The organism is Kitasatospora sp. NPDC048239, from assembly GCF_043202015.1.
Taxonomy (GTDB): Bacteria; Actinomycetota; Actinomycetes; order Streptomycetales; family Streptomycetaceae; genus Kitasatospora.
This window is the reverse complement of the sequence record NZ_JBICZP010000002.1, coordinates 91,155-147,856: the sequence shown is the minus strand read 5'-3', so window position 1 is coordinate 147,856 and position 56,702 is coordinate 91,155. Positions and strand designations below refer to the sequence as shown.

Annotated in this window: 47 protein-coding genes, 2 tRNA genes and 1 pseudogene; 14 read left to right on the top strand and 36 right to left on the bottom strand. The window is 73.4% G+C overall.

Annotation, left to right across the window (positions count from 1 at the left end; translation table 11 throughout):
- Positions 1–17 precede the first annotated feature (17 nt).
- Positions 18–515, top strand: coding sequence for a MarR family winged helix-turn-helix transcriptional regulator (locus ACGFZP_RS04685; RefSeq protein WP_392928568.1), 498 nt, complete (start codon positions 18–20; stop codon positions 513–515).
- 25 nt (positions 516–540) lie between these two features.
- Here the strand turns inward: ACGFZP_RS04685 and ACGFZP_RS04680 are convergent, their stop codons facing one another.
- The 4 genes from ACGFZP_RS04680 to ACGFZP_RS04665 form a co-directional block, all read right to left on the bottom strand.
- Positions 541–2,094: a polysaccharide biosynthesis protein gene (locus tag ACGFZP_RS04680; protein ID WP_392928566.1), complete on the bottom strand. Its 1,554-nt coding sequence runs from the start codon at positions 2,092–2,094 to the stop codon at positions 541–543.
- Positions 2,095–2,154: 60 nt separating this feature from the next.
- Positions 2,155–3,066: a LuxR C-terminal-related transcriptional regulator gene (locus ACGFZP_RS04675; RefSeq protein ID WP_392928564.1), complete on the bottom strand. Its 912-nt coding sequence runs from the start codon at positions 3,064–3,066 to the stop codon at positions 2,155–2,157.
- Between the two features lie 186 nt (positions 3,067–3,252).
- Positions 3,253–4,773, bottom strand: coding sequence for a DHA2 family efflux MFS transporter permease subunit (locus tag ACGFZP_RS04670; protein WP_392928562.1), 1,521 nt, complete (start codon positions 4,771–4,773; stop codon positions 3,253–3,255).
- Positions 4,774–4,800: 27 nt separating this feature from the next.
- Positions 4,801–5,382, bottom strand: coding sequence for an NADPH-dependent FMN reductase (locus ACGFZP_RS04665; protein ID WP_392928560.1), 582 nt, complete (start codon positions 5,380–5,382; stop codon positions 4,801–4,803).
- A 118-nt stretch (positions 5,383–5,500) separates the two neighbouring features.
- On the opposite strand from ACGFZP_RS04665, the gene ACGFZP_RS04660 reads away from it, so the two are divergent.
- Positions 5,501–6,163, top strand: coding sequence for a TetR/AcrR family transcriptional regulator (locus ACGFZP_RS04660; protein ID WP_392928558.1), 663 nt, complete (start codon positions 5,501–5,503; stop codon positions 6,161–6,163).
- Positions 6,164–6,238: 75 nt separating this feature from the next.
- On the opposite strand, the gene galE is transcribed toward ACGFZP_RS04660, so the two are convergent.
- The 4 genes from galE to ACGFZP_RS04640 all read right to left on the bottom strand — a co-directional run bounded on the left by galE (position 6,239) and on the right by ACGFZP_RS04640 (position 8,833).
- Positions 6,239–7,198, bottom strand: coding sequence for a UDP-glucose 4-epimerase GalE (gene galE / locus ACGFZP_RS04655; protein ID WP_392928556.1), 960 nt, complete (start codon positions 7,196–7,198; stop codon positions 6,239–6,241).
- A 235-nt stretch (positions 7,199–7,433) separates the two neighbouring features.
- Positions 7,434–8,102: a LuxR C-terminal-related transcriptional regulator gene (locus ACGFZP_RS04650; RefSeq protein ID WP_392928555.1), complete on the bottom strand. Its 669-nt coding sequence runs from the start codon at positions 8,100–8,102 to the stop codon at positions 7,434–7,436.
- Between the two features lie 169 nt (positions 8,103–8,271).
- Positions 8,272–8,344: transfer RNA gene (locus tag ACGFZP_RS04645), tRNA-Thr, on the bottom strand.
- Positions 8,345–8,422: 78 nt separating this feature from the next.
- Positions 8,423–8,833 (bottom strand): winged helix-turn-helix transcriptional regulator, encoded by a 411-nt coding sequence (locus ACGFZP_RS04640; protein ID WP_392928553.1) that lies wholly within the window; start codon positions 8,831–8,833, stop codon positions 8,423–8,425.
- A gap of 166 nt (positions 8,834–8,999) precedes the next feature.
- Between ACGFZP_RS04640 and ACGFZP_RS04635 the strand changes: the two genes are divergently transcribed.
- Positions 9,000–9,596, top strand: a complete 597-nt coding sequence (locus ACGFZP_RS04635; RefSeq protein WP_392928551.1) for a flavodoxin family protein — start codon at positions 9,000–9,002, stop codon at positions 9,594–9,596.
- An 18-nt stretch (positions 9,597–9,614) separates the two neighbouring features.
- Here the strand turns inward: ACGFZP_RS04635 and ACGFZP_RS04630 are convergent, their stop codons facing one another.
- The 5 genes from ACGFZP_RS04630 to ACGFZP_RS04610 form a co-directional block, all read right to left on the bottom strand.
- A complete protein-coding gene (locus ACGFZP_RS04630; RefSeq protein ID WP_392928549.1) occupies positions 9,615–10,955 on the bottom strand; it encodes an MFS transporter in 1,341 nt (446 codons plus the stop codon).
- 106 nt (positions 10,956–11,061) lie between these two features.
- Entirely contained in the window at positions 11,062–12,480 is a 1,419-nt protein-coding gene (mycP, locus tag ACGFZP_RS04625; protein WP_392928547.1) for a type VII secretion-associated serine protease mycosin, read from the bottom strand.
- A 143-nt stretch (positions 12,481–12,623) separates the two neighbouring features.
- Positions 12,624–13,997 carry a type VII secretion-associated serine protease mycosin gene (gene mycP, locus ACGFZP_RS04620; protein WP_392928545.1) on the bottom strand — a complete coding sequence of 458 codons (1,374 nt, stop codon included), beginning with the start codon at positions 13,995–13,997 and terminating at the stop codon, positions 12,624–12,626.
- A gap of 200 nt (positions 13,998–14,197) precedes the next feature.
- Positions 14,198–15,838, bottom strand: a complete 1,641-nt coding sequence (locus ACGFZP_RS04615; RefSeq protein ID WP_392928543.1) for a WXG100 family type VII secretion target — start codon at positions 15,836–15,838, stop codon at positions 14,198–14,200.
- Between the two features lie 43 nt (positions 15,839–15,881).
- Positions 15,882–16,433, bottom strand: coding sequence for a hypothetical protein (locus ACGFZP_RS04610; RefSeq protein WP_392928542.1), 552 nt, complete (start codon positions 16,431–16,433; stop codon positions 15,882–15,884).
- 421 nt (positions 16,434–16,854) lie between these two features.
- Between ACGFZP_RS04610 and ACGFZP_RS04605 the strand changes: the two genes are divergently transcribed.
- The gene (locus tag ACGFZP_RS04605; protein WP_392928539.1) at positions 16,855–18,771 is read left to right on the top strand and encodes an FUSC family protein; all 1,917 of its coding nucleotides are present in this window, start codon (positions 16,855–16,857) and stop codon (positions 18,769–18,771) included.
- Between the two features lie 58 nt (positions 18,772–18,829).
- On the opposite strand, the gene ACGFZP_RS04600 is transcribed toward ACGFZP_RS04605, so the two are convergent.
- The 7 genes from ACGFZP_RS04600 to rsmI all read right to left on the bottom strand — a co-directional run bounded on the left by ACGFZP_RS04600 (position 18,830) and on the right by rsmI (position 27,008).
- The gene (locus ACGFZP_RS04600) at positions 18,830–20,632 is read right to left on the bottom strand and encodes an ABC-F family ATP-binding cassette domain-containing protein (protein WP_392928537.1); all 1,803 of its coding nucleotides are present in this window, start codon (positions 20,630–20,632) and stop codon (positions 18,830–18,832) included.
- Between the two features lie 183 nt (positions 20,633–20,815).
- Positions 20,816–21,763 carry a 4-(cytidine 5'-diphospho)-2-C-methyl-D-erythritol kinase gene (locus ACGFZP_RS04595; RefSeq protein WP_392928536.1) on the bottom strand — a complete coding sequence of 316 codons (948 nt, stop codon included), beginning with the start codon at positions 21,761–21,763 and terminating at the stop codon, positions 20,816–20,818.
- Complete coding sequence (gene rsmA / locus ACGFZP_RS04590) at positions 21,760–22,641, bottom strand: 16S rRNA (adenine(1518)-N(6)/adenine(1519)-N(6))-dimethyltransferase RsmA (protein ID WP_392928533.1); 882 nt, start codon at positions 22,639–22,641, stop codon at positions 21,760–21,762. Before rsmA ends, ACGFZP_RS04595 begins: the two co-directional genes overlap by 4 nt.
- A 152-nt stretch (positions 22,642–22,793) precedes the next feature.
- On the bottom strand, positions 22,794–23,672 hold the full coding sequence (locus ACGFZP_RS04585) for a TatD family hydrolase (protein WP_392928530.1): 879 nt from the start codon (positions 23,670–23,672) through the stop codon (positions 22,794–22,796).
- A complete protein-coding gene (metG, locus tag ACGFZP_RS04580; RefSeq protein ID WP_392928528.1) occupies positions 23,672–25,291 on the bottom strand; it encodes a methionine--tRNA ligase in 1,620 nt (539 codons plus the stop codon). Before metG ends, ACGFZP_RS04585 begins: the two co-directional genes overlap by 1 nt.
- 126 nt (positions 25,292–25,417) lie before the next feature.
- On the bottom strand, positions 25,418–25,843 hold the full coding sequence (locus ACGFZP_RS04575) for a hypothetical protein (RefSeq protein WP_392928525.1): 426 nt from the start codon (positions 25,841–25,843) through the stop codon (positions 25,418–25,420).
- Positions 25,844–26,120: 277 nt separating this feature from the next.
- On the bottom strand, positions 26,121–27,008 hold the full coding sequence (gene rsmI / locus ACGFZP_RS04570; protein ID WP_392928523.1) for a 16S rRNA (cytidine(1402)-2'-O)-methyltransferase: 888 nt from the start codon (positions 27,006–27,008) through the stop codon (positions 26,121–26,123).
- Positions 27,009–27,114: 106 nt separating this feature from the next.
- Here rsmI and ACGFZP_RS04565 point away from each other — a divergent pair, with 106 nt between their 5' ends.
- Both ACGFZP_RS04565 and ACGFZP_RS04560 read left to right on the top strand, forming a co-directional pair.
- Positions 27,115–28,941 (top strand): phospholipid carrier-dependent glycosyltransferase, encoded by a 1,827-nt coding sequence (locus ACGFZP_RS04565; protein ID WP_392928522.1) that lies wholly within the window; start codon positions 27,115–27,117, stop codon positions 28,939–28,941.
- A 162-nt stretch (positions 28,942–29,103) separates the two neighbouring features.
- A complete protein-coding gene (locus ACGFZP_RS04560) occupies positions 29,104–30,870 on the top strand; it encodes a penicillin-binding transpeptidase domain-containing protein (protein ID WP_392928520.1) in 1,767 nt (588 codons plus the stop codon).
- A 33-nt stretch (positions 30,871–30,903) separates the two neighbouring features.
- Here ACGFZP_RS04560 and ACGFZP_RS04555 read toward each other — a convergent pair whose 3' ends face one another.
- The 6 genes and pseudogenes from ACGFZP_RS04555 to ACGFZP_RS04530 all read right to left on the bottom strand — a co-directional run.
- Entirely contained in the window at positions 30,904–32,319 is a 1,416-nt protein-coding gene (locus ACGFZP_RS04555) for a glycosyltransferase 87 family protein (protein WP_392928518.1), read from the bottom strand.
- A gap of 124 nt (positions 32,320–32,443) precedes the next feature.
- Complete coding sequence (locus ACGFZP_RS04550) at positions 32,444–33,931, bottom strand: amino acid permease (RefSeq protein WP_392928516.1); 1,488 nt, start codon at positions 33,929–33,931, stop codon at positions 32,444–32,446.
- Positions 33,932–34,178: 247 nt separating this feature from the next.
- Entirely contained in the window at positions 34,179–35,639 is a 1,461-nt protein-coding gene (locus ACGFZP_RS04545; RefSeq protein WP_392929642.1) for a penicillin-binding transpeptidase domain-containing protein, read from the bottom strand.
- 62 nt (positions 35,640–35,701) lie between these two features.
- Positions 35,702–37,036: an FtsW/RodA/SpoVE family cell cycle protein gene (locus ACGFZP_RS04540; protein ID WP_392928514.1), complete on the bottom strand. Its 1,335-nt coding sequence runs from the start codon at positions 37,034–37,036 to the stop codon at positions 35,702–35,704.
- A gap of 130 nt (positions 37,037–37,166) precedes the next feature.
- A complete protein-coding gene (locus ACGFZP_RS04535) occupies positions 37,167–37,679 on the bottom strand; it encodes a DUF1269 domain-containing protein (protein ID WP_392928512.1) in 513 nt (170 codons plus the stop codon).
- Between the two features lie 252 nt (positions 37,680–37,931).
- Positions 37,932–38,093: pseudogene (locus tag ACGFZP_RS04530) on the bottom strand (ATP-binding cassette domain-containing protein); the annotation flags it as partial.
- 272 nt (positions 38,094–38,365) lie between these two features.
- Here ACGFZP_RS04530 and ACGFZP_RS04525 point away from each other — a divergent pair.
- From ACGFZP_RS04525 to ACGFZP_RS04515, 3 genes are all read left to right on the top strand, one after another.
- On the top strand, positions 38,366–39,682 hold the full coding sequence (locus ACGFZP_RS04525) for a VWA domain-containing protein (RefSeq protein WP_392928510.1): 1,317 nt from the start codon (positions 38,366–38,368) through the stop codon (positions 39,680–39,682).
- 11 nt (positions 39,683–39,693) lie between these two features.
- Positions 39,694–40,578, top strand: coding sequence for a peptidase (locus ACGFZP_RS04520; RefSeq protein ID WP_392928508.1), 885 nt, complete (start codon positions 39,694–39,696; stop codon positions 40,576–40,578).
- Positions 40,579–40,689: 111 nt separating this feature from the next.
- Positions 40,690–41,124, top strand: coding sequence for a universal stress protein (locus ACGFZP_RS04515; protein WP_392928507.1), 435 nt, complete (start codon positions 40,690–40,692; stop codon positions 41,122–41,124).
- An 89-nt stretch (positions 41,125–41,213) separates the two neighbouring features.
- Here ACGFZP_RS04515 and ACGFZP_RS04510 read toward each other — a convergent pair.
- The 8 genes from ACGFZP_RS04510 to ACGFZP_RS04475 form a co-directional block, all read right to left on the bottom strand.
- Positions 41,214–41,287, bottom strand: a tRNA-Ala gene (locus ACGFZP_RS04510).
- A 72-nt stretch (positions 41,288–41,359) separates the two neighbouring features.
- The gene (gene glpR / locus ACGFZP_RS04505) at positions 41,360–42,445 is read right to left on the bottom strand and encodes a gephyrin-like molybdotransferase receptor GlpR (protein ID WP_392928505.1); all 1,086 of its coding nucleotides are present in this window, start codon (positions 42,443–42,445) and stop codon (positions 41,360–41,362) included.
- Positions 42,446–42,595: 150 nt separating this feature from the next.
- A complete protein-coding gene (locus tag ACGFZP_RS04500; protein WP_392929640.1) occupies positions 42,596–43,222 on the bottom strand; it encodes a GNAT family N-acetyltransferase in 627 nt (208 codons plus the stop codon).
- The gene (locus tag ACGFZP_RS04495) at positions 43,219–43,725 is read right to left on the bottom strand and encodes a molybdenum cofactor biosynthesis protein B (RefSeq protein WP_392929637.1); all 507 of its coding nucleotides are present in this window, start codon (positions 43,723–43,725) and stop codon (positions 43,219–43,221) included. Before ACGFZP_RS04495 ends, ACGFZP_RS04500 begins: the two co-directional genes overlap by 4 nt.
- Positions 43,726–43,736: 11 nt before the next feature.
- Positions 43,737–44,177, bottom strand: coding sequence for a cyclic pyranopterin monophosphate synthase MoaC (gene moaC, locus ACGFZP_RS04490; protein WP_392929635.1), 441 nt, complete (start codon positions 44,175–44,177; stop codon positions 43,737–43,739).
- Between the two features lie 171 nt (positions 44,178–44,348).
- Positions 44,349–45,695, bottom strand: a complete 1,347-nt coding sequence (gene glp / locus ACGFZP_RS04485) for a gephyrin-like molybdotransferase Glp (protein WP_392928503.1) — start codon at positions 45,693–45,695, stop codon at positions 44,349–44,351.
- Between the two features lie 26 nt (positions 45,696–45,721).
- Positions 45,722–46,642: a UTP--glucose-1-phosphate uridylyltransferase GalU gene (galU, locus tag ACGFZP_RS04480; RefSeq protein ID WP_387942016.1), complete on the bottom strand. Its 921-nt coding sequence runs from the start codon at positions 46,640–46,642 to the stop codon at positions 45,722–45,724.
- Positions 46,643–46,654: 12 nt separating this feature from the next.
- On the bottom strand, positions 46,655–47,563 hold the full coding sequence (locus ACGFZP_RS04475; RefSeq protein WP_392928500.1) for a GGDEF domain-containing protein: 909 nt from the start codon (positions 47,561–47,563) through the stop codon (positions 46,655–46,657).
- Between the two features lie 61 nt (positions 47,564–47,624).
- On the opposite strand from ACGFZP_RS04475, the gene ACGFZP_RS04470 reads away from it, so the two are divergent.
- Positions 47,625–48,200 (top strand): 5-formyltetrahydrofolate cyclo-ligase, encoded by a 576-nt coding sequence (locus ACGFZP_RS04470; protein ID WP_392928498.1) that lies wholly within the window; start codon positions 47,625–47,627, stop codon positions 48,198–48,200.
- A 76-nt stretch (positions 48,201–48,276) separates the two neighbouring features.
- Here ACGFZP_RS04470 and ACGFZP_RS04465 read toward each other — a convergent pair whose 3' ends face one another.
- Positions 48,277–50,994, bottom strand: coding sequence for a penicillin acylase family protein (locus ACGFZP_RS04465; RefSeq protein ID WP_392928496.1), 2,718 nt, complete (start codon positions 50,992–50,994; stop codon positions 48,277–48,279).
- 340 nt (positions 50,995–51,334) lie between these two features.
- Between ACGFZP_RS04465 and ACGFZP_RS04460 the strand changes: the two genes are divergently transcribed.
- The 4 genes from ACGFZP_RS04460 (at position 51,335) to mscL (ending at position 56,131) form a co-directional block, all read left to right on the top strand.
- Positions 51,335–52,819: a potassium/proton antiporter gene (locus tag ACGFZP_RS04460; RefSeq protein ID WP_392928494.1), complete on the top strand. Its 1,485-nt coding sequence runs from the start codon at positions 51,335–51,337 to the stop codon at positions 52,817–52,819.
- A gap of 447 nt (positions 52,820–53,266) precedes the next feature.
- Entirely contained in the window at positions 53,267–54,607 is a 1,341-nt protein-coding gene (locus ACGFZP_RS04455; RefSeq protein WP_392929633.1) for an MFS transporter, read from the top strand.
- 181 nt (positions 54,608–54,788) lie between these two features.
- The gene (locus ACGFZP_RS04450) at positions 54,789–55,106 is read left to right on the top strand and encodes an FmdB family zinc ribbon protein (protein WP_392928492.1); all 318 of its coding nucleotides are present in this window, start codon (positions 54,789–54,791) and stop codon (positions 55,104–55,106) included.
- Positions 55,107–55,711: 605 nt separating this feature from the next.
- The gene (gene mscL, locus ACGFZP_RS04445; RefSeq protein ID WP_392928491.1) at positions 55,712–56,131 is read left to right on the top strand and encodes a large conductance mechanosensitive channel protein MscL; all 420 of its coding nucleotides are present in this window, start codon (positions 55,712–55,714) and stop codon (positions 56,129–56,131) included.
- A 91-nt stretch (positions 56,132–56,222) separates the two neighbouring features.
- Here mscL and ACGFZP_RS04440 read toward each other — a convergent pair whose 3' ends face one another.
- Positions 56,223–56,495: a hypothetical protein gene (locus ACGFZP_RS04440; RefSeq protein ID WP_392928489.1), complete on the bottom strand. Its 273-nt coding sequence runs from the start codon at positions 56,493–56,495 to the stop codon at positions 56,223–56,225.
- Positions 56,496–56,702 lie beyond the last annotated feature (207 nt).

Genomic DNA, 56,702 nt, shown 5'->3' with positions numbered 1-56,702 from the left:
CCGATACACTGATCGTCATGGAGGACGAGGTCGACCGCCTGGTCGCAGCATGGCGCCGAGAGCGCCCCGACCTCGACGTGGAACCACTTGAGGTGCTCAGCCGGGTCAGCCGGCTCGCCCGGCACCTTGACCGCGCCCGTCGGACGGCCTTCGCCGAGCACGGCCTGGAGCCCTGGGAGTTCGACGTGCTGACCGCGCTGCGGCGGGCCGGCTCCCCGTACCAGCTCTCCCCCGGACAGCTGCTGACCCAGACCCTGGTGACCTCCGGCACGATGACCAACCGGATCGACCGGCTCACCGGCAAGGGCCTGGTCAAGCGCCTGCCCGACCCGGACGACCGGCGCGGCGTGCTGGTCCGGCTCACCGACGACGGGCGCGACCGCGCCGACCAGGCGCTCGCCGGGCTGCTCGCGCACGAGCGCGAGCTGCTCGCCCAGCTCACCTCCGGCCAGCAGGGCGAGCTCGCCGGGCTGCTGCGCCAGCTCGTCGCCCCCTTCGACAACATCCCCGGCTAGGGCTTCCGCCCGGGCCCACCGGCCGTCAGAACCCGTCCGGGTAGGGCGCGCTGAGCGCCGGCACCGGCTCCGGGGCCGGCTGCGCGGTGCGGTAGCCGGGCAGCAGTTCGGCCAGTCGGCGGCGCACCTCCTCGTCGCTGTTGCCCTCCGCCGCCTCGTACAGGCCGGTCAGCCCGCCCGCCAGGTCCTCCGGTCCGGACGAGTGCTCGGCCACCGTGGCATAGATCCGGGCGTGGGCGGTGGGCAGCCGCTCCTCGCCCTCCGAGAACAGCGCCTCGTTCAGCTTCTCCCCCGTCCGCAGGCCGGTGTAGCGGATCTCCACCTCGTCCCGGCCCAGCTGGACCTGCTCGGCGAAGTTGTGCACCAGGTCGACGATCCGCACCGGCTCGCCCATGTCGAGGACGAACACCTCACCGCCGTGCGCCATCCGGCCGGACTCCAGCACCAGGCCGACGGCCTCCTCGATGGTCATGAAGAACCGCGTCACGTCCGGGTGGGTGATCGTCACCGGTCCGCCGCTGCGCAGCTGCTCGGCCAGCACCGACAGCAGCGATCCGCGCGAGCCCAGCACGTTGCCGAAGCGGACCGCCGAGAACACCCCGGTGCCGAGGTTGCGCGCGTCCCTGGCGTTGGCCTGCACGATCAGCTCGGCCAGCCGCTTGCTGGCACCGAGCACCGAGGTCGGGTCGGCCGCCTTGTCGGTGGAGATCAGCACGAACCGCTCGACGCCGGTGGCGAGCGCCGCCTCCACCAGGTGGTCGGTGCCCAGCACGTTGGACTTCACCGCCTCGCTGGGGTGGCGCTCCAGCAGCGGCAGGTGCTTGTGGGCGGCGGCGTGGAAGACCACCTCGGGCTTGAGGTCGCGGAAGATCTGCTGGATCCGCGGCCGGTCCCGGATGTCCGCGATCACCAGCGACTCGTCGGTGAGCAGCGCCTCGCCCCAGATCTCCAGCTGCAGGCGGTGCAGGTTCGACTCGTCGTGGTCCAGCATGTAGAGCGCGCTGGGGTTGAACGCGTTGACCTGGCGGCAGAGTTCGCTGCCGATCGAGCCGCCGGCCCCGGTCACCAGCACCCGCCGGCCCTCGATCACGTCCCGGACGTCGGCGGAGACCACGTGCACCTCGTGCCGGCCGATCAGCCGGTTGACGTCCAGGCTGCGCATGTCCGAGCCGACCACCTCGCGGCGCAGCGCGGCCAGGAAGGACGGCAGGTAGCGCACGGCGGCGCCGGCCGCGGCGGCGGCGGTGGCCAGCGCCCGGACCCGCTGCGGGGCGAGGCCGGGGATGGCGAGCGCGACCACCTGGACGCGGTGCCGGACGGCGATCGCGGTGAGCTCGGCGAGGGTGCCGAGGACGGGCACGGACTCCACCGACCGTCCGGACTTGGCCGGGTCGTCGTCGAGCAGCCCGATCGGCCGGAGCCCGAACTCGGGTGCCCGGTCGAGGTCGCGGACGAGCGCCGTGCCGGCCGCTCCGGCGCCCACGACGAGGGTCCGCAGACCCTCCGGCTGGGCGCTGCGGCCCGCTCCCGGGGTGTTCTGGGCGTCGTGCGGGCGTGCGGAAGTACTGTGCGGCGACATCTGTCCTCCGGATTTCCCTGACCTGACGGACCTGACGGGGTCGGTGCGGTGTTACCCGGGTCAGCCGGCGCCGGGAGCTGTGGTGGTGGCGACGGACGGCGGGGCTGTGGGCGCGGCCGGTTCGGACGGGCTGACGCCCGCCCGGCGCGCGACCGCGACGGCGGCCAGGGTGGAGTGCACCCCGAGCTTGCCGAGGACGTTCTGCATGTGGGTCCGCACGGTGTGCGGGGAGAGGTAGAGCCGTTCGGCGACGGCCTGCCGGCCGAGGCCGGCGACCATACAGCGCAGGATCTGCTTCTCCCGCGGGGTGAGGGTGTCGACGAGGCGTTCGCTCTCGGTGCGGTCCCGCCGGGCGGTGGTCAGCTCGCGGATGACACCGGTGAGCAGCGCCGGCGGCAGATGCGTCTCGTCGCGCAGCACCCCGCGGACCACGGCCAGCAGGCGGGCCAGCGAACTCTCCTTGGCGACCCAGCCGGTGGCGCCGGCGTGCAGGGCGCGGGCGGCGCGGTGCGGGTCGTCGGCGGCGGCCAGGACGATCGCGCGCACCGCCGGGTGGTTGCGGCGGACCCGGGCGAGCAGGGTGATGCCGTCGGGTGCCGGTGCGGTGCGGTACGCCTCCGCGGGCGGCCCGGCGGGGTGACCGACGGGCGGCAGCGGGATGGCGGGAGGGCGGCGGGGTGCGGGCACCGGGGGCGGCAGGCGCCGCCGGGCCGCGTCGGGCAGGCCCTCGCCGGGGCGGACGGGCCGGCGCGGGATGGTGGGGACGGCCTCGGCACCGGCGCCGAGGTCCGCGTCGATCAGCACCACGTCGAAGGAGCGGCCCTCGACCGCGGCCCGCTCCAGGGCTCGCTCGGCGGCGGCCGCGCTGCCGGCTGCGCCGACCTCCACGTCGGGCTCGGCGGCGAGCGCCGCGGCCAGGGCCTCGGCGAAGATCCGGTGATCGTCGACCACAAGGACGCGGATCCGCCCCATCGTCACTTCCCCCCTGCTCGGACCGTCCGGCGCCCGGGGCGACGGGCCGGGCCCAGTGCCACGTCCTGGGCACTTCCGCTCCGCCCGCCCACCTGGTCCCGGTAGGGCCAAGGTGCCGGCCCCCACCAGTACCGAATTCAGCGTACGGGGTGGGGGACGGCTCGGTGGGGGTTTGGTGAAGTTTCGTCAGGAGGTGCGTACTTGGCGTGACTTGGGGTCGTCCTGGACCGGCTTGCGGCGGGGCATCAGCAGGGCGGGCAGCAGGGCGAGGGCGAGCAGCGACACGGCCCATCCGTAGGTGTCCCGGAAGGCCTCCGCAAGGCCGGGGGCGAGCACGGCCCGGGCCGGAGCGGTCAGGGTCTGCAGTACGGCGAGGCCGCCGTCGCCCGTCCCCGGCAGCCGGTCGGCCATCGCCCCGGTGAGCAGCACGGACATCAGCGCGGTGCCGACCGAGCCGGATACCTGCTGGACGATGGTGAGCAGGGTGGTGGCGGCTGGGACCTCGGCGGGCGCGACACTGCGGGTGACCGCGGCCATCGCGGGCATCAGCGTCATGCCGATGCCCGCGCCCATCACCACGAGGGCGGCGATCAGGTGCCGGAACGGGGTGTCGGCGGCCACCTGGAGGGCGAAGGCGGCGAAGCCGGTGGCGGCCGTGGCGGCGCCGGCCAGCACGATCCGCCCGGGGGCGAAGCGGTCGGTCAGCCGCCCGGCGATCTGCATGCTGATGCCGGTGGCCAGGGCCTGCGGGATGCCGAGCAGTCCGGCCGCGGTGGCGCTCTCGCCGCGCACCAGCTGGTAGTAGAGCGGGAGCAGCAGCATCGAGCCGAAGTAGCCGCAGCCGACCAGGGCGATGGTGGCGGCCGGAGCGGCGAAGGAGCGCCGGCGCAGCAGCCTCAGGTCGAGCAGCGGCTCGCGGGCGGTCAACGCCCGCACGACGAACCCGGCGACCAGGGCCGCGCCGCCCAGGGCGGGCAGCAGGGTGCCCGGGCCGCCCGGGTTCCCGCGTTCGGCGCCCAGGCCGTAGATCAGCGCGGCCAGGCCGGGCGAGAGCATCAGCAGCCCGGGCAGGTCCAGTCGGCGCCCGCCCTGTCCGCCGCCGCGGGGCAGCAGCCGGGCGGCCAGGATCAGCGCCAGCGCGCCGAGCGGCAGGTTGACCAGGAAGACCCAGCGCCAGGAGGCGTGGTCGACCAGCCAGCCGCCGAGCACCGGCCCGGCGAGCGGGCCGATCAGGACGGGGATGCCGAGCACGCTCATGGTGCGCCCGGTGCGGGCCGGGTCGGAGGCCCGGACCAGGACGGTCATCCCGACCGGCATCACCATGCCGCCGCCGAGGCCCTGCAGGACGCGGAAGGCGATCAGGGAGGGGGCGTCCCAGGCGAGTCCGGCCAGTGTGGAGCCGAGCACGAACAGCACGAGGGCTGTCAGGTAGAGGCGCCGGGTGCCGAAGCGTCCGATCGCCCAGGCGGTGACCGGCGTGACGGTGGCGAGCGCCAGGGTGTAGCCGGTGGTGATCCACTGGATGGTGGCGAGCGGGGCGTCGAAGCTCTCGGCGAGGTGGTTGAGGGCGACGTTGACGATGGTGGTGTCGAGGACGGTCAGCAGCGAGCCGAGGACCACGACCGCGGCGATCGCCGCGGTGCGCGGGCCGGCCGCGGCGGCGGTAGCGGTGGACCGCGCGGGTGCGGCGGCGGTGACGGTGCTCATCTCCGGTCCCCCCTCTCGTGGCGCGGTTCAGACGCCGTACGGGCGGGCGGTACGGGCGTCGTGCAGCGCGCGGGCCCACCAGGTGAGCTGGTCGAGCATGCCCTTGGCGGCGCCGTTCGGGACGGTCGGGTCGACCGGCTCGCCGTCGTCGCCGAAGACCGCCCAGGCGCCGTGGAAGCTGACGGTGTCCCGGACGGTGACGGCGTGCAGCTCGGCGAAGACCAGCCGCAGCTGCTCGACCGCGCGCAGCCCGCCGCCGAGGCCGCCGTAGGAGACGAAGCCGACCGGCTTGGCCTGCCACTCGGCGTGGTGCCAGTCGATGGCGTTCTTCAGGGCGGCGGGGAAGCTGTGGTTGTACTCGGGCGTGATCACCACGAAGGCGTCGGCGGCGGCCAGCCGCAGGGAGAGCGCGGCGAGCAGCTCGGCCTGCTCGGCGGTGGGCGTGTCGCCCAGGTTCGGCAGCGGGTGGTCGGCCAGGTCGACGACGTCCAGGTCGAGGTCGTCCCGGCCCTTGGCGGTGCGCAGGAACCAGTCGGCGACGGTGGGCGCGAAGCGGCCCTGACGGTTGCTGCCGACGATGACGGCGACGCGGTACGTGGTCTCGGACATGGCGGTCTCCCTGCTCTGCGGTGCGGAGGGCGCCGCCCGATCGGACGGCATGTCAGGTAAAGTACAACGTGTATGGCAACAAGTACAACGGTGACTGCAAGTTTTTGGAGGAGCTTCGATGACCAGCCAGAACGAGACGCCCGACAAGCCCCGCCGCGGGCTGGCCGAGAAGCGTCAGGCCATCGTCCGGGCCGCCCGCACCGTCTTCGGCCGGGACGGCTACACCCGCGCCAGCATCGACGCCATCGCCGCGGAGGCCGAGGTCTCCACCCGCACCATCTACAACCACTTCGCCGGCAAGGAGCTGCTCTTCCAGAGCGTCGTCCAGGACAGCGCCGGGCAGGTCAGGGACGCCCAACTGGACGTCATCGAGCGACGGCTGGCCAAGGTCACCGACCTGGAGGCGGACCTCGTCGCGTTCGCCCTGGCCTGGGTGGCCGCACTGTGGGAGTTCGGCGACCACTTCGCCCTGGTCCGCCAGATCAACGCCGAGGCGGGCCATCTGCCGAAGCCGCTGCTGGACGCCTGGCAGGAGAGCGGGCCGCGCCGGGCCATGGCCGAACTCTCGCAGCGGTTCGGCGAGTTGGCCGACCAGGGGCTGCTGGAGGCGCCCGATCCGGCGCGCGCGGCCCAGCACTTCGTGCTGCTCACCGGCACCGAGGTCACCCAGCGCTCGTACTGGGGCGTGTACCCGCTCACGGCCGGGCAGACGGAGGAGATCGTCCGCAGCGGCGTGCAGGTGTTCCTGCGCGCCTACGCCGCGCCGCGGTCGGGGGTCTGACGACGGCCCCGGCGTCGCCCGCAAACGCCGAGGCGCCGCCCCCGGGATCGGGGGCGGCGCCTCGACGGACGGTGGCTAGCGGTTCTTCTCCAGGGTGAAGTTCCAGGCGTCGGCGACGATCTCGTCCAGGTTCGGGCGGCGCGGGGTCCAGCCGAGCGCCTGGTGGGCGCGCGCGGCCGAGGCCACCAGCACGGCGGGGTCGCCGGCCCGGCGGCCCGAGGTCACCACCGGGATCTCCCGGCCGGTGACCCGCTTGACCGACTCGATCACCTGGCGGACCGAGAAGCCGCTGCCGTTGCCCAGGTTGCAGATCAGGTGCTCACCGGGCTTGGCCGCGTCCAGCGCCAGCAGGTGCGCCTCGGCGAGGTCCGCGACGTGGATGTAGTCGCGGATGCAGGTGCCGTCCTCGGTCGGGTAGTCGTCGCCGTACACCGCGATGTGCTCGCGCTGCCCGAGCGCGGCCTGGAAGACCAGCGGGATCAGGTGCGACTCGGGGTCGTGCCGCTCGCCGTACGCGCCGTACGCACCGGCCACGTTGAAGTAGCGCAGCGAGACGGCGGCCAGGCCGTGGGCGACGGCCTCGCTGGTGATCAGGTGGTCGACGGCCAGCTTGGTGGCGCCGTAGGTGCTGGTCGGCGAGGTGCGGGCGGTCTCGGCGATCGGGACCTCCTCGGGCTCGCCGTACACGGCGGCGGTGGAGGAGAACACCAGCTTGCGCACGCCGGCCTTGCGCATCGCGGCGACCAGCTCCAGCGAGCCGGCCACGTTGTTGCGCCAGTACTTCTCCGGGTCCGCGACCGACTCGCCGACCTGGGAGGAGGCGGCGAAGTGCAGCACGCCGTCGAAGGAGCCGTCCAGCACGTCGGCGGCGTCCTGGATCCGACCGCGCACGAACTCGGCGCCGGCCGGCACACCCTCCCGGAACCCGGTGGAGAGGTCGTCCAGGACGGTCACCTGGTGTCCCGCCTCCAGCAGGTGGGCGGCGACGACACTTCCGACATAGCCGGCGCCACCCGTGACCAGGTACTTACTCATGATGAGACCTCCAGCGGGCGATGGTCCGCGGCGTCGGCGGGCCATCGGTGACGTACGTACGACGGGCCCATTCTCCCTGGCCGCGGGGGTGCTCCGGACCATCGGAACGCCCCGCCGCCCGGCAGCGGCCGCCGGCGCCCGGACGGCCCGTCGGCCGGGTTCACCCGGCCGGTACGCCGACGCCGCCGCCCGCCCGATCACCGCCCCCGGTCCCACCGCCGCCCTGCCGCTCGCGTCAGTCGCGCACCATGCGCTCCAGCAGTCCGGTCCGGGCCGCCACGGCCGCCGCCTCCAGCCGGGTGCGCGCGCCGAGCTTCATCAGCACCCGCTGGACGTGGGTCCTGGCCGTGCTCGCGGCGATCCGCATCCCGGCCGCGATCGCCGCGGTGTCCTCGCCGTCCGTGATCCGCGCCAGCACCTGGACCTCACGGCGGGTCAGCAGCCGCAGCAGCCGGACGGCTTCGTCGTCCGGCTCGGCCGCCGGTCTCAGCAGCTGGTCGAAGGCCCCCCGCAGGACGTCCACCGCGACCGCCGCCTCACCCGCCCGAGCCCGTGTGATGGCCCGTTCGACCACCTCGATCCGCTCGTCGCTGGGCACGTAGCCGGCCGCCCCCGCCGCGAACGCCGCCGCCACGCCCCGCAGTTCGCCGACCGGTCCGAGCACGATGACGGCCACCTCGGGCCGCTCCCGGCGGATCCGCCGCAGCCCGTCGAAGGCCCCCGGCTCGGCCGGAGCGGCCACCCCGAGCAGGCACACCTCGGGCCGCCGCCCGGCCACCAGGTCGGCGGCCGCACCCCCTGGCGACCCCACCGCGAGCACCCGGTGGCCGCGCAGCTGGAGCGCGGTGGCCAGCGCCTCGGCCAGCAACCGGTGGTCGTCGACCACCACGAGTCGAACACCCATGACGCCTCCAGGTCGGGGTCCGGCCCGCGCCCGTCCCCGGTGGGGCGGGCGGCCGATGACGCACCATCACAGCGCATTCCGTACCCGACCCGCTAGGCCGCCTCACACCCGGAGGGCGGGCGGGAACACGAAAAGGACCCTCGCCGTTGGGCGAGGGTCCTTCACTTTGAGCCCCCATGCGGAATCGAACCGCAGACCTTCTCCTTACCATGGAGACGCTCTACCGACTGAGCTATAGGGGCGAACCGGTCGAACAAGGAAGACATTACACGGCTCGCGGCCCGAAAGGGAAATCGGCCTCCGGAGCCTCCGCCGCCTGGTCAGCCCTCGGCGTGGGCACGGTCGAACTCCTCGCGCGCGGCCAGCATCCGCTCGGCGTGGAGCTCGGTCCAGCGACCCACCGGCGCCACCAGTGCGGCCAGCTCGAGGCCGAGCGGCAGCAGGTCGTAGACCACGCGCGGCGGCGTCTCGGGGTGCACGGTGCGCCGCACCAGACCGTTGCGCTCCAGCGCGCGCAGCGACTGGGTGAGCATCTTGCGACTGACTCCGTTGACCGCGCGCTGGAGCTCCGAGAAGCGCTGCTGCCCGAACTCGCCGAGGCTCATCAGGATCAGCAGCGACCACTTGTCCGCCAGCTCCGCGAACACCGCCCGGCTCGGACAGAGCTGCGCGAAGACATCGAGTCCCTGGTCCTGCCCGGGGTCGGCCGGGCACCGCTCGTGCGTCGTCATGTACTCCAGGGTAGCCCCGAGTCTCCAAGCCACCCTTGGTAACCATTAGAAACCTGGTCTATATTAGAGACCGAGTCCGGCGGAGGCGGTGCACCGCGCCTCCTCCAGTTCTCGGCCCGTCCGCCCTGCCGTCCCCGCCATGCCACCGTTCAGGAGTGCCCCAGACATGACCGCCACCCGCCCGACCGTCGCCATCGCCTACCACTCCGGCTACGGCCACACCGCCGTGATCGCCGAGGCCGTCGCCCGCGGCGCCGCCGAGGCCGGCGCCGAGGTCCTGTCGATCGCCGTCGACTCCATCACCGACGAGCAGTGGGCGCAGCTGGACGCCGCCGACGCGATCGTCTTCGGCTCCCCCACCTACATGGGCACCGCCTCCGGCGCGTTCCACGCCTTCGCCGAGGCCAGCAGCAAGCGCTGGTTCGGCGACGCCTGGCTGGACAAGGTCGCCGCCGGCTTCACCAACTCCGCCTCCAAGAGCGGCGACAAGGCCGGCACCCTGGGCTTCTTCCAGACCCTCGCCGCCCAGCACGGCATGAACTGGGTCAACCTGGGCCTCAAGCCGGGCTGGAACTCCTCGACCGGCTCCGAGAACGACCTCAACCGCCTCGGCTTCTTCGCCGGCGCCGCGGCCTCCACCCCGGCCGACGGTGGCGCCGACACCGTCCACAAGGCCGACATCGCGACCGCCGAGCACCTCGGCGGCCGGGTCACCCGGCACACCGCCACCCTGCTGGCGGGCCGCGCCGCCGTCGCGGTCTGACCTCCGCACCACCACGCGCTACGCCGCCGGGTCCGCCTCCAGTACGGGCGCCCGGCGGCGTCCGCCGTCCTGCAGCGGCACCGTGAGGTCCGCGCCGCGGGTCTCCGGCAGCAGCCGCAGACAGAGCAGCGCGACCGCCCCCAGCGCCGCCAGGTACCAGCCCACCGGCTCGGCCGTCCCGTACGCCCCGGTCAGCCTGGTCGCGATCAGCGGCGTGGTCGCACCGCCCACCACCCCGCCGAGGTTGTACGTCAGCGCGGCCCCCGTGTACCGCACCCGGGTCGGGAAAAGCTCCGGCAGATACGCCGCCAGCGGCCCCAGTAGACCGCCCAGCACCACCATCGCCCCCGCCAGCGCCAGGAACATCAGCGGTCGGCGCACCGTCTCCAGCAGCGGGAACAGCACCAGGGACCAGAGCATCGCCAGACCGGTCGCCAGCTGCAGCATCCGCCGGCGCCCCCACCGGTCACTGCGGCGGGCGCTCACCCAGACCGTCGCGCCCTTCCCCACCGCGCCCACCAGCAGCATCGACAGGACCAGCGTGCTCGGCACCCCCAGCCCGGTCGTCGCGTACGCCAGCGCGTAGGTGGTGGTCAGGTAGAACAGCGCGTACCCGACGGTGATCGCACCGCATCCGAGCAGCACCGTCCGCCAGTGCCCGCGCAGCACCTCCGCCACCGGCGGCCGCTCCCGCCGCTCCCCCGCCCGGAACAGCGGCGTCTCGGTGATCCGCAGCCGGACGAACAGGCCCACCGCCACCAGCGCCAGCGAGGCCAGGAACGGCACCCGCCAGCCCCAGGTGTCGAACGCCCGCTGGTCCAGCGCCAGTTGCAGGACCAGGAACACCCCGTTGGCGAGTACGAACCCGCTGGTCGGCCCGAGCTGCAGAAACGCCCCGTACCGCCCGCGCCGCCCGGCCGGCGCGTTCTCCGCGATGAGCAGCGCCGCCCCGCCCCACTCCCCGCCCAACCCGACGCCCTGGCACACCCGCAGCAGCACCAGCGCCACCGGCGACCACCACCCCCAGGCCTCGTACCCCGGCAGCACCCCCACCGCGGCCGTCGACAACCCCATCAGCAGCAGCGACACCACCAGCGTCACCTTGCGACCCAGCCGGTCCCCGAAGTGGCCGAACACCACCGCCCCCAGCGGCCGCGCCAGAAACGCCACCGCGTACACCGAGAACGCCGCCAACAGCGCTCCCACCGTGCCCAGTTCGGGAAAGAACACCTTGCCGAAGACCAGCGCGGCCGCCGTCCCGTAGATGAAGAAGTCGTAGAACTCGATCGCCGTGCCGATCAGCGCGGCCGCCGCCGCTCGGTGCAACTGCGGCGCCTGCCGGGCTTCCTGCGTATCCATACCGCCACAGTGCCGACCCGGCCACCCGCCGCACAGCGCCCACCCGAGTGACACGGTCGCACTCCCGGGGCGCGCGCCCCGCACCAACGCGCCCGGCTCTTCCCTGCTACCTCGCGTACGGGTTGTCGCTCGGCGGAACCCCCGGCCCAGACTGCTGCGGCGCCTGCCCGGGCACGTTCGGATACCCCGACGGAGCCGGCGGCACCACACCCGCAGGCTCCCCGACCGGCACCTCCCGCGAAGCGGCCCGTCGCCGCAGAACGAAGAACACCACACCCGCCACCAGCACCAACCCGACCACCACCGCGGCCACCATCGGCACCAGACTCCCGGAGTCCGACCCCTCGTCGGCCCTCGGCTGCGCAACCGGCGACCCGACCGGCACGCCACCCTCCGACGGCACCGGAGACGCAGAAACGGACGGGGCCGAGGTGGGCGCCGCACTCGACGGCTTCGGCGGCGACGCCGAGGGCGCGGGCGTCGCCACGACCGGCTCCGGAATCGGGCTCACATCCGCAGGCCCCGGGTCACCGGGCTCCGTCACCGCCACCCGGGGCCGGACGATGCCGTACCCGACGACGTCATTGCGGTTGGAGCCGTCCGTCGGCTTGCCGGCCGTGTTGACGAGGACGCGCGTGATCTGGTTCGCCGTCCAACCGGGGTGCACCGACCACACCAGCGCCGCCGAGGCGGAGACGAGTGCGGTGGCATCGGACGTTCCGTGCCCCTTGCAGTAACCCGACGCCGCAGTACAGGCGTTGTAGATCTCGATGCCCGGCGCGACCAGGTCGACCTGCGGACCCTGCTCCGACTCCGCGGTCACCGTTCCGTCGCGACCGACCGCACCCACGCCGACGACACCGGGGAGTGCCGCCGGGTACTGCAGCGGATTGCCCGACTGGGCCGCGTTCCCGACGCCCGCCACGACCAGAGCACCCTTGGAGGTCGCGTGCGCCACTGCGGCCTTGAGGGCGGTGACGTCATCGGCCGACACCCGCGCCGCCGAGGTCGCCTGCGAGATGCTGATCACCTTCGCGCCCTGGTCGGCCGCGTAGACGATGCCCTGGTCGATCTGGTTGAGGAACTCCGACGAGCTCACGCCCACCGCGTTGTCATTGTTCTTGATCTTGATCGGCAGGACCTTGGCCCCCGGGGCGAGACCGTGGGCGCCGCTGCCGTTCATGCCCTTTCCGGACCCCGCGACGAGCGCCGCCATCTCCGTGCCATGGCTCTCCGTGAAGGCCCCTACGCCGCCCGGGAGACCACTGAAGTCCTTGCCCGGCAGCAACTGCCCGACCAGGTCCGGATGATCCAGCTTGAATCCACTGTCGATCACCGCGACGGTGACGCCCTGCCCCCTGGTCTTCTGCCAGATCTCGGACGCCTTCATGACATCGAGATGCCATTGCTGATCCCGGATGGAGTCCGCCGCGGCCGGCGCCACCGCCGGCCCCGCAACGACACCGGCCGCCAGCAGTAGTGCGGCGAACCCCCGCCCGCGCGCCAGTACGTCTGTCCGCCGCATCCCAGCTCCCTCGTCAGTCTCCCCCTCGGCCGAGGACCGCACCCCGGACAGGCCTGCCCGGCCACCGGGGTGCACCCAGCCCCACACAACGCGCCCGGCTGCACGGCAACTTCCGTGCAACCGGGCGGCCATGCTCTTCCCTGCTACCTCGCGTACGGGTTGTCGCTCGGCGGAGCCGGCGGCTCATACGACGGCGGCCCGTACCCCGGAGGCGGCGGAACCCCCGGCCCAGACTGCTGCGGCGCCTGCCCGGGCACGTTCGGATACCCCGACGGAGCCGGCGGCACCACACCCGCAGGCTCCCCGACCGGCACCTCCCGCGAAGCGGCCCGTCGCCGCAGAACGAAGAACACCACACCCGCCACCAGCACCAACCCGACCACCACCGCGGCCACCATCGGCACCAGACTCCCGGAGTCCGACCCCTCGTCGGCCCTCGGCTGCGCAACCGGCGACCCGACCGGCTCACCACCCTCCGACGGCACCGGAGACGCAGGCACCGTCGCAGGAGCTGACGCGGAGACAGACGGTGCCGCCGTGGTGGCCGGCCCCGGGGAGGGCTGCGTGCCCGGCGGCGCCTCGGCCAACGGGTTCGCATTCGCCGGGCCCGGATCGCCGGGGGTGGTCAGCGCCACCCGGGGGCGGACACCGCCGTAGCCGACACTGTCGTTCCAGCTACTTCCGTCCGTCGGCTTGCCCGCCGTGTTGATCAGCACTCGTGCGATCTGGTTGCCGTTCCAGTCCGGGTGGGCGGCCGACAGGAGCGCCGCCGAGGCGGAGACGATCGCAGTCGCGTCGGATGTTCCATGCGTCTTGCAGTAGCCCGACGCCCCTGTGCAGGAGGTGTACATCTCCATGCCCGGCGCCGCCAGGTCGACCTGCGGCCCGTGCTCGGACTCGCTGGTGACCAGGCCGTTTCGATCGACGGCGGCCACAGCCATGACACCGGACAGCGCCGCCGGGTAGAGCAGCGGATTTCCCTGCTGGCCGCTGTTCCCGGCGCCCGCCACCACCAGAGCACCCTTGGCGGTCGCATGCGTAACAGCCGAACCAAGCTCGGAGATATCCGTCGGCGAAACCCCGGTGGAGCCGGCCACCGAGGAGATGTTGATGACCTTGGCACCCTGGTCGGCCGCATAGACGATGGCCTGGTCCACCTGCTTGAGGTAGCCCGACGCGTCGATCGGATTCGCGGCATCGCCGTTGGTGTTGATCTTCAATGGCAGGATCTTGGCTCCTGGCGCAAGTCCGTAGGCCCCCTTGCCGCCCAGGCCCTTGCCGGTACCAGCGATGAATCCGGCGATTCCGGTGCCGTGGCCGGTCGCATCGACCCCGACCCCGCCCGGGAGGCCGCTGAAGTCCTTCCCCGGTAGGAACTGGCCGCTCAGATCAGGGTGGTCCATCTTGAAACCGCTGTCGATCACGGCAACAGTGGCGCCCTGCCCCTTTGTGGTCTGCCACATCTCCGGTGCCTTCATGGCGTCCAGATGCCACTGCTGCTCACGGATCGAGTCCACCGCGGCCGCAGGAACCACTGCTGGTCCCGCAATCACACCCGCCGCCAGCAACGCTGCCGCGAGCCCGCGCCACCCAGCCCGAAGTCCCGTCCGCCGCATCCCAGCTCCCTCGTCAGTCTCCCCGTCAGCCGAGGACCGCGCCCCGGACAGGTCTGCCCGGCCACCGGGGTGCACCCAGTGGCCGGGCAGTTGTTCCAGTCCTACTCAATCACGCCGGGGTTGCTCTGCGGCGTTCCGTTCGTCCAGGTCTCATCGTCCTCGTGCAGGTAGTCGGCCCGCTTGCGCCGGTCGCGCTCGCTCCTGCCGGCGCCACCTGCCGCCCCGCCGCCCATCATGCCGTTCTGGCCGGAACGAGACCCGCCCTCGGGACCGGTGCCACCGGCACCACCGGCGCCGCCCGCACGGTTGCGCAGACCGCTGCCGCCCGGGGTGAACTCGCCCCCGGCGGTCGGTCCCTTGCGGCCACCGACCGTACCGCCGCCGGTGGACGTGAGGCCCCGACCGCGCGAGCCGGTGGCGCCGCCACCACCCGCACCGCCGTGCATACCGCCGGCGCCCATGCCACCGGGGCCACCGGGCGCACCGCTCCGACCGGCCTGAGCCTCGCGCGAGCCGAAGACCGGCCCGCCACCCGTCGCCGGCGCACCGTTCTTCGACGAGGCCGGGCCACCGCCGAAGGTGCTCGGACGGCTCGGGTTCACGCTGCCGGTCCTGCTCTGGGTCGACCCGCCGCCCCCGCCGGGGAACCCGGGGAAGACCGTCGGACCGGTACCGGGGAAGGCGGGACCGCCACCGGGACCACCCGGAGTGCCCGGAACACCGGGACCGCTGGGCGGCACGATGCCCGGAACGCCCGGGGTGGTCGGCCCCGGCACGGTCGGCAGCGTCGGCACGCTGTTGATGTCGGTGCCGGGCAGCTGCGGCAGGCTCGGGTGCGTCGGCGCCGGGCCGGGCACGACACCCCCGGGGTCGGTCGGCAGCGGCGGCAGGGTGCGCGGCGGAACCGGAGGCGGAGTGGGTTCGGGCCGACCCGGGTACTGCGGGCCGGGCGTGGGCGGCACGCTCGGCGGGGGCAGCCCCGGACCCCGGTTGCGGTCACCGCCACTGGGCGGACCGTAGCTTCCGCTGCCTCCGTCGACCTTCGGGCTGCGGACGCTTCCGCCACCCGACCCACCGCGGCCGCCGCCGCCAACGGACACGTCCTCGCTCTCGTGGACGTCCTTGGGGCCGTCCCCGGGCGTACCTGGCAGCTCAGGCAGCTTCAGCCCGTTCAGCTTGGTGGTCGCGGCCTCGTACGCCTGCCCCAGCTTCTCCATCTGGTGGATGGCTTCCTGGTGCGCGACCTCGACCCGCTTCTGCGCCGCCTGGGCCTCGGCGGAGGACACCCAGGTGGGGTCCTCCTTCTTCATGATCGCGTCGGTGATCGCGGTCGGGCTCCCGATGCCGAGCAGACTCATCGACGACGGCTTCAGGCTCGGCTGCTTGCCGTGCCGGTCGACCGTCGCGATGTCGGTCTTCGGGACCTCGGGCACACCGGTCTTGGCGCTGCTGAGCGCCTCGCCCGCCTCGACCATCGCCTCGCCGGCGCCCTTGGAGTACTCGCTGATCATCGCGGCCGACTTGTTCAGGTCGGTCGCCCAGGCCTTGAAGTTCTCGGCGGCCGGACCCTCCCACTGGATCTGGCCCAGGTGAGCGGCCAGTGCACGGCTCAGGTCGTCCAGGACCCGGCCGGCGGCCTTCAGCTGCGTACCCCGGCCGGTGACCTTCCCCGGATCCGTGGTGGCGACCATGGACTTGAGCTTGCCGTGCTCAATTCCCTCGAAGTTTGTTCCGCCTGCCATCAGTTACTCCCCGTGTCCGTCAGTGCTCCGCCTCGGATCACCATCAGAACTCCACGCCCTTCGGCCCCGCCGCCGGGGTGTACGTACCCGCGTTCTTGGCGACGGCCTTCGAGGCGGCGGTCTGGTGCTCCTCGTTGCTCCCGTAGTTGACCGCCGTCTGCGCGACCGCCTCGCTCATCTTCGCGATCTGGTCGGCGAAGCTCTTCGACAGCTGGGCGATCGCCGCATGCGTCTTGTCGTAAGCGGCCATCAGGTCCGTGGACTCGCTGAAGCCCGTCCCGAGGTTCCCCGCGTTGAGCCGCTGCTCCTTGAGCTTGTCCTGGGCCGCATCCGACCCCTCAAGCGAGGCCAACAGCGCGTCGACCTTCTTCTTGAAGGCGGTCAGCGTCTCCAGCTCGATCTTGACGTCCGCGCTGCCGAAGGCGGACACCAGCGCCGAGGCGCTCACCTCCGTCTGAACCGCACTGATCGCGTTCTCGACGAACCCGAAGATGCCGTGACCAGTGCTGAGCACGAACGGTGTGTCGTCCAGAGGCGGCGTCGTCGCGCCGCCTGTCGTCCCCGCCGCGCCGCCGCTCTGAGCCGCGTCTGCCACCGCAATCCACCTCTTCCCCCGTGTGCGGGCGCCGCCGGGGAGACGCCCCGGCCACTGCACCGCAACACACCGTCAACTTCTCGGTCGTACAGTCTGATCGACGTACCGTCCGCCCTGTGGGACAGCCGCCGCCACGACCATCGTAGCCACCACCCCTGACGGACGGGCAGGGCCCATGGCAGGACCGAGCCCGATCGGTACGAACTTGACACGTACAACCCGGCCGGGAGGCCGACCAGGCCCACCGGCCAGCCCCCCGCCGCCCCACCGACCCGACCCGCCCCACCCGCCGGACAGGCCCTAGACTGGCCCGGTCCGGTTGAACCCGGTACGACCTCATCTGCCGCGCAATGTCGCACAGCAGCGACCCCCGCCCCCGTTCACCCACCGGGGCGGCCTGCAGCGGGACGGACGTGATCAGGTGTCATCCGGGCAGCCCAGCACCCCCTGGTGGGCCAGGGCCGCCCGCCCGGCCCGGCCCCCGCTCCCCCTCGCGCCGATGCTCCGCGCCGCCGTCGGCATGGCGCTGCCGCTGGCACTCGGGCTGCTCACCCACCGCCTGGACCTCGGCGTCTTCGCAGGCCTCGGCGCGATGCACGCCACCATGAACGACCGGACCGAACCGACCCGCCTGCGCGCCCCGCGGATCGCCGCCGCGGTGCTCGCCTCCGCCCTCGGCATGCTGGTCGGCACCGCCCTCCAGAAGGCCGCCCTCCCGGGCACCGGCACCACCCTCGCCGTGGCCGCCGCCCTCACCCTCACCGCCTTCGCCTCCGGCGCACTGAGCGCCACCGGCCCGCGCGGTTCGGCGGCGGGCCTGCTGCTGCTCGTCTCCGCCGCGCTCGGCAGCGGCATGCCGCTGCCCCACCCGTGGTGGGCCGCGGCGCCGATGATGCTGGCCGGGGCTGCGTTGGTGATCGCACTCGGCCTGCCCCACCGCAGCCACCGCCGCCCGCGGGCCGACCCGCGGGGCCGCGCCCTGGCCGCCGCGTACGACGCACTCGGCCGCACCCTCGCCGATCTCGGCACACCGCGCGGCGCCTCCTCCCGCCAGGTGCTGACGGCCCGTCTGAACCAGGTCCAGGACCTGCTCCCCCGCCCCCGCGGAGCCGAGCCGCCCCGCACCGCCGGGCTCCGTCGGATGTACGCGGCTGCGCTGGCCGCCACCGAGGCCGCCAGCGGACTGCTCTGGGCCTGGCGGCCCGTCCCGCCCGAGGTCGCCGCCGTCCCCGGTCTGCTGGCCCGCGCGGTGGAGCGCGGCGGCGGCGAGGTGACCGTGCCCGACTGGCAGCCGGACACGCCGTCCCGCCAGGCCCTGGACGTGGCCCTGCGCGCCGCCGCCGAGACGGTGGCCGGCCGGGCGGCGGTGCTCGGCACCGCACCGCCGCCACCGCCGGACCCCTGGCGGCTCCGGGTCCGGCTGCTCTCCCGCGGCTCGGTCCGGTACGGCCTGCGGGTGGCCCTCTGCATCGCGGTGGGCGAGGCCGTCACGGCCGCGCTCCCGCTCAGCCGGAGCTACTGGGTGCCGATGACGATCGCCTTCGTCCTCAAGCCCGACCTCGGCTCGGTGTTCCTGCGCGCGGTCAGCCGCTCGGTCGGCACGGTACTGGGGGTGGCCGTCACGGCGGCCGTGCTGTCCGCCACGACCGACGCCTGGGTGCTGACCGCCATCGCCGCGCTCTGCGTGGCGCTTCTCCCCTATGTCACGGCGGCGCACTACGGCCTGAACACCGTCGCCATGACGCCGATGGCACTGATCCTGCTCCAGCTGGGCGGCCAGAGCGGCGCGGCCGAGTTCCGGCCCCGGGTGCTGGACACCGCGCTCGCCAGCGCCATCGTGCTGCTCTTCGGCTGCCTGCTCTGGCCCGACCGCCCGCGCCACCGGATAGAGCCCCGGCTGGTGGACGCGACCACCGCCCTCCGGTCCTACCTCTCCTCCGTCACCCGGACCGCCGGGGACGCCGAACCGGTCGCCGAGGTCTGGCTGCGCCGCACCGCGTACCGGGCGCTGGCGGACGCCCGCCAGGAGGTGCGGCAGGGGCTCAGCGAACCGCCGCCGACCGGGCGGCTGGCCGAGCAGTGGCTGCCCGCGACCGCCGCGCTGGAACGCCTCAGCGGCGCGGTGGCGGCCTACGCGGCACAGCTCAGGTACGGCGGCCGGGTGCCCGACCCGGTCGAGGTGGCCCGGGTCCGGCGGGCCCTGGACGAGCTCACCCGGGCCGCCCGCGAGCACCGCCCGCCGACCCGGTCCGCGGCCCGCCCGACCCGGCCGCACGACCCGACGCGCAGTGCGCTGGGCCGTGCGGCGGACGAACTCGAAACGCTGCTGCGGACCTGAGGCCCAACGCCGCCCCGCAGGCGGGGGCTTGAAGACGGGCCCTACGCCCGGGCGGTCCTCAGACCTGCTCGGCCAGCTCCATCCAGCTCATCTCCAGCTCCTCCTTCTCCTCCCGGACACCGCGCAGCTGCGTGTCCAGCTCGGCGACCTTGGAGAAGTCGGCGGCGTGCTCGGCGAGCTGGGCGTGCAGCTTGGACTCCTTCTCGTCCAGCTTGGCGATCTGGCGCTCCAGCTTCTGCATCTCCTTCTTCGCCGCCCGCACGTCCCCGGCCGACATCCCCGCGGACTCCGCCACCGGGGCGGGCGCCGCCGGCGCCGCCGCCGCGGCCATCCGGGCCCGCCGCTCCAGGTACTCGTCGACGCCGTTCGGCAGCATCCGCATCTTCTTGTCGCCGAGCAGGGCGTGCACCACGTCCGTGGTCCGCTCGATGAAGAAGCGGTCGTGGCTGATCACGATCATCGAGCCGGGCCAGCCGTCGAGCAGGTCCTCCAGCTGGTTGAGCGTCTCGATGTCCAGGTCGTTGGTCGGCTCGTCCAGGAACAGCACGTTCGGCTCGTCCATCAGCAGCCGCAGCAGCTGCAGTCGGCGCCGCTCGCCACCGGACAGGTCGCCGACCGGTGTCCACTGCTTGTCCTTGCCGAAGCCGAACTGCTCGCACAGCTGGCCGGCGCTCATCTCCCGGCCCTTGCCGAGGTCGACCCGCGAGCGCACCTGCTCCACGGCCTGCAGCACCCGGGTGGTCGGCTCCAGCTCGACGACCTCCTGGGACAGGTAGGCGAGGCGCACCGTCTTGCCGACCTTGATCACGCCGGAGACGGGCTGCACGTCCCCCTCCGAGGCGTACGCGTCGCGCAGCGCGCGCAGCAGCGAGGTCTTGCCCGCGCCGTTGACGCCCAGCAGGCCGATCCGCTCGCCGGGGCCGAGCTGCCAGGTGAGGTTCTCCAGCAGCAGCTTGGGGCCGGCCTTGACCGTGACGCCCTCCAGCTCGAAGACGGTCCGCCCGAGCCGGGCGTTGGCGAACTTCATCAGCTCGCTCTTGTCCCGCGGCTCCGGCACATCGGCGATCAGGGCGTTGGCGGCCTCGATCCGGTAGCGCGGCTTGGAGGTGCGGGCGGGGGCGCCGCGGCGCAGCCAGGCAAGCTCCTTGCGGGCCAGGTTCTGGCGCTTCTGCTCCTCGGTGGCCTCGATCCGGGTGCGCTCGGCGCGGGCGAACACGTAGTCGGAGTAGCCGCCCTCGTACTCGTGCACGGAGCCGTGCTGGACGTCCCACATCCGGGTGCAGACCTGGTCGAGGAACCAGCGGTCGTGGGTGACGCAGACGAGGGCCGAGCGCCGGGCCTGGAGGTGCTTGGCGAGCCAGGCGATGCCCTCGACGTCGAGGTGGTTGGTGGGCTCGTCGAGGACGATCAGGTCGGGCGAGCCGAGCAGCAGCTTGGCCAGCGCGATCCGGCGGCGCTCGCCACCGGAGAGCGGGCCGATCACGGTGTCCAGGCCGTCGGCGAAGCCGGGCAGGTCGAGGCCGCCGAAGAGGCCTTCGATGATGTCGCGGATCCGGGAGTCGCCGAGCCACTCGTGGTCGGCGCGGCCGGCGATCACCTCGTGCCGGATGGTGGCCTTCGGGTCGAGCGAGTCGTGCTGGGTGAGGACTGCCATCTCCACCCCGCCGACGTGGGTGATCCGCCCGCCGTCCGGCTCCTCCAGCTTGGCGAGCATGCGGATCAGGGTGGTCTTGCCGTCGCCGTTGCGTCCGACGACGCCGATCCGGTCCCCCTCACTGACGCCGAGGCTGACCCCGTCGAGAAGGGCCCGGGTGCCGTAGACCTTCGTGACGGACTCGATGGTGGCGAGGTTGACGGCCACGTGTGCTGCGCTCCTGGGGTTCGACGTTCTCGGGGAAGGCCCCGATCTCCCCAGCCTAGTGGGCCGCCCTCACCCCGGCCGCCGAGCGCCCACCGGCCCGAGCCCCGCCCCCAGCCGCAAAGCCCCCCGCCCCGGCCGCCAAGCCCCGGCCGCCGAACACCCGCCGCCCCGAGCCCCCCCGGCTCAGCCCCCGAACACCTCAGCCCCGAGCACCTCGGCCCCCGGGACCGGCCCGTAGGTCGCGTGCGCGGCACGACAGGTGCCGGACCGCCGCAGCGCCTCGGCGACCGCCGCGGCGGAGTCGGCGTCCTTGGCGAGGAAGGCGCAGGTCGGGCCGGAGCCGGAGACCAGGGCCCCGATCGCCCCGGCCTCGGTGCCCGCCCGCAAGGTGTCCGCGAGCGCGGGCCGCAGCGAGAGGGCGGCCGGCTGCAGGTCGTTGGCGAGCGCGCCGGCCAGGGCGGCGGCGTCGCCCTCGGCCAGGGCGGCGAGCAGCCCGGGGTCGGCGTCGGGGGTGGCCACGTCGGTGTCGGAGGAGCCGGTGCCGGCCTCCTCGCGCAGCCGGTCGCACTCACGGAACACGGCCGGGGTGGACAGCCCGCCGTCGGCGACGGCGAACACCCAGTGGAAGGTCCCGCCGACCGGCAGCGCCTCCAGGATCTCCCCGCGCCCGCGGCCCAGGGCGACGCCGCCGAGCAGGGCGAAGGGCACGTCGGAGCCGAGTTCGGCGGCGAGCTCCAGCAGCACCTCGACCGGCGTCCGCAGCTCCCAGAGGGCGTCGCAGGCGACCAGCGCGGCCGCACCGTCGGCGCTGCCGCCGGCCATGCCGCCGGCCACCGGGATGGCCTTGGCGATGTGCAGGCGGAGGTCGGGCTCGGCGAGGCCGTGGTGGGCGGCGAGCAGCCGGGCCGCGCGGGCGGCGAGGTTGCCGTCGTCCAGCGGGACGGCGTCCGCGTCCGGGCCGGAGCAGGTGAGGGTGATCCCCGTGCCGGGCTCGCCGTCCGCCGCCGTGACCTCGTCGCCGAGGGCGACCGCGAAGAACACGTTGGCCAGGTCGTGGAAGCCGTCGGCGCGCAGTCCGCCGACTCCCAGCTGCACGTTGACCTTGGCGGGGACGCGCACGGTGACGCTCACTCGGACTCCTTCGGCGGCTTGTGCTCGGCGATCGCGGCGAACTGCTCCACCGTCAGCATCTCGCCGCGCAGCTTGTGGTCGATCCCGGCGGCGGCGAGCGCCTGCTCGGCCCCGGCCGGGGAGCCGGCCCAGCCGGACAGCGCGGCGCGCAGGGTCTTGCGGCGCTGGGCGAACGCGGCGTCGACGACCGCGAACACCTCGGTACGGCTGGCCGTGGTCTTCGGCGGCTCGTGGCGGATCAGCGAGACCAGCCCGGAGTCGACGTTCGGGGCGGGCCAGAACACGTTGCGCCCGATGGCACCGGCCCGCTTGACGTCGGCGTACCAGTTCGCCTTGACGGAGGGGACGCCGTACACCTTGTTGCCGGGCTTGGCGGCGAGCCGGTCGGCGACCTCGCTCTGCACCATCACCAGCGTCCGCTCGATGCTGGGGAAGGTGGCCAGCATGTGCAGCAGGACGGGGACGGCCACGTTGTAGGGGAGGTTGGCGACCAGCGCGGTGGGCGCCGGACCGGGCAGCTCGGCGACCTCCATGGCGTCGCCGAACACCAGGTCGAAGGCCTCGGCCCGGTCGGGCATCCGGGCGGCGACGGTGTCCGGCAGGTGCCGGGCGAGCACCGGGTCGATCTCGACGGCGGTGACGTGCCGCGCGACCTCCAGCAGCCCCAGCGTCAGCGAGCCGAGCCCGGGGCCGACCTCCACCACGGAGTCCTCGGCCGTCACCCCGCCCGCCCGGACGATCCGGCGCACGGTGTTGCCGTCGATGACGAAGTTCTGCCCGCGCTGCTTGGTCGGCTTCACGCCGAACGCGTCGGCCAGCGCCCGGATGTCCGCGGCGCCGAGCAGATGGCTGTCAGGGGTGGGGTCGGTGGTGCTCACCCGCCAAGGATACGGGCGGGCAGGGCCCGCGGAGTTCGGCGACCACGGCGGGGCCGGCCTCCACGGGTCGGTGCCCCGAGGGCACCGAGGGCCCGGCGCCCCTTGCCGAACCGTTTCCGCGGACCGCCGTCCGTTCGACCGGCCCGCCCTGCTCAGTAGCCGAAGGCCCGCGCCGTGTTCGCCGCGATGGCGGTGGCCAGCTCGTCCTCGTGCAGGCCGAGCGTGTCGGCCATCGACCGCACCGTGACCGGGATCAGGTACGGCGCGTTGGGCCGTCCGCGGTAGGGGTGCGGAGTGAGGAAGGGCGCGTCGGTCTCGACCAGGACGCGGTCGAGCGGGGTGGCCGCGAGGGCGTCCCGCAGCGGCTGGTTGGCCTTGAAGGTGACCGGGCCGGCGAAGGAGAGGTACCAGCCGTGCTCGGCGCAGACCTTGGCCATCTCGGCGTCGCCGGAGTAGCAGTGGAAGACGGTGCGCTCGGGGGCGCCCTCCGCCAGCAGGACGGCGATGACGTCCTCGTGGGCGTCCCGGTCGTGGATCACCAGGGCCTTGCCGTGCCGCTTGGCGATCTCGATGTGGCGGCGGAACGACTCCTTCTGGATCTCCACCCCCTCCGGACCGGTCCGGAAGTAGTCCAGGCCGGTCTCGCCGACGGCGACCACCTGCGGCAGCGCGGCGAGCGCGTCGATCTCGGCGAGTGCCGCGTCCAGCGCGCCCTGCCCGCCGGCCTGGCGCTGCTGCCCGGACCAGCCGTCCGGGTCGCCCAGGAAGATCCGGGGCGCCTCGTTGGGGTGCAGCGCGACGGCCGCGTGCACCTGCTCGAACCGGGCCGCCAGCTCGGCGGCCCAGCGCGAGCCGGGCACGTCGCAGCCGACCTGGACGACGGTGGTGACCCCGACCGAGGCGGCGCGGGCCAGGCCCTCGTCGGGGGTACCGGACTGCATGTCCAGGTGGGTGTGCGAGTCGGCCACCGCCACCGCCAGCGGGGCGGGCAGCGGCGGTGGGGTCGACCGGTCGTCGTCCTTCTTCGGCATCAGGAGGCCGGCTTCTCTTCCAGGCGCGGGAACAGGATGTCGCCCTTGGTGACGGTGGCACCGGCGGGCAGCCGGCCCCAGTCCGCCACGGTGGCGATGGTCTGCGCGGACAGCTCGCCGAGGCCCTCGGCGGCCCCCAGCGAGGTCCAGAGCTTCTCGGCGGTGCCCGGCATCACCGGGTTGAGCAGCACCGCGGTGGCCCGCAGCGCCTCGGCGGCGGTGTAGAGGATGGTCGCGAGGCGGGCGCGGCCCTCCTCGGAGTCGTCCTTGGCCACCTTCCACGGCTGCTGCTCGGTGAGGTAGCCGTTGACCTGCTTGACGAACTCGAAGACCGCCGCGAGGCCGCCCGCGAAGTCCAGCTCCTCGCCGATCTTCCGGTCGGCGGTGGCGGCCGCCGCGGTGAGCCCGTCGGCGACGGCCTGCTCGGCGTCGCCGTGGTCCGCCGAGGCCGGCAGGGCACCGTCGAAGTACTTGCCGACCATGGCCGCCACCCGCGAGGCGAGGTTGCCGAAGTCGTTGGCCAGCTCCGAGGTGTACCGGGCGGTGAAGTCCTCCCAGGAGAAGGAGCCGTCGGTGCCGAACGGGATCGCCCGCAGGAAGTAGTAGCGGTACGCGTCAACGCCGAAGTGCGAGGTCAGGTCGGTCGGGGAGATGCCCGTCAGGTTGGACTTGGACATCTTCTCGCCGCCGACCATCAGCCAGCCGTTGGCGACGACCCGCTTGGGCAGCGGCACGCCGGCGGCCATCAGCATGGCCGGCCAGATCACCGCGTGGAACCGCAGGATGTCCTTGCCGACCAGGTGCACCGAGGCGGGCCACAGCTCGGCGAAGCGCTCCGGGTCGCTGCCGTAGCCGGCCGCGGTGATGTAGTTCTGCAGCGCGTCCACCCACACGTACAGGACGTGCTTCTCGTCCCAGGGCAGCGGCACGCCCCAGTTGAAGGTGGAGCGGGAGATCGAGAGGTCCTTGAGGTCCTGCTCGACGAAGCGCAGCACCTCGTTGCGGGCCGCGGCGGGCTGGATGAAGTCCGGGTTGGCGGCGTAGAACTCCAGCAGCTTCGGGCCGTACGCGGAGAGGCGGAAGAAGTAGTTCTCCTCCTCCAGCCACTCGACCGGCCGCTTGTGGACCGGGCAGAGCTTCTCGCCCTCGGTGGCGCCGTCCAGCAGCTCACCGGGGAGCTTGTACTCCTCGCAGCCGACGCAGTACGGGCCGGAGTAGCCGCCCTTGTAGATCTCGCCCTTGTCGTAGAGGTCCTGGACGAACTCCTGCACCCGGTCGGTGTGCCGCTGCTGGGTGGTCCGGATGAAGTCGTCGTTGGCGATCTCCAGGTGCTCCCAGAGCGGCTTCCACTCCTCCTCGACCAGCTTGTCGCACCACTCCTGCGGGCTGACGCCGTTGGCCTCGGCGGTGCGCAGGATCTTCTGACCGTGCTCGTCGGTGCCGGTCAGGTACCAGACCTTCTCGCCGCGCTGGCGGTGCCACCGGGTGAGGACGTCGCCCGCCACGGTGGTGTACGCGTGGCCGAGGTGCGGGCGATCGTTGACGTAGTAGATCGGGGTCGAAACGTAGTACGCCGGGGTCTGGTCCCCGGTGGTGCTGTGTTCTGCAGTGGCCGCCATGGTCGGAAAGCTTAGTCGCGCGCGCGGGCCGCCCTCGACCGATTACTTCGGGGGCGGCCCGGCGCCGGCGGCCGTTCGCGCCGGTGCGGCGGCGGCCTCCCGGGCCCTGTCCGGCCCGGGCGGCGGTCAGCCCGCCAGCCGCGACCGGATCCGGGCCCAGAGTCCGCGCGGCCGGTCCGCCCCGGCCATCGCCGGGGGGTCGGCGGGCTCGGCGTGCGCCGGGTAGCCGGGGGCGTGGTGCCAGGACTGGTCCGCGATGGCCACCCGGCCCTCGCGCATGATCCGGACGGTGTGCCCGCCGCAGCCCGGGCAGGTCGGCTTGAGCAGCGGGGACGGCACCCGGACACCGTTGGCGTGGTACTCGATCACGACGTGCCCGTCCCGGGCCGTGTGGTGCTCGATGTCGTACGCCTGCTCCCACCCGTACCCACAGCTCAGGCACGCGAAGGAGTAGGCCTCCCGGACGGTCTCGACGGGAGTGTGCACCCGGCCCGCCGGGCCGGGGTCGCTCAGCGCGTTACCACCGAGGGGGCTACCGATCGTCTCGCTCATAGCCGTCTCCCAGCGCCCGCCGGACGCTCGCCCGGCTGGGTCTTTCCATCCCAGGGAATGCCCGAACCGCCCCGGCCGATACCCGTCTTGTGAAGACTTGGACGCGGGTTGGGAATCCCTATACGAAAGGCGGGTTCCTGCCCGGAAAGCGCGACCAAGACTTCAGCTCAGCGGGTGTTTAGCCCGGGCCTTCTCTCCAAGGTACGCGCCGTCGCCGGGCCCGGCACCCCCGCTTTTCACCCGCTTTTCGCGCCCGCGCCCCCACCGGTTTCCCGCCCTACTTCGCGGGTCCGGCCACGGCGCCGTTCTTCGCCCCGTCCTTCGCCTCGTTCTTGGCCGCGACGACCGCGTCGAACACCTCCCGCTTGGGCAGCGCCAGCTCGGCCGCCACGGCCGCGATGGCCTCCTTGCGGCGCTCTCCCGCCTCCTCCCGGACGGCCACCCGGCGGGCCAGCTCGGCCGGGGTCAGCTCCGACGGGCCGGCCGGCGGGGCGCCCGCGACCACCACGGTGATCTCACCCCTGACCCCCTCGGCGGCCCAGGCCGCCAGCTCCCCGATCGGGCCGCGCTTGACCTCCTCGTAGGTCTTGGTCAGCTCGCGGCAGACGGCGGCCGGCCGCTCGACGCCGAACGCCTCGGCCATCGCCGCCAGCGCCTCCGCGATCCGGTGCGGCGCCTCGAAGAAGACCATGGTGCGCGGCTCGTCGGCGACCGAGGCGAGCTGGCGGGCCCGGTCCCCGGTCTTGCGCGGCAGGAAGCCCTCGAAGGTGAAGCGGTCCACCGGCAGGCCGGACAGCGCGAGCGCGGTGAGCACGGCGGACGGGCCCGGCACCGCGGTCACCTTGATCCCGGCGGCCACCGCGGCGGCGACCAGCCGGTAGCCCGGGTCCGAGACCGAGGGCATCCCGGCGTCGGTCACCAGCAGCACCCGGGCGCCACCGAGCAGCGCCTCGACCAGCTCCGGGGTCCGGCCGACCTCGTTGCCCTCGAAGTAGGAGAGCACCCGGCCGGCCGGGGCCACCCCGAGCGCCTGCGTCAGCCGGCGCAGCCGCCGGGTGTCCTCGGCGGCGATCACCTCCGCGGTGGCCAGCTCGGTGAGCAGTCGGGGCGGGGCGTCCGAGACGTCGCCGATGGGGGTGCCTGCGAGAACGAGTACTCCTGTCACGGGCCCCATCCTCGCAGCTTCCGGAGGCCCGGGGCTTTTGGTGACGATTCGGGCAGCTTCGGAGGGAGCCGCCGCCCGCTCATCACACGCCCCTACGATGTGGCGGATGAACGGCGACACGGCGGCGCAGACGCCCACTGGTACAGACCACACCCCCCAGGGTGGCGTCGGCGTGCCGGTCCTCACGGACCAGCCGTCCCCCCCGGTCCCGGGTCCGCGCGAGCCCGCGCACGACAGGCCGCAGCCGCCGCGCCCGGCCTGGCTGCGCGTCCTGGCCCGGCACGGCTACACCCCGCCCGAGCCGGCCCCGCTGGCCGAGCGGCTGGTGCCGCCGATGCCGGACGGCCGGGGGGTGACCCCGCGCCGGGTCGAGCCCTCCGCACTGCTGCTGCGGCTCGGCATAGCCGTGCCGGCGGGCCTCTGGTCGTGGCTCTGCCGCTGGGCGGGCTGGCTGGGGCCGCTGGCGGTGGCACTGTTCGGCGGGGCGCTGCGGTTCACGAACCTCGGCGAGCCGCACGCGATCATCTTCGACGAGACGTACTACGCCAAGGACGCCTACGCGCTCTGGCACGGCGGCTACGAGACCAACTGGTCCGACAACGCCAACCAGCTGATCATGACGCCCGGCGAGGCGGTGCCCTACCGAAGCGACGCCTCGTACGTGGTGCACCCGCCGGTCGGCAAGTGGATCATCGGCTTCGGCGAGCAGCTGTTCGGGATGAACCCCTTCGGCTGGCGCTTCGCGGTGGCGCTGCTCGGCACCCTGTCCATCCTGATGGTGGCCCGGATCGGCCGCCGGCTGTTCCGCTCGACCCTGCTGGGCTGCGTGGCCGGCCTGCTGCTGTCGGTGGACGGGCTGCACTTCGTGCTCAGCCGGGCCGCCCTGCTGGACCTGGTGGTGATGTTCTGGATCCTGGCCGCGTTCGGCTGCCTGCTGCTGGACCGCGACCACACCCGGGCCCGGATCGCCGCCCGCCTCGACGGCGTCCAGGACGCGGTGCTCGCCCGGCGGATGAACCTGGGCTGGCGCCCGTACCGGATCGCCGCCGGCGTCTGCGTGGGCCTGACCTGCGCGACCAAGTGGAGCGGGATGTACGTGGCGGCGGCCTTCGGCCTGCTGACCGTGCTCTGGGACGTCGGCTCGCGCCGCCTGGCGGGCGCCCCCCGGCCCTACCTGTGGACGCTGGTCCGGGACGTGGTTCCGGCCTTCGTGTCGGTCGTCGTGGTCTCCGTGGCCGTGTACATCGCCTCCTGGTGGGGCTGGTTCGCCAGCAGCACCGTGCCCGGCAAGGGCGGCTACGGCCGTGACTGGGCGGTCGGCCGGGACGGCGCGACCTGGCTCCCCGAGGGCCTGCGCGCGCTGTGGCACTACCACTCCACGGTGTACGACTTCCACACCCACCTGACCAGCCCGCACACCTACCAGTCCAACCCGTGGAGCTGGCTGCTGGTCGGCCGGCCCGTCTCGTTCTTCTACGAGTCCCCGAAGGCCGGCCAGAGCGGGTGCACCGCGAACGAGTGCGCCCGCGAGGTGCTCGGCATCGGCACCCCGCTGCTCTGGTGGACGGGCGTACTGGCGCTGGCCTACTGCCTGTGGCGCTGGGCCGCCCGGCGGGACTGGCGGGCCGGCGCGGTGCTCTGCGGCCTGGCCGCCGGCTACCTGCCGTGGTTCGCCTACCAGCAGCGGACGATCTTCCTCTTCTACGCGGTGGCCTTCGTGCCGTTCCTGGTGCTCGCGGTGACCATGCTGGTGGGCGCGCTGATCGGCCCCGCACACGCCTCCCGGGACCGCCGGATCATCGGCTCGGCGGTGGCCGGACTGCTGATTCTGCTGATCATGTGGAACTTCCTGTTCTTCTACCCCCTCTACACGGGGCAGACGATCCCGATGGACGACTGGCGCAAGCGGATGTGGTTCAACAGCTGGATCTGAGGGCCGGATCCGTCCGAACGTGGTACGCGACACGTACCAGATCCGTCACAAGACCCCGGCATTTCGTCGGCGCACTGAGCTCCTCTGCCTAACCTGAATGCCGAACGCGTATCCGGCACCTCCGGCTGCGGCCAGTCGTCAGACCCTTGGGGGAGCAGCACCATGCGCAGAGGCGCGAAGATCGGCATCATCACCGGCGTGTCCGTCGCCGTGCTCGCGGGCGGCGGCTACGGGGCCTACAGCCTCGTCGGCGGGTCCGACGACTCCGGCGCCGCCAAGGCCCCGAAGCCGCGCACGGTGGTCTCCGAGCCCCCCAGCGCCGAGCAGGCCGCGGCCGGCGCCAAGGACTTCCTGGACGCCTGGGCCGCCGGTGACATCGCCAAGGCCGCCGCGCTGACCGACGACCCGGCCGCCGCCACCACCGCGCTCACCGACTTCAAGGACAAGGTCAAGCCGAGCGGGCTGACCCTGGCTCCGTCCGGTCCGGCCACCCCGGCGGCCTTCGCCTCGGCCACCGGCACCCCCTCGCCGGCCGCCGCCGCCAAGCCCTCGGCCTCCGGTACGCCGGCCGCCACGGGCTCCGCGGCCGACACCGAGACGCCGCCCGCGGGCCCGACCGGGGTGCTGATGGGCTTCAAGGCCAAGGCCGAGTTCGAGGGCACCAACAAGGCCTGGGACTACAACGGCTTCCTCAGCGTCGTGAAGATGAGCGACAACACGCCGTCCGTGCACTGGGCCCCGTCGGTGATCCACCCGCACCTGGGCCCGAACGAGGTGATCTCCACCCAGCCGGTCTTCTCCCCGCCGAGCAACGTGGTGGACCGCAACAACAGGCCGCTGCAGGGTGCCTCGATCACCCAGGCCCTGCTGGCCACCCTCCAGGACAACGCCCGCAAGATCCTCCAGGCCGACCCGACCAAGGACCAGAGCGACGCGGGCAGCGGCGTGGTGATCACCGACGCGGCCGGCAAGGGCACCACCGACAAGCTGTTCACCATCATCGAGCCCAAGCCGGCCAAGCCGTTCAAGGTGACCATCGACAACGCGGTGCAGGCCGCCGCCGAGAAGGCGATGACCGACCTCGGCGGCAAGCAGGGCTCGATCGTCGCCATCGAGCCGAGCACCGGCCAGGTGCTGGCCTTCGCCAACGCCCCGGCCACCGGTCAGAACCGGGCCTTCACCGGCCTGCTCGCCCCCGGCTCCACGATGAAGATCGTCACCTCGGCCGCCCTGCTGGAGGCCGGGGTCTCCCCCGACACCGTGGTGGCCTGCCCGGCCAAGAGCAGCAACCCGCAGGCGATCCCGAACTCCTTCACCGAGGTGTACCCGAACAACACCCTCCAGCAGGACTTCATGATCTCCTGCAACACCGCCTTCATCGACCAGGGCCTGGCCAGCCTCAAGGGCGGCACGCTCTCCGCCACCGCCAAGGACGTCTTCGGCGTCGGCCTGGAGTGGAAGACCGGCCTGCCCAACGCCGACGGCCGGGTGCCGGACGCGGGCTCCAACAAGGACGAGCAGGCCATGCAGTCGATCGGCCAGGGCAAGGTCCAGATGAACCCGCTGGCGATCGCCTCGGTCACCGCCACCGTGCAGAGCGGCGAGTTCAAGCAGCCGATCCTGGTCGCCGAGCTGCCGCAGCAGAAGGCCGCCCGCAACCTCTCCCCCGACGTCGCGGGCAAGCTGCGCTCGATGATGGCCGCCACCGCCAAGGACGGCACCGCCAAGGCCGCGATGGCCGGGATCGCGGACAACGCGGGCGCCAAGACCGGCTCCGCCGAGGTGGCCGGCATGGCCACCACCAACAGCTGGTTCACCGCCTACCGGGGCAACATCGCCGTCGCCGCCGAGGTCCAGGCCGGCGGCCACGGCGCGGACGCGGCCGGCCCGGCCGTCGCCGCCGTCATCAAGGCCGCCGGCAACCGCTGACCGCCGGTCCCCGGCCCTCCCCTGCCCCGGTGCTCAGCGCCGGGGCAGGGGCACGGTGGGCACCGCCCGGGCCAGCAGGCAGTTCGCCGGTATCCGCGGCCGCCCGCTCCAGCGGTGGGCCGCCAGCCGGGGCCAGATCACCAGCACGACCGGCAGCGCCAGGTAGCCGAAGCGCCCGGCCGGCGCCAGCATGAAGGCGATTGCCAGCCCCGCCGCCAGCAGGTCGGCGGCGGCGATCGCGGAGACCGGCGGGCGGGCCAGCAGCCAGATCGCCACCCCGACCCCGCCGACCGTCATCAGCGCCAGCGAGACGGTGTGCCCGGTCGGCCCGAACCCGGCCAGCACCTTGCCCGGCAGCGGGCTGCCGGCCGGGGTCTGGATCGCGGTCAGCCCCAGCGGGAACCGCACCACCTGCTCGCGCAGCGCGTCCGCCCTGGCCAGCGCCGACGGCAGGATCACCGCCAGCCCGGCGCCGAGCGCGGTCAGCCCGGCCCGGGCGGCCGGCCGCCGCCCGTAGAGCCGCCAGAGCAGCAGCACGGCCACCGGCAGCGCCGGCCAGGCCGTCCACTTCAGGGTGCAGGCCAGCGCCAGCACCAACCCCGCCTGGATCGTGCGGTCCCGCTCGGCCAGCGCCATGGCCAGACAGCAGACCCCGATCAGCGGCAGGTCCACCCCGCCGACCACCAGCGCCAGCGCTATCAGGGGCGACGCCGTGAGCACGGCCAGCGGCAGCAGCGGCGCTCGGTCCCGGGAGGGCCGCAGCAGCCGCCAGCTGGCCAGCAGACAGCTCAGGAAGGCCAGCGCGAACCAGATCCGGGCGTCCCCGAGCAGCTGCGTCACCGGGCTCCCGTTGCCCAGCAGCGCGCGCGGCATCCCGAACAGCGTCATCGCCGGCAGGTACGGGTTGTAGTCGGTCACCACCACCGGGTGCGACAGGTACGGGCTGCCGGTGGTGAGCAGCAGGTGCGCCGAGCGTTCGACCACCATCACCTCGGACTGGTGGCGGCCCTGCAGGGCCAGCACCACCAGCGGCACCAGGACGGCGCCCAGCAGGGCGACCCCGGCCGCCACCCGCGCCGCGAGCCGGCGGGGCAGGACGACGCAGAGCAGCCCGGCGACGGCGTACGCGGGAGCCGCGACGGCACCCCAGAGCCGCTGGTTGGGCAGGTCGGAGACGACGGGGAAGGCGGCCGCCCAGACCGCGGCGATCGCACAGCCGAGCAGTTGGACCCAGCGCTGCGAGGCGAGCCGGGCCTGCATCAGCCTTTCGGGCGGGGGGAGCTGGAGGCCCTCGCCACGCTGACGGGGGAACGGACGGGGGGCCAGTCCGCGGCGCAGGCGCTCGCGTCTGGTCGGCGGACCGGCCGCCGCGGGCGGGGTCGGTGTGCCGCTACGGCCGGTGAAGCGGCCGCGTGGGCGGGACGGGCCGGGCGTGCGGGTGCTCACCATGGAGGAAGGTTATGGGTGGGGGCCGCGCCCTGTCGCCATGTCGGGGCAGGGAGTGTCCGGTGGGCTTGGCGGGGCCGCCGGGGCGTGGTTCCGGCCGGCGGCCCCGCGAAGCGGGCGTCGGGGCTCAGCCCCTCGGGGCGTCGGCCGACTCGGCCTGCTGCTCCTGGTTCAGCTTGGAGTGCTTGATGCTGTAGCCGAAGTAGACCGCCAGCGCGACGACGAGGGCGATCGCACCGGCCCGGAAGGTGTCGGCGTGCAGGCCGGTGATCAGGTAGATGCAGAAGCCCACGCTGATCAGCGGGACGACCGGGTAGCCGGGCACCTTGAAGCCGCGCGGCAGGTCGGGCTGGGTGCGGCGCAGGATGATCACGCCGACCGAGACCACCGAGAAGGCGATGAGGGTGCCGAGGCTGGTGATGTCGGCCAGCACGTTCAGCGGGATGAAGGCGGCCAGCAGGGCGACGCCCACGCCGACCACGATGGTGTTCCAGACCGGGGTCCCGGTCCGCGGCGAGAGCTGGGCGAAGCGCTTGGGCAGCATGCCGTCGCGGCCCATCGAGTACAGGATGCGGGTCTGGCCGTAGATCACCACGAGGGTGATGCTGAAGATCGAGATGATCGCGCCGATCGCGAAGACCATCGCGGGCCAGCTCTGCCCGGTGATGTCCTGCAGGATCTGGGCCAGGCCGGCCTCCTGGCCGTCGAACTTCTCCCAGGGCTGGGCGCCGATGCCGACCAGGGCGACCAGGATGTACAGCAGGGTGACCACGACCAGCGAGATGATGATCGCCAGCGGCAGGGTGCGCCGCGGGTTCTTGACCTCCTCGCCGGCGGTGGACACGGCGTCCAGGCCGATGAACGAGAAGAAGATGCTGGAGGCCGCGACCTGCACGCCGCCGATGCCCAGCGGCATGAACGGGGTCAGGTTGCCGGAGTGGAAGCCGGTCAGGCCGACGCCGATGAAGAGCAGCAGGATCAGGATCTTGACGGCCACCATCGCCGCGTTGACCTTCACCGACTCGCTGACGCCGCGGATCAGCAGGACGCAGACCAGCGCGACCAGGATCAGCGCCGGCAGGTTGAACCAGTGGGTGCTGTCGGGCGCGCCGGAGACCGCCTCGGGGATCTGCACCCCGAAGGCCAGGTCGAGGAACTTGTTCAGGTACTCGGCCCAGCTCACCGCGATCGCGGAGGCCGAGACGCCGTACTCCATCAGCAGGCAGATGCCGACGCCGAACGCGACGCCCTCGCCGAGCGTGGCGTAGGCGTACGAGTAGGAGGAGCCGGACACCGGGATCGCGGAGGCCATCTCGGCGTAGCAGAGCGCGGTGAGGCCCGCGGTGACGGCCGCGATCACGAAGGACAGGATGACGGCCGGACCGGCCTCCGGGACGGCCGTGCTGAGCACGAAGAAGATCCCGGTGCCGACGGTCGCGCCGATGCCGATCGAGGACAGCTGCCAGAGGCCGATCGAACGCCGCAGGTGGATGCCGGAGCGTCCGCCCTCCTCGGGCGCACCGGCGGGGAGGGCGTCGCGGCCCTCGCTCTCGGCGATCAGGGTGGATACGGGCTTGCGTCGCAGCAGACGCGCGCCGAGGGTGTTGCTGGCCAAAACCTGATCCTTCTAGGCGGGGGAGGCTGTCCTAGCGGCCGGTCACCGAGGATGCCGTGGGGTGTCATCGGGGACCAACCGAACAAAGATGGGACAGTACCCCGCGAAAGCACCAGTGTCGCAAACGAACAGTCACGTCGCGCGCATTGTACGAATCGTCGCACCGCCCGGCACAAACCGGACACTTCGCAGGCGGCGGATCCCCCCGCCGAAGAGCTAAGCAGCAGGTCAGAGCCGTCCGGGCGGTTCAGCCGCCGAGTACCGCCTGCATCACCGAGCGCGCGATCGGGGCCGCGAGCCCCCCGCCGGTGACATCGGTGGCGTCACTGTCGGCGATCACCACCGCGACCGCCACCGGCGGCGCCTTGTCGGAGCCGGCGGGCTTCGCCCAGGAGATGAACCAGGCGTACGGAGTTCCGCTGTTGTCCACCCCGTGCTGGGCGGTGCCGGTCTTGCCGCCGACCACCGCCCCGGCGATCCGGGCGTTGCGACCGGTGCCGTTCTCCACCACGTCGGTCATCAGCCGCTGCACCTGCCCGGCCACCGCCGGGCTCATCGCCTGCCGGTACACCGAGGGCTTCATCAGCTGCACCGTGGTGCCGTCGCTCCTGGTCAGCCTGTCCACAAGCTGTGGACGCAGCACCGTGCCGCCGTTGGCGACCCCGGCCGCGACCATCGCCATCACCAGCGGGGTGGCCGCGGTGTCGAACTGGCCGATCGAGGACAGCGCGAGCTGCGCCCGGTTCATCTCGGTGTCGAAGTTGGAGCGCGCCGCCCGGACGGGGGTGTCCAGCTTCGGGTCGTTGAAGCCGAAGTTCCCGGCCATCGCCACCATCCCGTCCAGCCCCACCTGCACCCCGAGGTAGCCCATCACGCTGTTGCAGCTGCGGACCATGGCGGCGTCCAGCGACTGGCCGGGCTCGTCGCAGGCGGAGGTGTCGTTGACCAGCGGGGTGGTGGTGCCCGGCAGCACGTACGGATGGGGCGCGTTCGTCGGCGCGTCGATGTCGGTGACCACCCCGTTCTCCAGCGCCGCCGCCGCGGTGACCACCTTGAAGGTCGAGCCGGGCGGGTAGGTCTGGCGCAGCGCCCGGTTGAGCATCGGCTGGTCGGTGTCGGCCTGCAGCCTGTTCCAGGCCGCCTGGTCGGCCGCGGACGTGCCGGCGAAGGACCCGGGGTCGTAGGACGGGGTGCTGGCCAGCGCCAGGATGCGGCCGGTGGCGGGCTCGATCGCGGCGACCGCGCCCTGCTGCCCGCCCAGGCCCCGCATCGCGGCCTGCTGGGCGGCCCGGTTGATGGTGGTGTAGACGTCGCCGCCCGGGTTCTGCCGGCGCGCGACGGCGTCCCAGACCGCCCAGCTCGCCAGCCGGCTGTCCGTCCCGGAGAGCAGCTCGTCCTCCGTCCCCTCCAGCTGGGTGTTGCCGTAGGTCTGCGAGGAGTAGCCGGTGACGGCGGCGTACAGCGGGCCGTCGGTGTAGGTGCGCTTGTAGTCGTAGCGCCCGCCGGTGGGCGTGGAGCCGGTGACGCTGTCGGCGCCGACCAGGATGTTGCCGCGCGGCTGCGAGTAGCGCTCGATGGTGAGCCGCTGGTTGGCGGGGTTGTGGTTCAGCTCCTTGGCCTGGAACACCTGCACCCGGGTGGCCTGGACGCACAGCGCCACGATCAGCAGCAGGCAGAAGGTGCCGGCCCGGCGGCCGGTGACGGAGATCCCGGGCCGGCCCTGCGGGCCGTTGGTCGATCCCTTCGGCCGGTCCGGCCGGTCGCGGCGGATCACGGCGCCTCCTCGGGGGCCGGGCGGCGGGCGAGGTCGCTCATCCGGACCAGCAGCGCGACGATGATCCAGTTGGTGACCACCGAGGAGCCGCCCTGGGCGACGAACGGCAGGGTCATCCCGGTCAGCGGGATGAGGTCCAGCACCCCGCCCGCCACCACGAACACCTGGAGGCCGACGATCGCGGCCAGCCCGATCGCCAGCAGCCGCCCGAACGGGTCGCGCAGCGCGATGCCGGCCCGAAAGCCCCGGGAGACCAGCAGCGCGTAGAGCAGGAACAGCGCGATCAGACCGGTCAGGCCCAGCTCCTCGCCGATGGTGGCGAGGATGAAGTCCGACTTGGCGGCGAAGCCGATCAGCACGGAGTGCCCGTTGCCGAGGCCGGTGCCCAGCTCCCCGCCCCAGGCGAAGGCGAACAGCGACTGGGCGATCTGGTTGGCGCCCCTCCCCGCGGCGATCGAGCCGAGCGGGTCCAGCCAGTCGTTGACCCGGCTGTGCACGTGCGGCGAGAGCCAGCCGACCCCGACCGCCGCCACCGCCGCCAGGAACAGCCCGATGGCGATCCAGCCGCTGCGCGCGGTGGCCACGTACAGCATCACCACGAACAGGCCGAAGAACAGCAGCGAGGTGCCGAGGTCGGTCTCCAGGACGAGGATCCCGACGAAGGCCGCCCAGATCAGCAGCACCGGTCCGAGCACCCGCCCGCGCGGTAACTGGAACCAGAGCACCCGGCGGCCGGTGAGCGCCAGCGCGTCGCGGTGCACCGCCAGGTAGGCGGCGAAGAAGACCGCCAGCAGGATCTTGGCGAACTCCCCCGGCTGGAAGGAGAGCGGCCCGATGGTGATCCAGATCCGCGAGCCGTACACCGGCGGGAAGAAGATCGGCAGGACCAGCAGGACCAGGGCGACCAGCGCCCCGCTGTACGCGTAGCGCTGGAGCCGCTTGTGGTCGCGCAGCAGCAGGACGACGGCGGTGAACAGCCCCACCCCGAGGGTCGACCAGAGCAGCTGGGTGGGCGCCGCGCCGCCCCCGGCGGTGGCCCGGTCCAGGCGGTAGATGACGACCAGCCCGATCCCGTTGAGCAGCACCGCGATCGGCAGCAGCAGCGGGTCCGCGTACGACGCCTTCCAGCGGACCACGGCGTGCGCCAGCAGCGCGAGCACGCCGAGCGCCGCACCGTACTCACCCGCGTCGGCGGGCACCGTGCCGTCGATGTTGACGCCGACCTCGGCGTAGCCGAGTACGGCGAGCAGCACCGCGCCCAGCACCAGCGCGAGTTCGGTGTTGCGCCGGGTCCGCACCGTCCGGCGCGGCCGGCCTGCGGTTCTCGTCACGGCGGAGGGAGTGGCCACGGACCGTCCTGCGGGATTGTCGCCGACCGGGGGATGGCGATCGGGGCGGACGGGCCGCGAGCCCCGTCCGCCCCGACGTGAGCGGCTGGTCTGGTCAGACCGGCACGGCGCCTCAGGCGGGGGTCGGGGCGCCCTGCGCCCGGGACGCCTCGACGGTCGCCTTCAGCTCGGCCTCGGCCTCGGCGGAGAGCGAGGTCTGGATGATCTTGCCCCCGTAGCGGGCCAGCGCGGGGACGACCTTGTCCGCGGTGGCCTTGCGGACCAGCAGGAACACCGCGGCGGTGCCCGGCTGGAGGTGCTCGCCGACCTCGCGCATGAAGTTGTCGTCCACGCCGATGTCGGTGGAGGCGCCGACCGCCGCGCCCGCCGCGCCGCCGACCGCCGCCCCGAGGAACGGCATGAAGAACAGCAGCCCGATGACGCCGCCCCAGAGCGCGCCCGACGCGGCGCCCGCGCCCGTGGTGCTGACCTGCTGGTGCAGCTTGATCCTGCCGTCGTCGCGGCGCTCCACGACGACGGCGTCCTCCAGGTCGATCAGCTTCTGCGTCTGCAGGCCGACCGCCTCGCGGCGCACCGCCTCGGCGGTGGCCAGGTCCGGATAGGCGATCGCGAAGAGGTTGCTCACGGGTGGGTCCTTCCAATCAGTCGGACATGCCGGCCGGGCGCAGGCGCTGGTGCGTCGTCGCCCTGCCCCGTTCGTCACCCTAACGAGCGCTATCCATATTTATTGGCTCTTCCATCCGGTGTGTCCTTTATTGGCCGGGTGGCCCGCGGCGGCCACCCGGGGCGGCGGCCGGCCAGCGCCGAGGAGCCCGCCGCCACCGCGGCCAGCAGCCCGGCGGCGAGCAGCAGTTCGAGCCAGGGGTAGCCGACCCGTCCGCTCCGGCACGTACGCCGCCCGGCCCGCCCGCCCCACCCGGCCGGCACTCGGCTGCTCGATCCCCGCGACCAGCTTCAACAGCGTCGACTTGCCGCTGCCGTTGGCCCCTTCGACCCGGACCAGCTCCCCCGGACCGACCGTCAGGTCCACCCCGCGCAGGACCCACCGCCCGCCCCGCCCTTACCGCTTGCCGACCCCGGCCAGCTCCATCCGCGCGCTCCCTCCGCATCGCCCGCCCGGCAGGCTAGTCCGACCTCCGCAGGACCGGCGTCAACATCCCCCGCCCCCAAGGACGGGCCCCTCTTCCCGCCCCGAACCACGCCGCCCCCGCACCCCTCCGCAGGGTCCGGCGAACTGTTGCCCCCCGGCTGGCGCCTGACGATCCGCCCGGCCGGGAGTGCCGGGTACGGCCGGGCCCTAGGATTCGGCGGGTGACTACCGGACGACGACCAAAGGCCAGGCTCGGCAGCCTGCTGGCCGCCCTGGCGATAACAGGCGGTGCGCTGCTCAGCGGCCTGCCCGCCCATGCCGACGAACCATCAGCCGGCTCCACCGGCAAGGAGGCCCCCCGGGTCGACCTCGTACTGGACGTCAGCGGCTCCATGCGGGCCGCCGACATCGAGGGCAAGAGCCGCATCGCGGTGGCCCAGCAGTCCCTGAACGAGGTGATCGACGCCCTGCCCGCGGAGACCGACTTCGGCATCCGCACCCTCGGCGCCAACTACCCCGGCGACGACAAGGCCCAGGGCTGCCAGGACACCAAGCAGCTCTTCCCGGTCGGCAAGACCAACAAGGTCGAGGCCAAGACCGCGGTGGCGACCCTGCGCCCGACCGGCTGGACCCCGATCGGCCTCGCCCTGCGCGGCGCCGCCCAGGACCTCGGCAAGGGCGAGACCACCCGCCGGGTGGTCCTGATCACCGACGGCGAGGACTCCTGCGCCCCGCCGGACCCGTGCGACGTGGCCCGCGAGCTCGCGGCCCAGGGCATCCACCTGGTGGTCGACACCCTCGGCCTGGCCCACGACGACAAGACCCGCCAGCAGCTGCTCTGCATCGCCAACGCCACCGGCGGCACCTACACCGACGTCCGTTCGCAGGACCAGCTCACCGAGAAGGTCAAGCAGCTGGTCGTCCGTTCCAGCGACACCTACGCCGTGACGCCGGTCAAGACGGCGGGCACCGACAAGTGCGAGAGCGCACCGGTGCTCACCCCCGGCGTCTACAGCGACCGGGAGAAGTTCTCCGAGCACCGCGTCTACCGCATCCCGGTCAAGGCCGGCCAGGAGCTGCGCGCCTCGGTCAGCGTCTCGCTGGACCGGCCGGTGGCCCGCGACTACGGCGTCCTGCTCCAGGCCACCAGCACCGGCGGCCAGGAGCTGGTCCGCGGCACCGACGCGGGCAGCGGCCGCACCGACGTGGTCTCCACCGGCCTGCGCTGGTCCACCGCCGACTCCAAGGGCTACGCCTCCGCCACCCCGTCCGGTTCGCCGAGCGGCAAGCCGGAGACCACCGTCTGCCTGGTGGTCAGCAACTCGCTCGCCGCCCAGGCCGGCGTGCAGGCCGACCCCGGCCTCCCGCTGGAGCTGACGGTCGACCTGGCCACCGCCTCGCCCGCCCCGGACGGTCCGGCGATGGGTCTCGGCCGCGGCTGGATCCTGCTGCTGGTGCTCACCCTGGCCGGCCTGCTGACCGGCCTGCTGTTCGGCTGGATCGCACGCTGGCGAATCGCCGTCTGGCGGGAGAACTGACGATGCCCACCATGACGACCCACCGCGCCCTGCGCGCCGCCCTGGCCGCGTTCGCCGTGCTCCCGGCCCTCGCCGTGGCGGCGCCCGCCGCCTCGGCCGCCTCGCCGTCCCCCTCGCCGACCACGAGCGGGAAGCCCACCCCGGTCACCAAGGCCGGGACGTCCTTCCTGACCGCCATCAACCTCGCCGCCGGCCAGGACGCCAACGTCGCCGCCTCCACCGGCGACTACCTGTACTGGGCGTTCGGCGCCTCCGAGGGCCAGACCCCGACGATCGGCCTGACCGTCAACCTGGCCCCCGCCGCCGACCGGCACGGCCCGCAGACCTGGAGCGTCGAGGTCTTCGACGGCCTGCGCCGCCGCCAGTCCTGCACCGCCGGCACCCAGAACGCCACCGGCGACGCCGCAGCCTCCTCGCTCGCGCTGAGCTGCACCATGCGCGAGGTCCGCTCCTGGGCCGAGCCGTGGTCCGGCGACCCGCTGCCGGGCACCTACTACGTCCGCCTCGCGCTCTCCGACGCCCCGCAGCCGGACCTCGGCCTCGCCGCCTCCGTCCAGCTGCACGTCGGCGTCAAGGGCGACGCGGACAACGCCCAGCCCGAGGGCGGCGAGCTCAAGGCCCCGCTGGTGCCCCCGGCGGGCGGCGGCGCGGCGAACGCCGCCCAGGCGGCCGCACCGGAGGAGGCCGAGGACCACTGGTACTCGGGCTGGTTCTCCGGCTGGAACAGCCGCTGGTTCTGGACGGTGGCCGGCGGCGCGCTGGCCGCCCTCGCGGGCGTGGCCGGCTACACCCTGACCCGCCACCCGCGCGGCGGCCGTCCGACCCGCTACGGCAGCGTCCCGCCGCAGGCCGGCGCCCCGCAGCCGGGCCCCTACGCGGGCTCCGGGCAGCCCTGACGGTACCCGCCCCTCCCCGAGGGCCGGCCGGACACCTCCGGCCGGCCCTCGGTCGTCCCGCCGCCCGCCGCCGCACCGGCGCACCGGCCCGGCAGGACCTACGCTCGAACCATGGCCCGGCAGCCGGACGGCAGGATCGTGGTGGGCGTGGACGGCTCACCGCTCTCCCACGCGGCCGTCCGCTGGGCGGCCCGGCTGGCCGCCCAGAGCGGCGGCGTCCTGGAGGCGGTGGCGGTCTGGGAGTTCCCCGGGCTGTACGGCGAGCGGGGCCTCGTCCCGCCCGCCCTGGACGGCTTCGAACCGGAGCGGTACGCCGCCCGGATCCTCGACGAGGCGCTGGCCGCGCTCCCCGGCGGCGCTCCCCCGGTCCGGCGCCACCTCAAGGCCGGCCCGCCCGGACCGGCGCTGTCGGCCGCCGCCGAGGGCGCCGACGCCCTCGTCCTGGGCAGCCGCGGCCGCCATGCCCCGCCCGGCGCCGCCCTGGGCTCGGTCAGCCACTACTGCGTCCACCACGCGCCGTGCACCGTGGTGATCGTCAGACACTGACCGCGGTCGACACCCCGTCAGCGCGCGCCCTACCCGCACAACGCAGAAGTCCCGCCCGATCTGAACGATCGGGCGGGACTTCCGTTGGGTGGAGCTGAGGGGATTCGAACCCCTGACCCCCTCGATGCGAACGAGGTGCGCTACCGGACTGCGCCACAGCCCCAACGAGATGAAACTCTAGCACCCTTTGGAGGGGATCCGTGACCACCCCCGCTGGTGGGGGGTCCGGCGCGGACTACTCGTTGGCGGCGCGGGGCCGCAGCTCGGAGGCGGGCGCCTCCGCGTACTGGTCGAAGAGCGGGGTGTTGCGGGCCTCGGTCGGGTGCGCGTCGGCAGAGCGGCCGGCGGTCCAGGTGCCGGGGGCCGACAGGTCGAGGCCGCGGGTGACCCGGGGGGCCACCGGAGCGGTCACATAGGTCGGCAGCGGGACGGGCACCGGCTCCCAGGAGTCCGGACCGGCCGCACCGCGCTCGCGCATGCCGTCGACCCACTCCTCGTGCTCGGTCACCTCCGCCACGGCGGAGGCCGAACCGGTCCGGCGCGGGGCGCCCTGGGCCGGGTCGGTGGCGAGCCTGAGGTGCGGGCGGCCGCGCCCGGCGGCCGTGCCCGGCGCCGGGGCGGGCTCGGCCTGCGCCGCGGTCTCGGCCTCCCGCGCCTCGGCCCGCTGCCGCTCCCGCTCGTGCCTGCGCAGCCGCTCGGCGGCCTGGGCGGCGCGGGCCCGGTCGAGCTTCACCTCGTACCGCTGGCGCTCCAGCTTGCGCAGGTGGCCGATGTAGAGGGTCAGCAGGGCCGCCGGAACCGCCGGGACCCAGAGGAAGGCCAGCCCGGCCACCGCCGCGACGACCGCGCCGAGCGCGAACGCCAGGAAGAGGACGGTGACCATCCGACGGCGCCGGGCCAGCAGCCGCGCCCGGCGCTCGGCCCCGGCCCGCCGCTCGGCGGAGTCCTCGGCCGCACGCTCGGCGGGGTGGTCGGCCGGGTGGTCGTCGGCGGGCCCGGCCGGGCGGTCGTCGGACCGCGCCGCCGCATGCCCGGGTGCCGGCCCGCCCGCCGCACCGTCCGCGGGGTCGCCGGAGGCGGCCTCGTCCCGTGCGGGAGGACCGTCGTCACTGCTCTGCTCGTCGTCACGCAGGTCGTCGCCCAGGGCCCGGGATGCCCGCCGCTCCAGCGCCGAACGCCCGGCCAGCAGGCGGATGGCGGTGCTGAAGCGCTCCGTCGGACGCGCCTCGTTGAGCTCGTCCTGCCTGCGGAGCCACATCGGCACCAGATAGGCGGCCCAGGCCCCTACGATGACGGCGTAGATAAGGCCGCTACTGCTCACGTTTCACACCGTACGGGCGCCGGGGAAGGCCTGGCAGCAATTTGGCACGGCGTGTCGTGTGATCAAGCTGATTCTCCGACTATTTTGCCGGTATTTGTGCCTGTCCGTCGCCACGCCGATGCCATATCGATATTTCTTTCGAACATATATTCAATTACGAGGTCTGCGGCCTGAACTGAGCGTCCGCCACCGCTCCAGCATCCCCTCGGGGACCTCCTCGGCGGTGAGTGCGTACACCAGGTGGTCCCGCCAGTCCCCGTCGATGTGCAGATAGCGGGGGCGCATTCCCTCCGACCGGAAGCCCAGTTTTTCCACCACCCGGCGGCTCGGCCCGTTCTCCGGCCGGATGCACACCTCGATCCGGTGCAGCCCGAGGGCGGCGAAACAGTGGTCCACCGACATGGCCACGGCGGTCGGCATGATGCCGCGCCCGGCCACCGCCTCGTCGACCCAGTAGCCGACGTTGGCCGAGCACATCGAGCCCCAGGTGATCCCGCCGACCGTCAGCTGTCCGACCAGCCGGCCCTGGTGGAGCACCACGAAGGGCAGCATCCGCCCGGCCGAGGCCTCGCCGCGCAGGAAGCGGACCATCTGCCGGTACGTCGGACGCGGGCCGGCGCCGTGGCCGGCCGGGCCGGGCGGCACGGTGGCCTCCCAGCGCCGCAGCCAGTCCCGGTTGCGGCGGCTGACCTCCTGCCAGTCGCGCTGGTCGCGGGCCCGGATCGGGCGCAGCGCGACATCCCCCTCGTGGAGCTCTACCGGCCAGCCGGCGTTCAGTGCGTACTCCCAGGGGCAGGCGGGGTGTCGGGCCGGGGGTGGTCCCCGCCGCCGAGCTGGTCGACGGCGTGGGCCAGCAGCGGCTCCAGGACGGCCAGGCCGTCCTTGACGCCACCGGTCGAGCCCGGCAGGTTGACGATCAGGGTACGTCCGGCGAGGCCGGCCAGCCCCCGGGACAGCGCCGCGGTGGGGACCTTCTCGCGGCCGTACGCCCGGATGGCCTCGGCGATGCCGGGGATCTGCCGGTCGATCACCCGGGCGGTCATCTCGGGGGTGAGGTCCATCGGCGAGATGCCGGTGCCGCCGGTGGTGAGCACCACGTCGTAGCCGGCCGCGACGGCCTCCCGCAGGGCCGCCTCGACCGGCTCGCCGTCGGGGACGACCCGGGGGCCGTCGACGGTGAAGCCCATCGCGCGCAGGCCGGCCACCAGCAGCGGGCCGCCCTTGTCGGCGTAGACGCCGGCCGAGGCGCGGTTGGAGACGGTGACGGCCAGCGCCCGCATGACCGGCGCGCTCACTCCGGGCTCCCGGGGGCGAACCAGTCTCCGCTCTTGCCGCCGGTCTTGGCGATCACCCGGACGTCCTCGATGGCGGCGGCCTTGTCGACGGCCTTGACCATGTCGATCACGGTCAGGCCGGCCACCGCGACGGCGGTGAGCGCCTCCATCTCGACGCCGGTGCGGTCGGCGGTCCGCACGGTGGCGGTGATCTCGACCGCCTCGTCGGTGACGGCGAGGTCCACCTGCACGCCGGAGACCGCGATGGGGTGGCAGAGGGGGATCAGCTCCGGGGTCTTCTTGGCGCCCATGATCCCGGCGATCCGGGCGACGGCGAGCGCGTCGCCCTTGGGCACGCCCTCCCCGCGCAGCAGCTCGACCACCCGGGGGGCGACCCGGACCCGGCCGGCGGCGACGGCGGTGCGCACGGTGGCGGTCTTCTCGGACACGTCGACCATCCGGGCCGCGCCCTGCTCGTCGACGTGGGTGAGGCGGTCGCCGGGGGGTGAGGTGCTCACGGGGTGCTCCAGGGGGCGCGCAGGTCGAATACCGCGCTACCGTACCCCCCGCTCCGGCCGGTGCGTGGGACGGGCCGTGTCAGTCCCCGAGACGGCCCGCCACGCCGTGCGTCAGTCGCCGAGCAGGACGACGTCGACCGCGCTGCCCGCGGGCAGGTCGACGACGTCCTCCGGCACGGTGATCAGGCAGTCCGCCCGGGCCAGGGCACCGACCAGGTGCGAGTCCGCGGCGCCGACCGGCTCGACCACGCCGTCGGCCGCCGAGTACCGCCCGCGCAGGAACTGCCGCCGCCCCGCGGGCGAGCGCAGCGCCACCGGGCAGACCGCGCGGACCACCGGGCGGTGCACGTCGGCGGCGCCGAGCATGGTGCGGATGGCCGGGCGGACGAACAGCTCGAAGGAGATGTACGCGCTCACCGGGTTGCCGGGCAGCGCCATCAGCGGGACGCCCGCCCCGGCGCCGATCCGGCCGAAGCCCTGCGGCTTGCCGGGCTGCATCCGCAGCCGGCGGAAGTCCACCCCGCCGTAGGACTCGAAGACCTCCTTGACCACGTCGTACGCGCCGACGCTGACCCCGCCGCTGGTGACGATCAGGTCGGCCCGGCCGAGCTGGTCCTCCAGGACGGCGCGCAGCCGGTCGGCGTCGTCCGGCACGCCGCCGACCCGGTAGGCGATGGCGCCGGCGTCCCGGGCGGCCGCGGTGAGGGTGAAGCTGTTGGAGTCGGAGATCCGGCCGGGACCGACCGGTTCGCCGGGCTGGACCAGTTCGCTGCCGGTGGAGAGCACCACCACGCGCGGTCGCGGGCGGACCCGGACGGTGGCCCGGCCGATCGCGGCGAGCAGGCCGAGCTGGGTCGGGCCGAGCCGGGTGCCGGCCTCCAGCACCCGGGAGCCGGCGGCGACGTCGCTGCCGCGGCGGCGGATGTGGGCGCCCTCGGCGACCGGGCGCCGGACCCGGACCTCCTCGTCCTCGACGGGCGCGGTCATCGCGTCGGCGGCCTCGCCGGTACCGCTGCCGCCGTCGGTCCACTCGACCGGGGCGACGGCCTCGGCGCCGGGCGGCACGGGTGCGCCGGTCATGATCCGGGCGGCCTGGCCGGGGCCGACCCGGGGCAGTTCACCGGCGCCGGCGGCGATGTCGCCGACCACCGCGAGCACCGAGGGGTACTCGGCGGTGGCCCCGGTGGTGTCGGCGGTGCGGACGGCGTAGCCGTCCATCGAGCTGTTGTCGAAGGGCGGCAGGTCGCCGTCGGCGACCACGTCCTCGTCGAGCCGGCAGCCCTGGGCGTCGAGCAGTTGGAGCTCGATCGCGGGCAGCGGGCCGACGGCCGCCAGGACGTCGGCGAGGTGCTCGTCGACGGTCCACAGACGGGCCGGGCGAGCGGCCGGTGCCGGGTCCGCGGATCCGTCGCAGCAGGCTGCGGCGGGGGTGGTACTGCTCTCCGTGGACCCGGTCATCGGCGCACTCGCTCTCTGTCGGTGTGTCAGTCCTGCATCTCGGAGGCGACGAACTCCTTGAGCCAGGAGCGGAACTCCGGGCCCAGGTCCTCGCGCTCGGAGGCCAGTCGGACGATAGCGCGCAGGTAGTCCGCCCGGTCGCCGGTGTCGTAGCGGCGGCCCTTGAACAGCACGCCGTGCACCTGGCCGCCGGACTCCGCGTCGCGGGTGGTCAGCTCGCGCAGGGCGTCGGTGAGCTGGATCTCGCCGCCGCGGCCGGGCTGGGTCTCGCGCAGGACGTCGAAGACCGACGGGTCGAGGACGTAGCGGCCGATGACCGCGTAGTTCGACGGGGCGTCGGCGGTGTCGGGCTTCTCGACCAGGTCGGTCACCTGGAAGACGTCCTCGCCGAAGCCGTTGGCCTTGACGGCCGCGCAGCCGTAGAGGTGGATCTGCGACGGGTCGACCTCCATGAGGGCGACCACCGAGCCGCCGAGCTCCTGCTGGACCTCGATCATGCGGGAGAGCAGCGGGTCGCGCGGGTCGATCAGGTCGTCGCCGAGCAGGACGGCGAAGGGCTGGCCGGCCACGTGCTGCTCGGCGACCGAGACGGCGTGGCCGAGACCCTTGGGGTCGCCCTGGCGGACGTAGTGCATGTTGGCCAGGTCGACGGACTCGCGCACCCGGCGCAGCCGGTCCTGGTCGCCCTTGCGGGCGAGCAGCTCCTCCAGCTCGTACGCGCGGTCGAAGTGGTCCTCAAGGGCGCGCTTGTTCCGGCCGGTGACCATCAGTATGTCGGACAGCCCGGCGGAGGCGGCCTCCTCGACGACGTACTGGATCGCCGGCTTGTCGACGACGGGCAGCATCTCCTTCGGCGTGGCCTTCGTGGCCGGCAGGAAGCGGGTGCCCAGTCCGGCCGCGGGCACCACGGCCTTGGTTACCGGAATTCGGGAGTTGGTCGTCGTCATGCGTTTACCTTACTAAGGCATGTTTTCGCCCGGCCGAGCGCATGGAAGCGGCTGTGACAGCACGTCGCGTGGCCCGGCCACAGTGGCAGGCGTATGGGCAGTGGCGGGTGGGCTGAGGGGGTCCCCACCGACACAGGGCGACAGACTACCCGGCTTTTCCGAACGGTCACGTTCAGCCTCGGGACCACCGTCCGACCTGGGGGAAAAGGCTCCGTGCCAGCGGTCGCCGCCCGCCGCGCGGGCCGCGGCCAGGGCCCGGTCGGCGGCCCGCAGCAGCACGGCGGCGTGGGTGCCGTCCTCCGGCAGGACGGCCAGGCCGACCGCGGCGGTCAGGCCGTTGCCGTGCGGGCGGCGGTCCTCGCGCGGGCCGGAGGACCAGTCCAGCAACAGGTGGCGGCGGACGGACCAGACCAGGCGCGCGGCGACCTGTGCGGCGCCCTCGGCCCCGGTGTCCGGCAGGACGATCAGGAACTCCTCGCCGCTGTACCGGCCGAGGGTGTCCGAGCGGCGGATCTCCATGCCGAGGCGCTGGGCGAGGTCGCGGAGTATCGCGTTGGCCCGGGCGCGGCCGTGCTCGGCGATGACCGCCTCGAAGCCGGTGATCTCCAGCAGCAGGACGGCCAGCGGACGCGGTCCGTCCTGCGGTCCGGCCTGGTCGGCCCGCCGGGCGCGCTCGATCTCCCGGTCCAGGGTGAGCTGGAGGTGGCGGTAGTTCCAGACCCCGGTGAGGGGGTCGCAGGAGGCGGTGCGCTCCAGCTCCGCGCAGCGCTCCTCCAGTTCGGCGACCCGCTCGCGCAACCGGGCCTCCCGGTCGGCGGCGGCGCCCTCGCCGCGGCGCAGCCGCCACCCGAGCAGGGTGGCGCCGGCCAGCGCGGGCGCGCTCAGCACGGCCAGGGCCTGGACCAGCAGCGGGGTGGACATCGGGGCGCCTTCCGCATGTCAGGCTCTGAGCGTGACGGGGCACAGAGCCGTGGAGGATCCCATGCACAACGAGAAGAGCGCGCTGAGGACACGGCTGCTGGCCGAGCGGCGTGCGCTGACCCCGCCTGCCCGGGAGGCGGCCGCGCTCGCCCTGGCCGGGCACGCCGGGGAGCTGGCGGCGCCGGGGGCCACCGTGGCCGCCTACGTGTCGGTCGGCGGCGAGCCGGGCACCCGGCCGCTGCTGGACGCGCTGCTGGCGCGCGGCGTCCGGGTGCTGCTGCCGGTCCTGCTGCCCGACAACGACCTGGACTGGGCGGTGTACACGGGCTCGGACGGACTGGCGCCGGCCGGGCGCGGCCTGCTGGAGCCGGTCGGCGAGCGGCTCGGGCCGGAGGCGGTCTGCGCGGCCTCGCCGGTGCTGCTGCCTGGCCTGGCGGTGGACCGCCGGGGGCTGCGGCTGGGCCGCGGCGGCGGCTCGTACGACCGGGTGCTGGCCCGGCTCGGCCGGGCCGGGGCGCGGCCGCTGCTGGCCGTGCTGCTGTACGAGCACGAGCTGCTGGAGAGTGTGCCGGCCGAGCCGCACGACCTGCCGGTGGACGTCGCGCTCACCCCGTCCGGGCTGCACCGGCTGGGGTGAGGCCGACCGCGGCACAGACGGCGGCGGCCCCGCTCCCCCGGTGTTCGGGGGGCGGGGCCGCGTCGGCGAACGGGTGTCAGCCGGTGGTCAGCACCAGTCGGTGCTTGGTCGCCTTCTCCACCGCGTCCGGGGAGTAGGCCCAGCTCAGCAGCTCGCCCTTGAGCCAGAGGTCGGTCTGGTCGTTGTAGTTGGGGTGGAAGGCGTGGCCGGAGGCGCCGCCGACGTTGACCCAGCGGGAGGCGTCGAGGTCGCTGAGGTCGACGACCATCCGCATCGAGGGGATCCAGTCCACCTCGTAGCCGGCGGCGGCGTTCCAGCCCGCCGCGTCGACCGCCGCCGAGCCGCCGGAGAGCCGGTACGGGCCGCGGTTGAGCAGCCGGTGGACGAGGCCGGAGGCGATCGAGGAGTCGTCGGTGCCGAGGGTCTGCTCGCGCAGCGTCAGCTTGTGCAGCCGGCCCCAGCTCCAGGTGGAGACGTCCTTGCTGAGCTTCGCGGTGAGCTCCTGGCGGGCGTTCTTCATCGCCTCGGCGAGCAGGTTGTCGAGGCCCTTCTGCTCGTGGTGCTGCGAGTCGATGTACGTCCACCAGCTGCTGTCGGGCTTGTCCAGCTGGGCGCGCACCACCTCGGTCCAGCGGTCGCCGCCGTCCGGCTGGGCCTTGCCCGGGTCGCGGGTGCCGCACTCGGTGACGATCGAGGCGGTGCGGCCGCTGTCGGGCTTGGTCGGGTCCGCCTGCTGGCGCACCAGCAGGCAGTTGTCCTTGGCCCGCAGGTCGGCCGGGAACTTCTGGCCGAAGGAGAGGCTGAGCAGCTGGCTCCAGACGCCGTTGTAGTAGGCGGCGGCGGCCGAGTCGGCGTCCTGGTGGTAGTTCCAGTCCTTCAGCAGGTTCTGCGCCTCGCGCACGTACGGGTCGTCGATCTGGACCTTGAGCAGCAGCGGGACCAGGGTCCGGGCGAGGACGCTGGTGTTGTCGAGCTGCATGTCCTTCATGTCGTCCGGCGAGATCTTGCCGTTGTTCTTGAGCTTGAGGTCGATCTGCTCGGTGATCTCCTTGGCCCGGGTGCCGTACTCCCAGTCCTTGGTCAGCGAGTACTTGTACGACGGGTCGACCACGGCCTGGTTGGCGGTGACGATGTACCCGGCGGACGGGTTCTGGCTGTAGGGCAGGGCGGAGAAGGGGATCGAGCCCTTCCACTGGTAGGCCGAGTCCCAGCCGGGCGCCGGGTAGGTGCCGTCGCCCTTGCCGCGGACCGGGATGTTGCCGGGGGCCTGGTAGCCGATGTTCTTCGCGTCGGCGTAGATCAGGTTCTGGGCGGGGACGGCGAAGTCCTTGGCGGCGCCGCGGAACTCGTCCCAGTTCCTGGCGCGGTCCAGGGCGAAGACGGCGTCCATCGTCTTGCCGGGGCTGAGCGCCGTCCACTGCAGGGCGACGCCGTAGCCGCCGGTGCCGCGGTCCGGGGCGGCGTTGCCGTTCGGCGCGTACTTGCCGACGTTCTGCTGCTCGGTGCTCGGGTCGGAGATCAGCGGGGCGCCGGTCTGGGTGGTGCGGACGGTGATGGTGCGGTCCTCACCGCCGGCCACCTTGATGGTCTCCTTGCGCAGCTCGAACTTGGTCTCCTTGCCGTCCACCAGGTAGGTGTCCGGGCCGGTGACCTTCTCCAGGAAGAGGTCGGTGACGTCGGCGCCGAGGTTGGTGAAGCCCCAGGCGACGTCCTTGTTGTGGCCGATCACCACGCCCGGCAGGCCGGCGAAGGTGAAGCCCGAGACGTCGTACTGGCAGGCGGGCGAGGCGGTGCGGCAGTGCAGGCCCATCTGGTACCAGACCGAGGGCAGGCCCGGGCCGAGGTGCGGGTCGTTGGCCAGCAGCGGCTTGCCGGTGGTGGTGTTGGAGCCGGCGATCACCCAGGAGTTGGAGCCGATGCCCTGCCCCTGGCGGCCGAGCAGTTGCGGCATGCCGTCGATCCGGTCGGTGACGCCCTTGAGCAGCGCCTTGGTCGCGGCGGCGCCCTGGGCGGTGGCGGTGCCGGCGTTGGCCTGGCCGGAGCCGTCGGCGGGCCGGTAGGTGTCGCCGACCACGGTGCCGGTCTTCACGATCGTGCCGTTGCGCGCGTACGGGTACTCCGGGTACAGCTCGGCGATCTTCTCCGGGCTGAAGTCCTGGGCGAGCAGCGAGCGGTCGATCTCCTCCTGGAGGTTCCCGGAGAGGTTCCAGGCCATCGCCTTCAGCCAGGACACCGAGTCGACCGGGCTCCACTGCTCCGGCTTGTAGTCGCCGTTGACGACGCCGAGCAGGGAGTACTCCAGGGAGGCGCTCTCGCCGCCGGGGTGCTCGGCGAGCCAGGCGTTGACGCCGTCCGCGTAGGCCTGCAGGTACTTCTTCGTCTCGGGCGCGAGCTGGGAGTCGTACTCCTTCTGCGCCACCTGGCGCCATCCCATGGTGCGGATGAAGGAGTCGGTGTCGACCTGGCCGTCGCCGAACATCTCCGAGAGCCGGCCCGCGGTGATGTGCCGTCGGACGTCCATCTCCCAGAACCGGTCCTGGGCCTGGACGTAGCCCTGGGCGCGGAAGAGGTCCTCGCTGGTGTCGGCGTAGAGCTGCGGGATGCCGTTGGCGTCGCGCTTGACGTCGACCGGCGCGCTCAGGCCCGCCACCTTGACGCTGCCGTCGACCTCCGGGAAGGACGCGCGCACCGCGGCCACTCCCCGGTAGCCGCCGTAGCCGGCGCCGGCCACCAGCAGCACGACCAGCACGATCACGATCAGACGGGCGCGCCGGAACTTCTTCGAGCGGGGCATCTGGGTCCTTGCGGTCCTCGACTGGGGGGCGGGCGGGCATGTCCAGGGCACTCGGCCATGACAGGGCACCACATTAGGCCGACTCGGCTGGCGGGCGTGCACGGGGGACGCCCACGGTGGGATCGGACGGGGTCGGCAAAGAGGCCTCGGGGGCCGGTGGGAGGCCCTGAGACGGAGCGAACCTAAAGATATGGCAAAATGTTAGACTGAGTAACGATCCGCTAGGGGAGCAACCGGCGATCCGTCATCGCCCGCCGCCCCTCCTCCCGTCGGCTCGCCCCTTCGGCCCCACCGCCGTCGGACACCCCGCCCGCCCCCAGCCTGCTCGAGGTGCCCCTGCGTGAATGTCGACCACCTGAACCAGCTGCTCCTTGAGTTCTCCGTGATCCTGCTGGTCGCGGTGGTCGCCGTGCGCATCTCGACCCGGTCGGGGCTGCCCAGCCTGCTGATCTACCTCGGCATCGGTGTCGCACTCGGCCAGAACGGCCTCGGCGTCTCCTTCAACAACGCCGCGCTGACCCAGGTGATCGGCTACGCGGCCCTGGTCGTGATCCTGGCCGAGGGCGGCCTCAAGACGAGCTGGCGCGAGGTCAGACCGGTGATGCCGGCGGCCACCGTGCTGGCCACCGTCGGCGTCGGGGTCAGCGTCTTCGTCACCGCCGCCGGCGCGCACTGGCTGGTCGGCCTGGACTGGCGGACGTCGATGCTGCTCGGCGCGATCGTCTCCTCGACGGACGCCGCCGCCGTCTTCTCCGTCCTGCGGATGGTGCCGCTGCCGCACCGGCTCACCGGCCTGCTGGAGGCCGAGTCCGGCTTCAACGACGCGCCCGTGGTCATCCTGGTCGTCGCCTTCGCCACCGCCGGCGAGCTGGACTCCTGGTACGTCCTGGTCGGCACGATCATCGCCGAGCTGGCGATCGGCGCGGCGGTCGGCTTCGCGGTCGGCAGGATCGGCGCGTACGGCATCAAGCACGTCGCCCTGCCCTCCTCCGGCCTCTACCCCATCGCCGTCATGGCACTGACCGTGCTCGCCTACGCGGGCGGCGCGCTGTTGCACGGCTCCGGCTTCCTCGCCGTCTACATCAGCGCGGTCATCCTGGGGAACGCCAAGCTGCCGCACGGCCCCGCCGTCCGCGGCTTCGCCGACGGCCTGGCCTGGATCGGCCAGATCGGCATGTTCGTGCTGCTCGGCCTGCTCTGCACCCCCGAGACGATGGGCTCGGCCGTGGTGCCCGCGCTGGTGATCGGCGGGGTACTGGTCTTCCTGGCCCGGCCGCTGTCGGTGGTGCTCACCCTGACGCCGTTCAAGCTGCCCGGCCGCGAGCAGGCACTGCTGAGCTGGGCCGGACTGCGCGGGGCCGTGCCCATCGTGCTGGCCACCATCCCGATGGTGTCGGGCGCACCGAGGGCCCAGGACGTCTTCAACATCGTCTTCATCCTGGTCGTGGTCTTCACGCTGCTCCAGGGCCCGACCCTGCCCTGGGTGGCGAAGCGGCTGCGGATCTCGGAGGGCTCGATGGGCCAGGACCTCGGCATCGAGTCCGCGCCGCTGGAGAAGCTGCACGGGCACCTGCTGTCGGTGACGCTCTCCCCGACCTCCCGGATGTCCGGCGTGGAGATCGGCGAGCTGCGACTGCCGGCCGGCGCCGCGGTGACCCTGGTGGTGCGGGAGGGCAGCAGCTTCGTCCCCGACAAGGCCACCGTGCTGCGCGGCGGCGACGAGCTGCTGGTGGTCACCACCGACGAGGTGGGCGAGGCGGCGGAGCGGCGGCTGCGGGCCGTGGACAAGGGCGGCAAGCTGGCCGGCTGGCTGCACGGGCGGTAGTCCTGCCCGGGCTCCGGGTGCGGCCGACACTCGGCCCCGCTCGGCCGCCGCGCGGCTTGGCGCTGGCTTCCTACGGCCTTCGCGCGGTGTTCACCTTTCATTGGCAGGACATTTTTGATGCCGCCCTGTATTGTGGAGGCAGGCGCGACATCTACGCGCGTATAAGTATGATGGTTGATACACACCCAGCATCTGCCTGAAGCAGAGTTGGCGCGACCGCTCGGCGGCCGCGGCCCGGACCTCGGCAACCACGCCGATCCGGCCCGGTAACTACCCCGGTCGACGCGCGAGAGGACGACTCTCGGCGCCGTCGGGGCCCCACCATGCCCCTTCCGCGCTACCAGGCAGCAGGAAGGACCGACCGTGACGGCCCGCCGAACGGTCGACAACAACGGCGTCGCGAAGGACGCCGGCGCCGACGCGCCCACCCGGGTCGGGTACGGCACGCTGCTGCGCACACCCGGCGCCCGGACGTTCCTGGTGCCCGCGTTCGCGGCGCGCCTGCCGTACGCCATGCTCAGCCTGGGGATCGTCCTGCTGGTCCTCGACACCCACGGCTCGTACGGCACCGCCGGCACCGTCGCGGCGGTCTCGGCCGTCGCCCAGGCCCTGATCGGCCCGCAGACCGGCCGGCTGGCCGACCGGTACGGCCAGGCCGCCGTGCTGGTGCCCAGCGTCCTGGTGCACGCCGTCTCGGTCGGCGCGCTGATCGCGCTGGCCCTGGGCCACGCCCCGGTCTGGGCGCTGCTGCTGGCCGCCGCGCCGGCCGGCGCCAGCGTGCCGCAGGTCGGCGCGATGGTGCGCGCCCGCTGGGTGGCAAAGCTCTCCTCGGAGGGCGCCTCCACCCCCGTGCTGAACACCGCATTCGCCTTCGAGTCGGTGACCGACGAGTTCACCTTCGTGATCGGCCCGGTGCTGGCCGGTGCCATCGCCACCTCGCTCAACCCCTCGACCGGGCTGATCGCCGAGGCCGCGCTGACCGTCGTCGGCGGGCTCGCGTTCGCCGCCCAGCGGCGCACCGCCCCGGCCCGGCACCCGCACCAGCCCGGTGTCCGCCGCGCCTCCGCGCTCGCCTCCCCGGGCGTTCGACTGCTGGCCGGCGCGTTCCTGGGCGTCGGGACCGTCTTCGGTGCCATGCAGGTCTCGGTGACCGCCTTCACCGAGTCGGTCGGCCAGCCCGGGGCCAACGGCGCCGTGTACGGGATCTTCGCCGGCGGCTCGATGCTGGCCGGCGTGCTGTACGGCATGGTCGCCTGGCGGCAGGCCGCGCGGCACCGGCTGCTGGCCAGCTACGCGCTGCTGGTGCTGGGCTGCTCCACGCTCTGGGCGATGCCCAACCTGGTCGCGCTGGCGATCGCCGGACTGGTCTGCGGCCTGGCCATCGCGCCAACCCTGATCACCGGGTACACGCTGGTCGAGACGCTGGTCGCGGACGGCGCCAAGACCGAGGCCTTCACCTGGCTGACCGGTGCGATCGGCCTCGGCCTGGCGACCGGGTCCACGGTGGCCGGGCAGCTGATCGACGGGCACGGCCCGTCGGCCGGGTTCCTGGTGCCGGTGGCCGGGGCCGGGCTGGGCCTGATCGCGCTGGTCGCGCTGCGGCGGTTCCTGATCGCGCCGAGCGCGCCGAGTCGGACGGTTGCGTCCGGTGCGGCTGGAACCTCCGGCGTGGTGGTCGCTGGCGGTGCGGTGGCCACTGGCGGTTCGACGGTCACCGGCGGTTCGGTGGTCGCGGGCGGTTCGGAGCGGGATGCGGCGCCGCAGCTCGTGGGTGCCGCCAAGGCCTGACGGAGGCGGTACGGGCGCCGCTCCGAGTGCGGGGCGGGCGCCGGTTCCGGGTGGGGTGGGCGGCGGCTCGCGGCCGTCGCCCGGTTCATCTCACACCGGAGTCGCTGGACTGATCCAGCGGAATGCCGCATCATTGAACATCGTTAGCACTCATCAGGCGAGAGTGCCAGGAGGAAGACAAGTGCCCACGTACCAGTACCAGTGCACCGAGTGCGGCGACGGCCTGGAGGCGGTGCAGAAGTTCACCGACGAGGCGCTGACCACGTGCCCCGGCTGCCAGGGACGGCTCCGCAAGGTCTTCTCGGCCGTGGGCGTGGTCTTCAAGGGCTCGGGCTTCTACCGGACCGACAGCCGTTCGTCGTCCAGCAGCTCGGTGGGCGCGAACTCGTCCTCGGGTTCGTCGGCCTCGGGTTCGTCGGCCTCCTCGGCCGCGGCCTCGTCCTCGGGTGGCTCGACGCCCGCCGCCAGCCCCGCCCCGGCGGCGAAGCCGGCCGGCTGAGCAGGGCCGAAGGCAACACCAGAAGCATTCGAAAAGGCCCGGTGGCCCCGCTTTTCGGCGGACCACCGGGCCTTTTCGTTGGCCCGGGCACGCCGGATTAGCCCGGACGGGTGTACGAAGTTATCCACACCCCCGGGTTTTCCACAGGCTACGGAAAGGGACTTCCGCGGGCTTTGCGGCGGGCGCAGAGTGTGCGTCACGGAGACCGGCCGATTCGGGGCCGGGCTCGTGCGACCACAGGTGGTGTCCCGCATGACCGCGACGTTTCCCCTCCCCCTTCCGCTCCCCCTGGCCCAGCGGCCGGCGCCGGCCGCGCGGTACGCCGTGCCGCTCCCGGCGCTCGCCGTGCCGCCGGGCCGGGAGGTGCCCTCGTTCCCGCCGATCAGACGCGGCGGCACCGGGCGGTACCGGCTGGCCCAGGCCCTGCGTCAGCGGTCCGCCGTCCTGGCCGTAGGCCTGCTCCTCGCGGCGGCGGCGCTCACCGCCGGGGTGCCGCGGGCGGGGCTGCCACCGCCGGGGGCCACCCCGATCCACCATTCGGGTTGTCAACCGGGAGAGCTCGAAGATCACCCGTGACCTGGAGACGACTTCGTCGTTCACGCGGCATGAAAGGCTTCAAAGAATTCCTGCTGCGTGGAAATGTCGTCGATCTGGCCGTCGCCGTCGTCATCGGTGCGGCTTTCACCAACATCGTCAACGCCTTCGTCAAGGGCGTGATCAACCCGCTCGTCGGCCTTTTCGGAGCCAAGGATCTGGCGTCCTACAGTTCCTGCCTCAAGGGCCCCTGCGAGGTGAACGCGGCCGGTGAGGTCACGTCCGGCATCTACATCCTCTGGGGCTCCGTGCTCAGCGCGGCCCTGCAGTTCCTGATCACCGCTGCCGTCGTCTACTTCGTCCTGATCCTGCCCATGACCAGGTTCACCGCCAAGCGCAAGACCCTCGACGAGGAGATGGCGGAGGCGGAGGCCAAGGAGGTCGCCCTGCTCACCGAGATCCGCGACGTGCTGGTCACCAGCCAGCGCTGAGCACCAGCCGGCGCTGAGCACCGGCCCGCTCTGAGCACCGGCCCGGCCGCGCTCCGGGATTCAAGGCTCGGGGCTTCGGCTCAGGCCGGTCTCAGCCCCCGTGGTGCGGCGGGCGCTGGCTCAGGTACCAGTCCAGCCCCCGTCCACCGCTCTGCCCCGCTCCGGGTCGGTCGCCCCAACCGGAGTCGGTGTCGTCCCGGGACTGCTGGTCCAGCGGATCCCGGAACACCAGCCGGGCCTTCGGTGCCGGCTTGTCCCCGGCGCCTCCGGTGGCCCCGGTACCCCCGGTGCCGTCCGTGGCGCCTTCCGACCCCTCGACGCCCTCGACACCTTCCGTGCCCCGTACGGGGTTCTGCTCGCCCACCGGTCCGCCTCCGTCGTCCTCTGCCGTTCCGATCCCCTGCATCTGTCCCTACAGCCTAGAAGCCCCTGGCCGGCCGCCGCCGACGCCCGGCGGGGCCCGGGGGGGGGGGCGGCCCCCCCCCGGCCCCCCCGGGGCCGCCCCCCGCCCCCCCGCCCCCCCCCCCCCCGGCCGCCGCCCCCCCCCCCCCCGCCCCGCCGCGCCGCGCGG

Excerpts from the sequence above, each read along its gene's own strand:
- ACGFZP_RS04555 (WP_392928518.1), bottom strand. The coding sequence starts at position 32,319 with ATGGTGAGCACCCGCACGCCCGGCCCGTCCCGCCCACGCGGCCGCTTC.
- ACGFZP_RS04585 (WP_392928530.1), bottom strand. The coding sequence starts at position 23,672 with ATGCCGAAGAAGGACGACGACCGGTCGACCCCACCGCCGCTGCCCGCC.
- ACGFZP_RS04495 (WP_392929637.1), bottom strand. The coding sequence starts at position 43,725 with ATGCGGGCGCTGGCCGTCACCGTCTCCAACCGCGCCTCGGCCGGCGTC.
- ACGFZP_RS04640 (WP_392928553.1), bottom strand. The coding sequence starts at position 8,833 with ATGACGACGCACGAGCGGTGCCCGGCCGACCCCGGGCAGGACCAGGGA.
- mscL (WP_392928491.1), top strand. The coding sequence starts at position 55,712 with ATGAAAGGCTTCAAAGAATTCCTGCTGCGTGGAAATGTCGTCGATCTG.
- ACGFZP_RS04565 (WP_392928522.1), top strand. The coding sequence starts at position 27,115 with ATGAACGGCGACACGGCGGCGCAGACGCCCACTGGTACAGACCACACC.
- ACGFZP_RS04635 (WP_392928551.1), top strand. The coding sequence starts at position 9,000 with ATGACCGCCACCCGCCCGACCGTCGCCATCGCCTACCACTCCGGCTAC.
- mycP (WP_392928547.1), bottom strand. The coding sequence starts at position 12,480 with ATGCGGCGGACAGACGTACTGGCGCGCGGGCGGGGGTTCGCCGCACTA.
- galE (WP_392928556.1), bottom strand. The coding sequence starts at position 7,198 with ATGAGTAAGTACCTGGTCACGGGTGGCGCCGGCTATGTCGGAAGTGTC.
- ACGFZP_RS04575 (WP_392928525.1), bottom strand. The coding sequence starts at position 25,843 with ATGAGCGAGACGATCGGTAGCCCCCTCGGTGGTAACGCGCTGAGCGAC.
- ACGFZP_RS04465 (WP_392928496.1), bottom strand. The coding sequence starts at position 50,994 with ATGCCCCGCTCGAAGAAGTTCCGGCGCGCCCGTCTGATCGTGATCGTG.
- ACGFZP_RS04630 (WP_392928549.1), bottom strand. The coding sequence starts at position 10,955 with ATGGATACGCAGGAAGCCCGGCAGGCGCCGCAGTTGCACCGAGCGGCG.
- ACGFZP_RS04650 (WP_392928555.1), bottom strand. The coding sequence starts at position 8,102 with ATGGGTGTTCGACTCGTGGTGGTCGACGACCACCGGTTGCTGGCCGAG.
- ACGFZP_RS04560 (WP_392928520.1), top strand. The coding sequence starts at position 29,104 with ATGCGCAGAGGCGCGAAGATCGGCATCATCACCGGCGTGTCCGTCGCC.
- ACGFZP_RS04670 (WP_392928562.1), bottom strand. The coding sequence starts at position 4,773 with ATGAGCACCGTCACCGCCGCCGCACCCGCGCGGTCCACCGCTACCGCC.
- ACGFZP_RS04615 (WP_392928543.1), bottom strand. The coding sequence starts at position 15,838 with ATGGCAGGCGGAACAAACTTCGAGGGAATTGAGCACGGCAAGCTCAAG.
- galU (WP_387942016.1), bottom strand. The coding sequence starts at position 46,642 with ATGACGACGACCAACTCCCGAATTCCGGTAACCAAGGCCGTGGTGCCC.
- ACGFZP_RS04680 (WP_392928566.1), bottom strand. The coding sequence starts at position 2,094 with ATGTCGCCGCACAGTACTTCCGCACGCCCGCACGACGCCCAGAACACC.
- ACGFZP_RS04475 (WP_392928500.1), bottom strand. The coding sequence starts at position 47,563 with ATGTCCACCCCGCTGCTGGTCCAGGCCCTGGCCGTGCTGAGCGCGCCC.
- ACGFZP_RS04520 (WP_392928508.1), top strand. The coding sequence starts at position 39,694 with ATGACGACCCACCGCGCCCTGCGCGCCGCCCTGGCCGCGTTCGCCGTG.
- metG (WP_392928528.1), bottom strand. The coding sequence starts at position 25,291 with ATGGCGGCCACTGCAGAACACAGCACCACCGGGGACCAGACCCCGGCG.
- ACGFZP_RS04515 (WP_392928507.1), top strand. The coding sequence starts at position 40,690 with ATGGCCCGGCAGCCGGACGGCAGGATCGTGGTGGGCGTGGACGGCTCA.
- glp (WP_392928503.1), bottom strand. The coding sequence starts at position 45,695 with ATGACCGGGTCCACGGAGAGCAGTACCACCCCCGCCGCAGCCTGCTGC.
- ACGFZP_RS04675 (WP_392928564.1), bottom strand. The coding sequence starts at position 3,066 with ATGGGGCGGATCCGCGTCCTTGTGGTCGACGATCACCGGATCTTCGCC.
- ACGFZP_RS04470 (WP_392928498.1), top strand. The coding sequence starts at position 47,625 with ATGCACAACGAGAAGAGCGCGCTGAGGACACGGCTGCTGGCCGAGCGG.
- moaC (WP_392929635.1), bottom strand. The coding sequence starts at position 44,177 with ATGGTCGACGTGTCCGAGAAGACCGCCACCGTGCGCACCGCCGTCGCC.
- ACGFZP_RS04685 (WP_392928568.1), top strand. The coding sequence starts at position 18 with ATGGAGGACGAGGTCGACCGCCTGGTCGCAGCATGGCGCCGAGAGCGC.
- ACGFZP_RS04660 (WP_392928558.1), top strand. The coding sequence starts at position 5,501 with ATGACCAGCCAGAACGAGACGCCCGACAAGCCCCGCCGCGGGCTGGCC.
- ACGFZP_RS04665 (WP_392928560.1), bottom strand. The coding sequence starts at position 5,382 with ATGTCCGAGACCACGTACCGCGTCGCCGTCATCGTCGGCAGCAACCGT.